Below are 51,157 nucleotides of genomic sequence, written 5' to 3' on the forward strand. Positions count from 1 at the left end.
CCTGCTCGTCGAAGGGCTCCTGCTGGTGGCGCCGGTAGAAGGTGGTGACGCCCAGGTGAGTGCCCCGGGAGCGGATCGGCACGGTCAGCACACTGTGCAGACCCAGCTCCCGGAACGTGGCCCGCCGGCCGTTCGGGACGTCCGTGGTCCAGTCCCGGTCGAGCGGGTCGAGCCGGTCGGAGCGCCAGGACCGGCCGGTGGTCAGGCACCGCACCGGGGGTGACCCGGCCCGGTAGGTCGCGACCTCGCCGACCGGGACGGCGACCTCCAGCAGGTCGTCGTAGGCGGACCGGTGGCCGGCGCGGCGCAGCGCCACCGATCCCTCCGTGTCCGGGAGCGGCCCTGGCGGCAGCTCGCCGCCTCCCAGCACCGTCTCCAGCAGGTCCACGCTGACGAAGTCGGCCAGTCCCGGCGCGGCCACGTCGGCCAGCTCCTGCGCGGTGCGCATCAGGTCCAGGCTGCGGCCGATGGACTCGCCGGCCCGGTCGAGGAGCGCCAGCCGCTGCCGGGCCCGGTGCCGCTCGGTCATGTCCACGACGGTGTAGTAGACGCCGGCCGGGTTGCCCTGCTCGTCCTCCAGCCTGGTGAACGACAGCATGTGCGCCGTCTCCCGCAGCGGCGCCGACCGGATCCGGCCGACGTGCTCGTACCCGAGGACCGTCTCGCCGGTCTCCAGCACGTGCCGCATCTGCGCCTCGACCGCCTCGGCGTCCATGCCCGGCTGCACGTCCGCGAACCGCAGCCCGAGCCGGCGCGCCGCAGGCCCGCCGCCGAACTGCTCCAGGGCGGTGTTCGACCACACGAAACGCAGGTCCGTGTCCACGATCGCGATACCCACCGGGGCGTCGGACACCATCTGCTCCAGCACCCCGCGGCTCATGTTCCAGCCGGGCGCGTCGGCCAGCTCCGACAGCAGGACCAGCCGGCGCGAGGCGCCCCGCGCCTCCTCGGACGCGGAGATCCGGGCCACGACCCGCACCGGCCGCCCGTCCCGGCGGAGCATCGTCAGCAGCCCCGTCCAGCCGCCGTCCCCGCGGCACCGCTCGACCAGATCGGGAACGCGCTCGGCGTCCTCGGCGACCAGCAGGTCGGCGAGCTTCCTGCCCACCGCCTCGGCCGGCGTGTGCCCCAGCAGTCTCCGGGCAGCCCCGGTCCAGCCCGTCACCACGCCCTGCGGGTCGAGCAACAGGGGCGCCGCGTCGGCCACGTCGAACCGCTGCCGGGCAACGCCGTCATCCTCGTCTGCGCCCACGGCCGACCTCTCTGTCGCTGAGAGTGGTCTACCACCTCTTGCCCCAATCTGCACCCTTCCGGCGAGACCGGGCGGCTCGGGCGGGCCGGTCGAGCGGTCGGGCGGGCCCCGGCGGAGGCCTGTTCCGGGCGGTCGGGCCTCCGCCGGCCGGCTTCCTACACCAGGACCTTCTCCAGCGTCCGCAGCGCCCCTGCGAGCTCCTCGCCCGTGATGGTGAGCGGCGGGGCCAGCCGGATCGTCGAGCCGTGGGTGTCCTTCACCAGGATCCCCTCGCGCATCAGCCGTTCGCTGATCTCGCGGCCGGTGCCGAGCGCGGGGTCGATGTCGACGCCCGCCCACAGGCCCCGCGAGCGGAAGCCGACGACGCCCCTGCCGACCAGCCCCGTCAGGCCGTCGCGCAGGGTCACGCCCAGCTCGGCCGCCCGGCGCTGGAACTCGCCCGTCTCCAGCAGCTCCACCACGGCCGAGCCGACCGCGGCCGCCAGCGGGTTGCCGCCGAACGTCGAGCCGTGCTCGCCCGGGTGCAGCACCCCGAGCACGTCCCGGCGCCCGACCACCGCCGACACCGGCACGATGCCGCCGCCCAGCGCCTTGCCCAGCAGCACCACGTCCGGCACCACCGACTCGTGCTCGACCGCCAGGGTGCTGCCGGTCCGGCCGAGCCCGGACTGGATCTCGTCCGCGATGAACAGGCAGCCCGCGCGGCGGGTCAGTTCGCGCACGCCGGCCAGGTAGCCGTCGTCCGGGATGATCACACCCGCCTCGCCCTGGATCGGCTCGATCAGCACCGCCGCCGTCGTCTCGTCGACCGCGGCCTCCAGCGCGGCCAGGTCGTTGTACGGCACGATCCGGAAGCCCGGGGTGAAGGGGCCGAAGCCACGCCGGGCGGTCTCGTCGGTGGAGAAGCTGACGATCGTCGTCGTACGGCCGTGGAAGTTGTCCGCCGCCACCACGATGGTCGCCCGGTCCGCCGGGACGCCCTTGACGTCGTAGGCCCACTTGCGGGCCACCTTCACGCCGCTCTCCACCGCCTCGGCGCCGGTGTTCATGGGCAGCACCATGTCCTGCCCGGTCAGCGCCGCGAGCCGCTCGGCGAACCCGGCGAGCCGGTCGTTGTGGAAGGCCCGCGAGGTGAGGGTCAGGCGGTCCAGCTGGCGGTGCGCGGCCTCGATCAGCGTCGGGTGCCGGTGGCCGAAGTTGAGGGCCGAGTAACCGGCCAGCATGTCGAGGTAGCGCCGGCCCTCGACGTCCTCCACCCAGGTGCCCTCGGCGCGGGTGACGACCACGGGCAGCGGGTGGTAGTTGTGTGCGAGGACCGGCTCCTCCGCGCGGATGAGCTCCTCGGAGCCGCGGGTCCTCCGCGAGCCGGACGCCGGCGAGCCCTGGGTGCGGACAGGTGCGGTCATGAGCGGATCTCCCGGATCTCCTGGGTGCAGCACTTGATGCCGCCACCGGCCTTCTGGAACTCGGACAGGTCGACGGGGACGGGGACGTAGCCCCGGTCGGCCAGTTGCCCGGCCAGACCGGTGGCCCCCGGCGAGATGAACACATGGCGCCCGTCGGAGACGGAGTTCAGCCCGAACGCCATCGCGTCCTCGCGGGTGGCGAGCACCGCGTCCGGGTACATCCGGGCCAGCACCTCGCGGCTGCCCGGCGAGAACGCCTCGGGGTAGTAGGCGATGTTCTCCTCGTCGAGGACGAACAGCGCCGTGTCGAGGTGGTAGAACCACGGGTCGACCAGCGTCAGGCTGACCACCGGTACGCCGAGGTACTCCTGCACCTCGCTGTGGGCCTCCCGCGTGGTGCGAAAGCCCGTACCGGCGAGGATCCAGCGGCCCGCCGGGACCAGGTCGCCCTCGCCCTCGCACACGGACTCGGGGTGGTACACCTCGTAGCCCTGCGTCTTGAACCACGCCTCGTACGGCACGGACTCGGGACGGCGTTCGGGCGCGCGGAAGAGGGAGCCGAAGACGCGGCCGCCGACGACGACCGCCGCGTTCGCGGCGAAGACCATGTCGGGCAGGCCGGGAACGGGTTTCACACTGTCCACGGTATGGCCGTGGGCACGGTAGGTGTCGACCAGCGCCTGCCACTGGTCCAGCGCGCGGAGCACGTCGACGGGTTCGTCGGGGCGCATCCACGGGTTGATCGCGTACTGCACGGCGAAGTGTCTGGGTTCGCAGACGAGGTAGCGCCGCCGACGCGGCACACGGGAGTCGGGCACGAAGGGGTCCCTCTGCTTCCTCACGGTGTGTGACGGGTGATGGACACAACGGTAGGAACCCGGACGGTGCCCGACAAGGAACAATGCTTGCGCGCCCACGCAGGAACGCTGCGTCTTCGGCCCGGTCAGCGCACGCCTGCTGCGCCTCCCCGGCCCTCCTCCGGCGCCGGATGGCTGGCTCCCGCCTCCGGACTCTCCGGCAGCAGGTGCGACAGCACCATCACGCTGATCGTCTTCCGGATGAACGGCTCCTGGCGGATCCGCTCCAGCACCTCCTCGAAGTGCTCCACGTCCCGCGCCCGCACGTGCAGCAACGCGTCCGCGCCGCCCGTCACGGTCATCGCCGCGGCGATCTCCGGATAGTCGCGCACCACCTCCGCCAGCCGCCGGGGCGGGGCCGCGCCCTCGCAGTACACCTCGACGTAGGCCTCCGTGCGCCAGCCCAGCGCCGACGGCTTGACCGTCGCCGTGAACCCGGTGATCACCCCGCTCTCCCGCAGCCGGTCGACCCGGCGCTTGACCGCCGTCGAGGACAGCCCGATCGCCGTGCCGATCTCCGCGAACGACGTCCTGGCGTTCGCCATCAACGCGGCGATGATCCGCTGGTCGAGTTCGTCGAACGCCGTGGACCTGCTGTTCATGCGGGCACTGTATCCACCGGCACTGCGCCCCGCCCCCGGCACTGGGCCCGGCACTGGGCCCCGCCCCCGGCACTGGGCCCGGCACTGGGCCCCGCCCCCGGCACTGGGCCCCGCCCCCGGCGCGCGGCGTGCACCGCATCCGGTGCGGACGTCCGTCCCCGGCGCATGTCCGTACGCGGGGATCGCCCCTACACTCCGGGTTCATGCTGCGCGCCCTGGCTGTCGACGACGAACCTCCCTCGCTCGAGGAACTGCTCTACCTGCTGCGGGCCGATCCCCGCATCGGCAGCGCGGAGGGCGCCGGCGACGCGACCGAGGCGCTGCGCCGCATCAACCGCGCCCTGGAATCCGGCCCCCGCGGACCCGAGGCGATCGACGTCGTCTTCCTCGACATCCAGATGCCCGGTCTCGACGGCCTCGACCTCGCCCGGCTGCTCACCGGCTTCGCCCGGCCGCCGCTGATCGTGTTCGTCACCGCCCACGAGGACTTCGCCGTGCAGGCCTTCGACCTCAAGGCCGTCGACTACGTCCTCAAACCCGTCCGCAAGGAGCGCCTCGCCGAGGCCGTCCGCCGGGCCGCCGAGCCGCGCGGCGCCGCCCCGCGCATCCCCGTGAGCGAACCCGACCCGGACCACATACCCGTCGAACTCGGCGGCGTGACCCGCTTCGTCGCCGTCGACGACATCACCCACGTCGAGGCCCGGGGCGACTACGCCCGCCTGCACACCGACAAGGGCAGCCACCTGGTCCGCATCCCGCTGTCCACCCTGGAGGAGCGCTGGCGCTCCCGGGGCTTCGTGCGCATCCACCGCCGCCACCTCGTCGCCCTGCGCCACATCGGCGAACTCCGCCTCGACGCCGGCACCGCCAGCGTCCTCGTCGGCTCCGAGGAGCTCCAGGTCAGCCGGCGCCACACGCGCGAGCTGCGCGACCTGCTCATGAGGAGGCCGTGACGGTGCCCCAGGACCACACCGAGCGCCGCGTCGTCGTCACCGGCCCGCCCCGCGGGAGGCGGGCCTCCGGCTCCTACCGGCCCCGCACCGAGATCGACGAGCAGACCACCCTCGGCCACACCTACGTCCGCTCCCTGATGCGCACCCAGCTGCGCGCCGCCCTCACCGTCTTCGCGGTCTTCGGCCTGCTCGTCGGCCCGCTCCCGCTGCTCTTCGCCGCGCTGCCGGGCGCCCGCCGCCTCGAATGGGCCGTCCTCGGCTTCGGCCTCTACGTTCCCCTGGTCCTGCTCGCCCTCTGGTACGTCCGCCGCGCCGAGCGCAACGAGCGGGACTTCGTGCGTCTCGTGGAAGACCGCTGACGCCACGCCCATGAACTCCAGCTACGCCGTGCCCGCCGTCGCCCTCGTGGTCGTCGCGACGGTACTCGTCGGCGCCTTCGGCCTGCGCATCTCCCGCACCACCTCCGACTTCTACGTCGCCTCCCGCACCGTCGGCCCCCGCCTCAACGCCGCCGCGATCAGCGGCGAGTACCTCTCCGCCGCCTCCTTCCTCGGCATAGCGGGCCTCGTGCTGGTCCACGGCCCGGACATGCTCTGGTACCCGGTCGGCTACACCGCCGGCTACCTGGTGCTCCTTCTGTTCGTCGCCGCCCCGCTGCGTCGCTCCGGGGCCTACACGCTGCCCGACTTCGCCGAGGCCCGCCTCGCCTCCCAGGCCGTACGGCGCCTCGCGGGCGCCTTCGTCGTCGGGGTCGGCTGGCTGTACCTGCTGCCCCAGCTCCAGGGCGCCGGACTGACCCTGACCGTCCTCACCGGGGCGCCGGACTGGCTGGGCGGCGTCATCGTGGCGCTCGTCGTCACCGCCATCGTCGCCGCCGGCGGCATGCGCAGCATCACCTTCGTCCAGGCGTTCCAGTACTGGCTGAAGCTCACCGCCCTGCTCGTCCCCGCCCTGTTCCTGGTCCTCTCCTGGCAGGGCGACGGCGCCCCGCGCCACGCCTTCGACGAACCGGCCGCCTTCCGCGAACAGCGCGAGGTGCGCGTCGACGACAGCGTCGACCTGAGGCTGGACCGCCCCCTGACCGTCACGGTCACCGGCACCGTCGACGGACGCTCCCACACCGGCGCCCGCCTCGACCTGCCCGCCGGCACCCACCGCATCGACGGCGGCACCCGGCTCACCTTCCCCGCGGGCGCCCCCGTCCCCGAGGCCGGACGCGGCGGCGGAGACCTCACGCCCTCCCCGTCCGAGCAGACCGGCAGCCGCGGGGAACGCCCCCTGTACGCCACCTACGGGCTGATCCTCGCCACGTTCCTCGGCACCATGGGCCTGCCGCACGTCGTGGTCCGCTTCTACACCAGCCCGCACGGCGTCGCCGCCCGCCGTACCACCGTCGCCGTCCTCGGCCTGATCGGCGCCTTCTACCTGCTGCCCCCGCTCTACGGCGCGCTGGGGCGCCTCTACGCCCCCGAGCTGACCCTCACCGGCGACCCGGACGCCGCCGTCCTGCTGCTGCCCGACCGCATGATCGGTGGAGTGGGCGGCGATCTGCTGGGCGCGCTGGTCGCGGGCGGTGCCTTCGCCGCGTTCCTGTCCACGGCCTCCGGACTGACCATGGCCGTCGCGGGCGTCCTCACCCAGGACGTCCTGCCGTCCCGGGGCGTGAGGCACTTCCGGCTCGGCACGGTCCTCGCCATGTCCGTGCCCCTTGCGGCGAGCGTCCTGGTCGGCGGGCTCCCGGTCGCGGACGCGGTCGGGCTCGCCTTCGCCGTGTCGGCGTCCTCGTTCTGCCCGCTGCTCGTCCTCGGCATCTGGTGGCGGCGGCTGACCCCGCCCGGCGCCGCCGCCGGCATGATGGTCGGCGGCGGCTCGGCCCTGCTCGCCGTCGCCGCGACCATGGCGGGCTACCCCGGCGAAGGAGCCCTGCACGCCCTGCTCGCCTGGCCCGCCCTGTGGTCCGTCCCGCTGGGCTTCCTCACCATGATCCTGGTGTCCCTGGCCACCCCAGGACGGGTCCCGCCCGGCACGGCGACCGTTCTGGCCCGCTTCCACCTGCCCGAGGAACTGCGAACGGAGGTGCCGGCATGAGCGGCTTCCTGGCGGGCCTGTGCGTCGCCGTGCTCCCGGTCCTGGCCCTCGGGATCTGGCTCGGGCGGCGCACCGCCCGGGCCGATAACCTGGCCGGCCTCGGCACCCCCGTCGAACACGCCACGTTCGAGACCCTGCACACCGCGTCCCTCGCCGCGCCCCCGCTGCGCGCCGGCCTCACCGAGGAGACCGCCCGCAAGTCCGCCCGTAAGCTGCGCTCCCTGCTCGGCACGGACGCCCTCTGCCTCACCGACCGCGCACAGGTCCTCGTCTGGGACGGCGACGGCGCCCACCACCGCACCGAGATCATGGAACGCCTCGCCGGCCCCCTCGACACCGGCCGCGGCGAGGCCTTCCACCTCACCTGCGACACCCTGGACTGCTCGGTGCGCTGGGCGGTCGTCGCCCCGCTCACCGTCGACGACCGGGTGCACGGCGCCCTGGTCGCCTGCGCGCCCCGCGAGTCGGCCGTGCTGGTCCGGGCCGCGGGGGAGGTCGCCCGCTGGGTGTCGGTGCAGCTGGAACTGGCCGATCTCGACCAGTCCCGCACCCGCCTCATCGAGGCCGAGATCAAGGCGCTGCGGGCCCAGATCTCCCCGCACTTCATCTTCAACTCGCTCGCCGTCATCGCCTCGTTCGTGCGCACCGACCCCGAGCGCGCCCGCGAGCTGCTCCTGGAGTTCGCCGACTTCACCCGCTACTCGTTCCGCCGGCACGGCGACTTCACCACCCTCGCCGACGAACTGCACGCCATCGACCACTACCTGGCCCTGGTCCGGGCACGCTTCGGCGACCGCCTGTCCGTCACCCTGCAGATAGCGCCGGAGGTGCTGCCCGTCGCCCTGCCCTTCCTGTGCCTGCAGCCGCTCGTCGAGAACGCGGTCAAGCACGGCCTGGAGGGCAAGGCCGCCCCCTCGGGCAAGTGCCACATCCAGATCACCGCGCAGGACGCGGGCGCAGAGGCCCTCGTCGTCATCGAGGACGACGGGGCCGGCATGGACCCCGACCTGCTCCGCCGCATCCTCGCCCGCGAGGCCAGCCCCTCCGGCGGCATCGGCCTGTCCAACGTCGACGACCGGCTCCGCCAGGTCTACGGCGACGACCACGGCCTCGTCATCGAGACGGCCCCGGGCGCCGGCATGAAGATCACCGTCCGGCTGCCGAAGTACCAGCCCGGCGTGCACTCGGCGGGCCGGCTGACGCGGGAGTGAGCCGTCAGGTGCTGCGCGCGGTGGCCACCAGCCCGAGCGTGATCAGCCCCAGGACGACCCAGCCGAACCACAGCCAGCCGTTGCTCCCCAGTGCCACCGTGTAGGCCGTCACCAGGACGAGACCCCCCACGGTGATCCCTCCCATGGTCTTCGTCGCATTGGAACCGTGCGTGGAACGGGGCATCGCGACACCCTCCTCGTGGTCCGGTCCCTCCATGGTGCCCGCCCGGCACCCGGCGCGCACGGGCCTCGCACGAGCCGTCTTCAGCGCCCCCGCGCGTTCAGCGAGGCCAGATAGGCGTTGTACGCCTCGAGTTCCTTGTCCCCGTCGCGCTCGGCGGCCCGGTCCGTGCGCCGGGCCTGGCGCTGCTCGGAGGCGTACCACTGGAACAGCAGCGCGATCAGCACCAGCACGGACGGGATCTCGCTGAACGCCCAGGCGATGCCGCCCGCCGCGTTCTGGTCGGACAGCGCCTCGATGCCCAGCGAGGCGGGCGGGTTCTTGAACGTCTCCACCATCGGCTCGCTCGCCATCATCAGCGCGATCCCGAAGAACGCGTGGAACGGCATGCCCGCGAACAGCTCCAGCATCCGCATCAGGTAGCCCGGCCGGTGCGGCCCCGGGTCCACACCCATGATCGGCCAGAAGAACACCAGCCCGACGGCGAGGAAGTGCACCATCATCGCGATGTGCCCGGCCTGGGAGCCCATCAGCGTGTCGAACAGGGGCGTGAAGTACAGCGCGTACAGGCTCGCGATGAACAGCGGGATCGTGAACGCCGGGTGGGTGACGATCCGCAGGTACCGGCTGTGCAGGAACATCAGCAGCACCTCGCGCGGCCCCTTACGGCCCCGGCCCGCCGTCGGCAGCGCCCGCAGCGCCAGTGTGACCGGCGCCCCGAGCAGGATCAGGATGGGCGACACCATGCTGATCACCATGTGCTGGACCATGTGCACGCTGAACATGACCATGCCGTAGTCGTTCAGCCGGGTGCACATCATGAGCATGATGCTCAGCACCCCGAGCGCGAAGGCGACGGTCCGCCCCACGGGCCACTTGTCCCCGCGCCGCACCAGGCGCGCGACCCCCCAGCCGTACAGGACGAGCCCGGCCAGGCAGGCGATGAGGAAGAACGGGTCCGTCGACCACTGAAGCCCTCGCCCCGGCGTGAACGGCGGCAGATCCATGGTCATGCCGTGCCCGCTGTGATCCATCCGCCGGCTCCTGTTTCGTGGGGGTGTGCAGCCATCTGTCCGCCCACAAGAGTAGAACCGCCCCCGGTCACCGTTGCGACCGGGGGCGGTACGACACCTCAGGGGCGCGGGGAACCGCGCGACCAGCCACACAGGACCCGCCCCCGGCGGACGAGCGCAACGTCAGAGGACGCACTCCGCTTCCTCGTACCGGTCCTCCGGCACCGTCTTCAGCGTCTCCACGGCCTCGGACAGCGGCACCATCACGATGCCGGTGCCCCGCAGCGCGGTCATCCGCCCGAACTCACCGCGGTGCACGGCCTCCACCGCGTGCCACCCGAACCGCGTGGCCAGCACCCGGTCGTAGGCGGTCGGCGTGCCGCCCCGCTGCACGTGCCCGAGGATGACCGGCCGCGCCTCCTTGCCCAGGCGCCGCTCCAGCTCCACGGACAGCTGGCGCGCGATGCCCGCGAACCGCTCGTGCCCGTAGATGTCCTTGCCGCCCTCGTCGAACTCCATGGAGCCGGGCCGGGGTTTGGCGCCCTCCGCCGCGACGACGATCGCGAAGCGCTTGCCCGCCTCGAACCGCGCGCCGACGCGCCGGGCCAGTTCCTCTGTGTCGAAGGGCCGCTCGGGCACGACGATGGCGTGCGCACCGGCCGCCATGCCGGAGTGCAGCGCGATCCAGCCGGTGTGCCGGCCCATGACCTCGACGACCAGGACCCGCTGGTGGGACTCGGCGGTGGTCTTCAGCCGGTCGAGGGCCTCGGTCGCCACGCCCACGGCCGTGTCGAAGCCGAACGTGACGTCCGTGACGGCGATGTCGTTGTCGATGGTCTTCGGCACGCCCACCACGGGCAGCCCGCTGTCCGACATCAGCCGGGCCGCCTTGAGCGTGCCCTCGCCGCCGATGGGGATGATCGCGTCGAGGCCGAGCTCCTGGAGGTGGCCCTTGGCCCGCTCCACGCCGTCGCGCAGATGGGAGGGCTGGACGCGTGAGGAGCCGAGGATCGTGCCGCCGCGGGCGAGGATGCCGCCCACCGCGTCGAGGTCGAGCTTGAGGTAGTCGCACTCCAGGAGGCCCTTCCAGCCGTCCCGGAAGCCGATGACCTCGTCGCCGTGGTCGACGACGGCACGGTGCACGACGGACCGGATGACGGCGTTCAGGCCGGGGCAGTCGCCGCCGGACGTGAGGACACCAATGCGCATAGCCCGAAAGACCTTCTCGATGTGGGCCGGGACCGGACCGCGTTGTCCGGCTGGAATCCCCGCCACCCTAGCGGCATCGAGGGCCCTGGCCGAAGCACGCGTCCGCCTGCTGGACGACCCCGCTCACCTGTGCGGATGGGCCGACAGACGGGCTGTTGACCAGCGGGTTGACGCGTGCCCCGGGGCGGCTGGGACGCGCGGCTCAGGCAGGCTGCTGAGCAGCGGCGATGCGCTCGTTGCGCAACGCCTCGTACCAGCGGTCGTCGGTCGGCGGCAACGCGTTGACGTCGAGGGCCAGCTTCAGCAGCAGGTCCGCGATCAGCGGGTTGCGCGCGAGGACGGGGCCGTGCATGTACGTGCCGAAGACGGTGTCGTTGTACGCGCCCTCGGTACCGTCGCCCGTGCCGTTGCCGTTGCCGAAGCGCACCCGGGCGAGCGGGCGGGCGGTCGGGCCGAGGTGGGTGACGCCCTGGTGGTTCTCGAAGCCGGTCAGCGGGGGCAGGCCGAGCCGCTGGTCGACGTCGCCCAGCACGTCACCGACGCACCGCGCGCCCTCCCCGCGCACCGACACCACGTCCAGCAGCCCGAGGCCGGGCTCGCGCTGGCCGAGGTCGTTGATGAACTCGTGGCCGAGGATCTGGTAGCCGGCGCACACCGAGAACACGATGGCGCCGTTCTCCACGGCCCGGGTCAGCCCGCCGTCCCGGCGCAGCCGCTCGGCGGCGAGCCGCTGCGGCCGGTCCTCGCCGCCGCCGATCAGGTAGATGTCGCCGGAGGTCGGGATCGGCTGGTCACTGCGCACGTCCAGCCGGGCCACGTTCAGGCCGCGCTGCCGGGCGCGGCGCTCCACGACGAGGACGTTGCCCTGGTCGCCGTAGGTGCTGAGCAGGTCGGGATAGATCCAGACGATGCGCAGTTGGTTGTCGCTCACAAAAGTCCCCTGACGTCTCGTGCTCAGTTGCCGACGCGGCGGCGCAGGTCCTGGAACGCCGTGTAGTTGGCGATGACCTCGATACGGCCCGGCGGGCACGCGGCCACGGCCTGGTCGAGGTTGTCGTAGACCTGGAAGTGCTGGTCCGCGACCTCCAGGCGCACCGCGAGGTCCAGCCGCCGGTCGCCGACGACACAGATCGGGTGGCCGGTCAGGCGGGTGTAGTCGACGTCCCACAGCCAGGAGGTGTCGGTGCCGTCGGCTGAGCGGGCGTTCACGGAGAGGATGACCGGCGTGGGCGGCGGGTCGATCAGGGAGAACGTCTCCAGCCAGCCGGCCGGGTTCTTGGCGAGCAGCAGCCGGAGGTCGCGGCCCTGGAACTGGACCACGTCGTACCGTCCGGCCACGGCCTGCACCTGGTACATCCGCTCCAGCGCGACCTGCGGCGGCACCCCGAAGACGGCGGCGACGGCGGCCGAGGACGCGGCGTTGGCCTTGTTGGCGCGGCCGGGCAGCTGGAGGTGGATCGGCCAGGCCGAACCGTGCGGGTCGAGGACGTGGTCGCCGGAGAGCGCCCAGCTCGGCGTCGGCCGGCGGAAGCCGCACTCGCCGCAGAACCAGTCGTCGCCCGGGCGCTGCATCACACCACCGCAGGACGGGCAGGACCAGGCGTCGTCCTTCCACATCTGCCCGGCGGCGACCCAGATCACGTTGGGGGAGGAGGACGCGGCCCAGACCACCAGCGGGTCGTCGCAGTTGGCGACGACCACGGCCTTGGAACCCGCGAGGCCTTCCCGCCAGTTCTCGGCGAGCATCCGCGTCTCGGCGGCGCGGTCGAGCTGGTCGCGGGAGAGGTTGAGCAGCGCGATGCACTTCGGGGCGGTGTCCCGGGCAACGCCGGCGAGGTACTTCTCGTCGACCTCGATGACGCCGTACCGCGCGTCCGAGCCGCCCGCCAGGGCCGAGGTGATACCGGCCGGCATGTTGGCGCCGAGCGCGTTGGAGACGACCGGCCCCGCCGCGCGCAGGGCCTCGGCGATGAGCCGGGTGGTGGTGGTCTTGCCGTTCGTCGCCGAGACCAGGACCACGTCCAGGTTCTGCGCGAGCCGGGCCAGGAGCTCGGGGTCGAGCTTGAGCGCCACCCGGCCGCCGATCACCGAACCGCTGCCGCGCCCTGCGGCGCGGGATGCCGCTGCGACCGCCTTGCCCGCGGTCACGGCGAGCTTGGCCCGCGGCGAGAGCGGGTCCGAGTTGCCTGCCATCAGTTCTCGATCCTCCTTGCGTACGCGCCGCGCCTGAAGCCTGACGGCCACGTGGGGTGTGGGCCTCAGCCTATCGAGATCCATTAGCGGTCCCGAACCGCGGCACTGTGGTGGACTCGTGCGGAAGGCGCGGATCGACAGGGACCTTACTCTTGCCGCCATGCGACGCAGCCCCATCCCCGGTGCCCGAGGCCACGTGAGACCCCTCACCCTGCACGGCGACCCGCTCCTGCACACCCCCTGCGCGGAGGTCGCCGACTTCGGCCCCGAACTGGCCCGCCTCGTGGAGGACTTGTTCGCGACCATGTACGCCGCGCGGGGCGTCGGGCTCGCCGCCAACCAGATCGGCGAGCCGCTGCGCGTCTTCGTCTACGACTGCCCCGACGACGAGGACGTCCGCCACCTGGGCCATGTGGTCAACCCCCGCCTCGTCACGGCGGACGGGGTCGTGGTCCGGGGCCCGGAGGGCTGTCTGTCCCTGCCGGGCCTGGAGGCGGGCACGGAGAGGTACGACCACGCGGTGGTCGAGGGCCTCACGGTGACGGGGGAGCCCGTCACCGTCCACGGCACGGGCTTCTTCGCCCGCTGCCTCCAGCACGAGTGCGACCACCTGGAGGGCCGCGTCTACGCGGACCGCCTCGTGGGCTGGCGCCGGCGCAGGCTGATGCGGCAGGTGGCCAAGGCCTCATGGCACAGGGTGGGGTGACTCCTCAGGGGTGCGGGCCCGCGCCGATGCGCGGCTCCGTCGCGTGGGCGCGAACGCCCTCCCACCGTCCGTCAGCCGACGCGCGGCGCTCAGAACCCGGGACCGCCGACCCGATCCCCCGCGGCCGCGAGGCGCCCCCACAGCAAGTCCGCCAGACTCCGCACCAACTCCGAACGGGAGCAGGGCCGTTCCCCCAGCCACCAGTCCCCGGCGGCATGCATCATGCCGACGATCCCGTGCCCCCACACCCGCGCCAGCTGCTGCCCGCCCGGTCCGAGGTCGACCCGCTCCTCGATGACCTTGCCCAGTTCCTCGCCCATCCGCCGCAGCAGCGGGGCGCTGTGCTTGCCTACGTCGAAGCCCGGGTCGCCCGGCTGGCCGCCCTCCGCGGGATGCATCAGGAACCGGTACACCTGGGGCTGCGCCTCGATCGCCGTGAGGTAGGTGTCCAGTGTCGCCTCGACCCGCTCCCGCCGCTCGGCCGGAGCGTCCAGCGCCGCCCGCAGGGAGTCCAGCAACGCGTCGGTGTGCCGCTTGGCGAGGGCCGCGTAGAGGCCGCCCTTGTCGCCGAAGTGCCGGTAGAGGATCGGCTTGGTGATCCCGGCTTCCGCCGCGATGGCGTTCATCGAGGCCTGCGGGCCCTCGCGCAGCACCACTCGGTCGGCGGCCTCCAGCAGCTCGCGCCGGCGGCGGTCGGCGGACCGTTGCTGATCGGTCCGCTGCGTGGTGTCCATGTGCTCTCCCCACCCGTGCTGTTTCGGTGACGCCTGCGCAAACTAGCACTGAAGCGTGGCCCCCACATCGAACGGGTGCCGGCCGGCCGGTGGGAGTTGACGTGGACTACCCGCCGGTAACAGACTGGAGTTACCGCAAGTAACAAGCAGGTGTGCCACTGGAGGGGACGACATGGCCGAGTTCACCATGGAGCTCAACGACGAACAGAAGGAGGTCCGCGACTGGCTCCACGGCTTCGCCGCCGACGTGATCCGGCCCGTCGCCGCCGAATGGGACGAGCGTGAGGAGACTCCCTGGCCGGTCATCCAGGAGGCCGCCAAGGTCGGCATCTACTCCCTGGACTTCTACGCCCAGCAGTACTTCGACCCCACCGGTCTCGGCATCCCCATGGCCATGGAGGAGCTGTTCTGGGGCGACGCGGGCATCGCCCTGTCCATCGTCGGCACCGGCCTCGCCGCCGTGGGCGTCCTCGCCAACGGCACCGAGGAGCAGATCGGCACCTGGATCCCGCAGATGTACGGCGACGCGAACGACGTGAAGGTCGCCGCCTTCTGCTCCTCCGAGCCCGATGCCGGATCCGACGTCGCCTCCATGCGCACCCGGGCCGTTTACGACGAGGCCAAGGACGAGTGGGTGCTCAACGGCACCAAGACCTGGGCGACCAACGGCGGTATCGCCAACGTCCACGTCGTGGTCGCGGTCGTCGACCCCGGGCTCGGCTCCAAGGGCCACGCCTCCTTCATCGTCCCGCCGGGCACCGAGGGCCTGTCCCAGGGCCAGAAGTTCAGGAAGCACGGCATCCGCGCCTCGCACACCGCCGAGGTCATCCTCGACGACGTGCGCGTCCCGGGCTCCTGCCTGCTCGGCGGCAAGGAGAAGCTCGACGAGCGGCTCGCCCGCGCCCGCGAGAAGGCCAGGCAGGGCGGGGAGCGCGTGAAGAACGCGGCGATGGCCACCTTCGAGGCCTCCCGTCCCGCCGTCGGCGCCATGGCCGTCGGCACCGCCCGTGCCGCGTACGAGGTCGCCCTCGACTACGCCAAGACCCGCGAGCAGTTCGGGCGGCCGATCATCGACAACCAGGGCGTGGCGTTCCAGCTCGCCGACATGCGCACCTCCATCGACGCGGCCCGGCTCCTCGTCTGGCGCGCCTCCTGGATGGCGGTCAACGGCAGGCCGTTCACGGCCGCCGAGGGCTCGATGTCCAAGCTGTTCGCGAGCGAGACCGCCAAGAAGGTCACGGCCCAGGCCGTCCAGATCCTCGGCGGCAACGGCTACACGCGGGAGTACCCGGTCGAGCGGATGCACCGCGACGCTGCCATCTACACGATCTTCGAGGGCACCAGCGAGATCCAGCGCCTGGTCATCGCCCGCACCCTCGCGGGCACGCCCATCCGCTGACGCCGCCTCAGCGGCGCCGGCTGCCGCTCGGAGGCGAGCACGTCCGGCTCGCCTCCGAGCGCGTGCGGCTGCTCCCCGCCTGCGCGGTGCCGTCCGGCTCCGCGCAAGCCGGCCGCCGCCGGCGCCCCTCCAGGCGGCACGTGCCCCAGCGACGGCGCCACCGAGCCGGAAGGGGGTGACGTCCTCGCCGGTGCCGTCCGCTCGCAGAGCAGCCCTGGCAGCCGGGCGGCCGGGCACGGGCAGCCTCCCGCGGGCACGCCGACATCGGGTCGGACCGCTCCGCATGGGGGCGAGCCGTGCCAGGCTCGTCGTCACACCCCCACGACGGAGGACGCGATGACGCACCCGGCCCGCGACCTGGTGAGGACGACCACCGAGAAGCTCGCCCCGGACCCCCGCTCCAACCCTCTGGTCCCCCGCATCGCCGACGGCACGTCCCCCCGCTCCGCCCTCGCCGCCCTCGCCCTGGAACAGACCTGGGTGATCCCGGCGGACCGCCGCGCGTTCGAGCACCTGGCGGCGCGCTCCGGGACGACCGACCCGCAGGCCGCGGCCTTCTTCACGGCCCTCGCGCAGGGCGAGGCGCTGGCGGGTGAGCGCCTGGTCGCCTTCGCGCGGGCGTGCGACGTGCGGGAGGAGACGCACGAGCCGCTTCCCGGCTGCCAGGCGTACCCCGCGTACGTGGCCTGGCTGGCCCTGAACGCCGCACCCCCGGACGTGGTCCTGGCCCTCACGGCCAACTTCTCGGCGTGGGGCGGCTGCTGCGCGACCATCGCCAACGCCCTGCGGGAGCACTACGGCTACACCGACGAGGCCTGCGGCTTCTTCGACTTCTTCGCGGAGCCGTCACCCGACCTGGCCCGGCTGGCGACGGCGGCGGTGGGGGCGGCCCTGGACGCCGGGCGTCTGGACGAGCGGCGAGCACACACGTACGGCCGCCTCCTGCAGACCTACGAGGCGATGTTCTGGACCGCCCTGAGCGAGACCCCCTAAGGTGCGCGGGTGCGCGGGCGGCCGGCCCCCGCGCACCCGCCGCGGCTAGGTCGCCGTCCCGCTGCTGTGCGCGATGCAGGCCACATCGATGCGGTCGGCCAGCTTCGCCAGCTCGATGGTCAGCGCCGCGACCGTGTCCTCGTCCAGCCCCGACTCCCCGTCCTCGACGAGCCGGACCCACCGGCCCCCCACCGTCCGCAACAACTTGCTGACATCGGCCGCGGACACCTGCAGGGTCCCGCGGTCGTCGACGATCAGGGGCAGAGTCACTTCGCGGTTCACGGACGCGATCGTAGCCCCGCCACCCTCACGCACCGTGCCAAACGGTGGTGATGTTGCAGAACTCGCGGATTCCGTGCCCGGACAGCTCACGCCCGTATCCGGACCGCTTCACCCCGCCGAACGGGAACGCCGGGTGCGAGGCCGTCATGCCGTTGAAGAACACACCCCCGGCCTCCAGGTCCCGTACGAACCGGTCCACCTCCGCGTCGTCGAGGGTCCACACGTTCGAACTCAGGCCGAACGGGGTGTCGTTCGCGATGAGCACGGCCTCGTCAAGGTCCGCCGCCCGGTACAGCGTGGCGACCGGCCCGAAGGCCTCCTCCCGGTGGATCCGCATCTCCCGGGTGATGCCCGCGAGGATCGTCGGCGCGTAGTACCAGCCGGGTCCGTCCGGCCGCCGGCCGCCGCACAGCACCTCGGCCCCGCTGCGCACCGCGTCGTCGACCAGCTCCTCCAGATCCCGCAGGCCCTGCTCGCTGGAGAGCGGCCCGACCTCGGTGTCGTCGGACAGGGGATCGCCGACCTTCAGCGCCTTCATGCCCTCGGCGAAGCGCTCGGCGAAGGCGTCGTAGACGTCCCGGTGCACGATGAACCGCTTCGCGGCGATGCAGGACTGCCCGGTGTTCTGCACGCGCGCGGTCACCGCGACCTGCGCGGCCCGGTCGAGGTCCGCGGAGGGCATGACGACGAACGGGTCGCTGCCGCCCAGCTCCAGCACCGTCTTCTTGATCATCTCGCCGGCGGTGGAGGCCACCGCGCGCCCGGCCGGCTCGCTGCCGGTGAGGGTGGCGGCCTTGACCCGCTCGTCGCGCAGGATGCCGTCGATCGCGGCGGAGCCGACCAGCAGGGTCTGGAAGCAGCCCTCGGTGAAGCCCGCCCGGTGGAAGAGATCCTCCAGGTACAGCGCGGTCTGCGGGACGTTCGAGGCGTGCTTGAGCAGACCCACGTTCCCCGCCATCAGCGCGGGCGCGGCGAACCGGACCACCTGCCACAGCGGGAAGTTCCACGGCATCACCGCCAGCACCGGGCCGAGCGGCCGGTAGCGCACGAGCGCGCGTGAGGCGCCCGAGTCCTTGACGTCGGATCCGGCGGGCTCCTCGTCGGCGAGCAGATCCTCGGCGTGGTCCGCGTACCAGCGCATCGCCTTCGCGCACTTCGCGGCCTCGGCCCTGGCCTGCCGGATCGGCTTGCCCATCTCGGTGGTCATCACCCGGGCGATGTCCTGCTGGTCCTCGTCGAGGAGGCCGGCGGCCCGGTGCATCAGCCGGGCGCGCTCGTCGAAGCTCGTCGTCCGGTACGTGCGGAACGTGGCCTCGGCGAGCTGCAGGCGGCGCTCGATCTCCTCCTCGCCCATGGCCTCGTACGTCTTGAGCGTCTCGCCGTCCGCCGGGTTCACCGTCGCGATGGGCATGGCCGACCTCCCTCGGTGCAGCTGTGTCTCGACCTTCCCGCGCGGCGGAGGGGACCGCAACGCGGGAGCGTCTCCTCAGGGCGAGTGCTCCGTCAGCCGGTCCAGAAACGCCGCCTGGGCCTTGACGATCAGTTCGCGGGCCCGGTCGAGGCCGAACCACGCCACGCGGTCCAGCTCGGGGAACTCAGCGAACCGGCCCGAGCGCGGCGGCCACTCCATCCGGAACGTGCCGGGCGCGATCGTCGTCGGGTCGAGGTCAGCCTCGATCGCCCAGACGGTGACGAGCTTGCCGCCGCTCTGCTTGACCTCGCCCAGGGCGACGGCCTCGCCGTCGGGCGGGGGCAGACCCAGTTCCTCCTCGAACTCGCGGCGCGCGGCCGCCCAGGCGGACTCACCGCTCTCGTACTCGCCCTTGGGGACGGTCCACGCGCCGGCGTCGCGCCGGGCGAAGAAGGGGCCGCCCATGTGACCGAGCAGGACCTCGCGGCCGTCGCCCGCGGGACGGTGCAGCAGCAGGCCGGCGCTGCGCCTCACGGCCTCACCTCCGGGTGCGCCGCGAGCAGCGTCTCCACCGTGTCGGCGTCCTCGGGGCTCTTGTCCTCCCGGTAGCGGAGCACGCGGGCGAAGCGGAGCGTGACGCCTGCCGGGTAGCGGGTGGAGCGCTGCAGACCGTCGTAGGCGATCTCGACGACCAGTTCCGGGCGTACGGTCACGACGTGGCCGTCGTCGTCGACGGCGAGCTGCCGCAGCCGTTCGGTCTGCCAGGCGAGCATCGCGTCGGTCATGCCCTTGAAGGTCTTGCCGAGCATCGCGAGGCCGCCGTCGGAGGTGCGGGCGGCGAGGTGGAGGTTGGACAGCTTGCCGGTGCGGCGGCCGTGGCCCCACTCGGCGGCCAGGACGACCAGGTCGAGTGTGTGGACGGGCTTGACCTTCAGCCAGGCCGCTCCGCGCCGGCCCGCGCTGTAGGGGGCGTCCAGTGCCTTGGCGACGACGCCCTCATGGCCGCGCTTGAGCGTCTCGGCGAGGAACTCGTCCGCCGTGGTCTCGTCCTGCGGCCCCGACACCAGCGCGCGCCGCACCCGCAACGGCTCGGGGACCAGGCGGGCCAGCTCGGTGTGCCGCTCGGTGAACGGCAGGTCGAGCAGGTCACGGCCGTCGACGGACAGCGCGTCGAAGAAGACGGGGGAGACCGGGATCGCGCGGGCGGCCGTCGCGACGTCCGTGCGGGAGCCGACACGACCCGCGGTCTCCTGGAACGAGCGGGGACGCCCGCCCTCGTCGAAGGAGATCACCTCGCCGTCCAGGATGAACCGCTCACCCCGCAACTCCAGCGCCGCGGCCGTCACTTCGGGCAGGCGGTCGGTGATGTCGTCGAGGGTGCGGGTGTAGAGGCGCACGCTGCGGCCGTCGCGGTGCACCTGGACGCGGATGCCGTCGAGCTTCTCCTCGACCGCGCAGGCACCGAGCTTCTGCACCGCCTCGGCCAGCGAGGAGGCGCTGTGCGCCAGCATCGGCCAGACAGGGCGGCCGACCGTGAGGCGGAACCTCTCCAGCGCGGGCGGGCCGTCCGCGAGCAGGGCCTCGGCGACAGCCTGGAGGGAGCCCGACAGCATCACGGCCCGCCGCACGCCGGCCGGGGGCGCCCCGGTCGCCTGGGCCAGCCCCTCGACCGCGACCGCGTCCAGCGCGCCCTGCCGGACCTCGCCGGTGAGCAGTCCCAGCAGGAACCGCTGCTCCTCCTCGGTGGCCGCGCCCATCAGTGCGCCCACGAGCCGGGTGCGCTCGGCCTGGGATCCTGGGCCGGACACCTCCGCCAGCTCCGACAGCCGGGCGTCCACCTCCCGGACGGTCAGCCCCGGCTCGGCGGCCGGGGCGACCGGACGGCCGAGCACCTTCCAGCCGACGCCGATGCGGCCCTGAGGCAGCCGTCCCGCCAGATACGGGATGACGATCGGCACGTCCTCCGCCTCGGCGTCGCGGAAGAGCTCCGCGAGCAGGGCCGTCTTCCGGGACCGCGCCGAGGTGGCGGCGACCTCCTGGGACACTCGGGCCAGCCGGTGCAGAAGCATGCAGTCATGGTGCACCATCAGAGCCTGGTGCACGCTCGCCGGGCTCGTCGCCAGCACTCCGAACGGCTGGTCGCGCACCTCCCAGCCGTGGCAGAACGGGCAGTGCAGCACGTCCCGTCCGAACCGCTCCGCGACCCCGGGGACCGTCGGCAGCTCGTCCTTAAGGCCCGTCGCGACGACCAGCCGCCGCGCCCGCACCGTCCGGCCGCCGGACAGCACCACGGTGAAGTGCTCGCCCTTGCCCACCTCCACCACCCGCTCGCGCGCCAGCTCCACGCCGTAGCGCGCGATCTCCTCCCGGCCCGCCGCCAGGAACTCGGCGGGCGGCATCCCGTCCCGCGACAGGTAGCCCCGCATGTGCGCGGCGGGCGCGTTGCGCGGCTCGCCCGCGTCGACCACCAGCGTGCGGTGCCGGGCCCGTCCCAGCACCAGTGCGGCGGACAGCCCCGCGGCACCCCCGCCGACGACGACCACCGCGTACTCCTCGGTCATGGTGACCACCTCCGCTGCCGAGCGTCGCCCCGGACCGCGGGATTGACAAACGGCTTTGCCGAACCTGCAATACGGACATGACGACGGACGAAGTGCTCGCGGGCGTGGGCCCCCGGCTGCGGCAGATACGCAAGGACAGGGAGGTGACCCTGGCGGAGCTCTCCGAGACCACCGGCATCTCCGTCAGCACGCTCTCCCGGCTGGAGTCCGGCCTGCGTAAACCCAGTCTGGAACTGCTCCTGCCCATCGCGCGCGCCCACCGGGTGGCCCTGGACGAACTGGTCGGGACCCCGCCCGTCGCCGATCCGCGGGTGCGGTCGAAGCCCGTCGTGACGGGAGGCCGTACCCACTGGCCGCTCACCCGTCAGCCCGGCGGCCTCCAGGCCTACAAGGTGCTGGAACCCCGGCGGAAGCCGGAGCCGGAGCCGCGGACGCACGAGGGGTACGAGTGGCTGTACGTGCTCTCCGGGAAGCTGCGCCTGGTGCTGGGAGAGCACGACGTGGTGCTCAAGGCGGGCGAGGCGGCCGAGTTCGACACCCGGGTGCCGCACTGGTTCGGGTCGACGGGGGAGGGGCCCGTGGAGTTCCTCAGCCTGTTCGGGCCGCAGGGGGAGCGGATGCATGTGCGGGCGCGGCCGAAACGCCCGTGACGCACGCGATACGGGACGGCCCGGGACCTTTACGCCGGTGGGTGTTCCCTGGGAGGCAAGCGACCGCTTAGTATGCGAACCGACCCCGGTCAGACGAAGCAGTCCCCCGTGGAGGCACCGCATGCAGGCATGGCACGTGCACGAGAACGGCGAGCCGAGCGAGGTGATGCGGCTCGAGGACGCGCAACCGCCCACGCCCGGCGACGGCCAGGTCCTGCTGAAGGTGCGCGCCGCGAACGTCAACTTCCCCGACGCCCTGCTGTGCCGCGGCCAGTACCAGATCAGGCCGCCACTGCCGTTCACCCCGGGCGTGGAGATCTGCGGCGAGACCGAGGACGGCCGCCGGGTGATCGCCAACCCGGTGCTGCCCCACGGCGGCTTCGCCGAGTACACCGTCGCGGACGCAGCCGCCCTGCTCCCCGCGCCGGACGCCCTCGACGACGCGGAGGCCGCCGCCCTGCACATCGGCTACCAGACCGGCTGGTTCGGCCTGCACCGCAGAGCCGGTCTGCGTGCCGGCGAGACCCTGCTCGTCCACGCTGCCGCAGGAGGGGTCGGCAGCGCTGCCGTGCAGCTCGGAAAGGCCGCCGGAGCCACCGTCATCGGTGTCGTCGGCGGCTCCGCCAAGGCTGCCGTCGCCCGCGGGCTGGGCTGCGACGTCGTCGTCGACCGGCGCGCCGACGACGTCGTCGCAGCAGTGAAGGAGGCCACCGGCGGCCGGGGCGCCGACGTGATCTACGACCCGGTCGGCGGCGAGGCCTACACCCAGTCCACCAAGGTCGTGGCCTTCGAGGGGCGGATCGTCGTCGTCGGCTTCGCCGGCGGCACGATCCCCAGCCCCGGCCTGAACCACGCCCTGGTGAAGAACTACTCGATCCTCGGCCTGCACTGGGGCCTGTACAACACCAAGAACCCCAAGCTCGTCCAGCACTGCCACGAGCAGCTCACCGGGCTGGCCGCGCAGGGCGCGATCAAGCCGCTGGTGAGCGAGCGCGTCCCGCTCGTCGGCGCGGCCGCCGCCGTGCAGAAGGTGGCGGACGGCCTGACCACCGGCCGCGTCGCGGTCGTCCTGGAGGAGTCAGCATGACCGACGTCGACGAACTGCGCCGCCGCACCCGCGCGTTGCTCGCCGCCCACCCGCCGGCCTCCACCGACCGCCTGGACTTCCTCCGGGCCCGCTTCGACGCCGGGCTGGCCTGGGTGCACTACCCGGAAGGCCTCGGTGGGCTCGGCGCGCCCCGCTCCCTCCAAGCCGTCGTGGACGCCGAGCTGGAGGCGGCCGGGGCGCCCGACAACGACCCGCGGCGCATCGGCATCGGCCTCGGCATGGCCGCGCCGACGATCCTCCAGTACGGCACCGAGGAGCAGAAGCGCCGCTACCTCCGGCCGCTGTGGACGGGCGAGGAGGTCTGGTGCCAGCTGTTCAGCGAGCCGGGGGCCGGATCCGACCTGGCCGCGCTCGGCACCCGCGCGGTACGCGAGGGCGACGACTGGGTGGTCAACGGGCAGAAGGTCTGGACGTCCAGCGCCCACGTGGCGCGCTGGGCCATCCTCATCGCGCGCACCGACCCTGACGTGCCCAAGCACCGGGGCATCACCTACTTCGTGTGCGACATGACCGACCCGGGTGTCGAGGTGCGGCCGCTGCGGCAGATCACCGGCGAGGCTGAGTTCAACGAGGTGTTCCTCACCGGCGTCCGCGTCCCCGACACGCGGCGCCTCGGCGAGGTCGGCGATGGCTGGAAGGTCGCGCAGACCACGCTGAACAACGAGCGCGTAGCCATCGGCGGGATGCGGCTGCCCCGTGAGGGCGGCATGATCGGCCCGGTCTCCCGGACCTGGCGCGAGCGGCCCGAGCTGCGCACCCACGACCTGCACCAGCGGCTGCTGAAGCTGTGGGTGGACGCCGAGGTCTCCCGCCTCGCCGCCGAGCGGCTGCGCCAGCAACTCGTCGCCGGCCACCCCGGCCCCGAGGGCGCCGGCATGAAGCTCGCCTTCGCCCGTCTCAACCAGGAGATCAGCGGCCTGGAGGTGGAACTCCTCGGCGCGGAGGGCCTGTTGTACGACGACTGGACCATGCGGCGCCCGGAGCTGGTCGACTTCACCGGACGTGAGGCCGGCTACCGCTACCTGCGCTCCAAGGGCAACAGCATCGAGGGCGGGACCAGCGAGGTCCTGCTGAACATCGTCGCCGAGCGCGTCCTGGGCCTGCCCGCCGAGCCGCGCACCGACAAGGACGTCGCCTGGAAGGACCTGGCCCGATGAGCGCACAGCCCGACCTGCTGTACTCGGAGGAGGAAGAGGCGCTCCGCGCTGCCGTCCGCGACCTGCTCGCCGACCACTGCGACGCCCCCGGCGTCATCGCCCGCACCGAGTCGGACACCCCGCACCACCTGGCCCTGTGGAAGGCTCTCACCGACGGCATGGGTCTGGCCGGCCTGCTGGTGCCCGAGGAACTGGACGGCCAGGGCGCCTCGCACCGCGAAGCCGCCGTCGTCCTGGAGGAACTCGGCCGCGCCGTCGCCCCCGTGCCGTACCTGACGAGCGCGGTCGTCGCCACCGAGGCGCTGCTGGCCTGCGGCGCCGACGGCCTGCTGCGCGATCTGGCGTCCGGTACGACGATCGCCGCCCTCGCCGTCGGCCTGCACAGCGCACCGGGCGCCCCGTACGCCACCGTCCGGCACGACAGCGGCCTGCTGCGCGGCGAACTGACCGGCGTCGCCGACGCGGCCGTCGCGGACGTGCTGCTGGTCCCGGCCGACGACGGCGGCCTGTACGCCGTCGACGCCGCCGCCGTGACCGTCACGGGGCAGACGTCCCTGGACCTGACCCGGCCGCTCGCCACCGTCACCCTCGACGGAGCCGAGGGCCGGCGGCTGGGCGACGCCGGACCCGCCGTCCGCCGGGGCCTGCGCGCCGGGGCCGGGCTGCTCCCCTCGGAGCAGCTGGGTCTCGCCGACTGGACGCTGGCGGAGACCGTCCGCTACCTGAGGGAACGCAAGCAGTTCAACCGGCCCGTCGGCGGCTTCCAGGCGCTCAAGCACCGCCTCGCCCAGCTGTGGCTGGAGGTCGTCAACCTCCGCGCCGCCGCCCGCAACGCCGCCGACGCCCTCTCCAGCGGCCAGGACGCCGAGGTGGCCGTGGCCGTCGCCCAGGCCTTCGCCGCGCCGGTGGCCGTCCACGCCGCCGAGGAGGCCGTGCAACTGCACGGCGGCATCGGCATGACGTGGGAACATCCGGCGCACCTCTACCTGAAGAGGGCGAAGGCCGACTCGATCGCCTACGGCACGGCCGGCGCCCACCGGGCGGCGCTGGCCGCACTGGTGGATCTCCAGGCTCCCTGACGCCCACCGAGCCGGCGTCCGGAAGGGCCCGCGCACTGCGACGCAGAAGCCCGCCCCATCCGGGGCGGGCTTCCCCCCGGACGCTGCGGCGCCCGGTCAACTCCACGTAGGCGTCTGCCCCTTGGAGCTTGCGGAACCCCATACTCGCAGGGTTCCCGCACGGCACTCCCAGGGAGGCAGAGCATGGCCCTCACCACCCGTCGCAGAGCCCTCACCACCCTCGGCGCGGCCCCCGCGCGCCCGGGCCGGCACGGCCGCCCTGCCCGCTGCCGACGCCCTGACCGGCCAACGACAGCACGGCCGGTCCCGTTGTGGCAGGCCCACGCCCACCACGACTATGAACATCCGCGTCCTCTGCTCTGCGCCCTCGCCCACCGCTTCGGCAGCGTCGAGGCCGACGTCCACCTCGTGGGCGACGGCTCCTCGTCGCCCACGACCCCAGGGACCTCGACCCGTCCCGCACCCTCGAGTCCCTCTACCTCGCTCCGCTCGCCGACCGCGTCCGCGCCAACCGAGGGCGCGTGTACGGGGGATACCGCGGATCGCTGCACCTCCTCGTCGACCTCAAGACCGAGGCACCTCCACCTACCTCGCGCTCGACCGCCTTCTGCGGCGCCACCGGCACCTGTTCACGACGTACGCGCACGGCCGCGTCCACCGCGGCCCCGTCACCGTCGTGGTCTCCGGCGACCGCGCAGCCCGCGCCCCGATGGAGGCCCAGACCGTCCGCCGTGCCTTCTACGACGGTCGGCTCGCCGACCTCGGCAGCCGGACACCGGCCTCCCTCATCCCCCTGATCAGCGACAACTGGACGCCCCACTTCGCTTGGCGGGGCACCGGCCCCTTCCCGGACGCCGGACGCGAGAAGCTGCGCGGCAACGTCCGGTCCGCGCACCGGCGGGGACAGCACGTCCGGTTCTGGGCGACCCCGGACCTGCCCGTGCCCGCCCGTGACGCGCTCTGGGGCGAACTCCTCGCCGCGGACGTCGACCACCTCAACACCGACGACCTCGCCGGACTCGAGGCGTTCCCCGACGTCCGGCGAGCCGGGTGGCCGCCCCTCCCGCGGGACACCACACGTTCGGCGGACAGGTCATCCGCCCGGGCGAACCCTCCGCTACGCCACACTTGCGGCCGAACGCCGTGAACCGGACAAGGCGGCGTGGCGGAGGAGTCGACGATGGCCATTTCCATCTCAGTGGTGCTGCTGCTCTTCATCCTGGCGGTGATCTTCCTGCGCAACGGCGGCCTGAAGGTCTCGCACGCACTGGTCTGCCTGCTGCTCGGCTTCTACCTGGCCAGCACGAGCATCGCGCCCACCATCCAGAGCGGCATCGTGGCCACGGCGGACATCGTCAGCAGTCTGCGGCCCTGAGGTCACGGTGCCGAGAACACACCGATGCCGTTCGGGACGGCGCGCTCGGCACCGCCGCTGGGATGGTTGCGCACGGAGACGGCACGCGCGCCGGCCTTGCGGGCGACCAGCGTCGACGAGCCGCCGCCGTCCAGGCTGAAGGCGTCGACCGAGCCCAGCTCGCGCATGGTGGCGGCCACTTCGGCGATCGTCAGGCCGCCGCGGTAGGCGGCGGCGCCGTCCAGAGCCAGCAGCACCACGCGCCGGCCTTCGTCGGCGATCCCCGCGGCCGTGCGGACCGCCGACGCCGTGTCGTCCAGACCCGGCAGCGGACTGCCGCCCCTGAGGACCGGGTACCCGCCGAGGGCGAGGCGGTAGGCGACGCCGCTCGTCGCCGCGACCAGACGGTGCTCGACCTCGACCGCCTCACCGGTGGCGAACTTCCGCAGCTGCTGGGCGCCCGCCTCCCGGCCGACCAGCACGGTCGTGCCCGCGGCGATGGGGCCGCTGCCGGGCGTGTCGGCGGCCGAGACGACCTTGCCGTCGCGGACCGTCACCTCGTAGGTGTCCGTGCTGCACGGCGCTCCCCGGTCCGTGTCCGTGCCGCAGGTGGCGCGCACCCGCGAGGCACTGCCCCACGCGGAGGTGAACGCGCCGACCGAACCCACCGGCAGGGCGTACTGGTTGAACCCCCCGAGCGGCAGTTCGGCCTCGGCGGTGCGGACGGAACCGTCGAGAGCCAGCCGGTCCAGGCGTGCCCGTCCGTCGGTGCCGACGCCGAACACCTCCTCGGTGGTCGTGCCCGGCGGCAGCGCCGGACCGAAGCGCTGGCCGTCCGGCACGGCCGCCTTCAGGGCCTGCCCGGCGGCGATCGCCGGGCCGACGCTCGCACCGGTCGCCTCCACCCCCGGATGCTGCGTCTCGGTGATGTTGAAGAAGTCGCCGTTGACCCCGGCGACCGCGCCCTGGGCGTCGGCCATCCGGGAGACCTGCGCGCGCGAGGCCACCGCCCCCGGGTGGAGGAGCTCCACCCGCACCCGGGGGTTGCCCAGGTCGACCCTCAGGACATGCGCGTGCGCCACCCCTTGGACCGCCTGGATGTCGAACTCCTCGTACGTGACGCCCGGCGCGACCCGCACGCGCTTGTGGGACGCCGTGGCAGGAGCCGCCTCCGCCAGGGACGCCCCGGCGAGCGCGCCGAAGGCCGTGAGGAACGCCAGTACCGCTCTGCCCGCTCTGTGCCGTCTGCCGCGACCCGCCACCGTGCCCCCTGATGCCTCGTCAACCGTCGGACCGTCAGAGGCAGTGCAGCAGACGAGGAGAGCCGGCGGGATGGCTCAGCGACGACCACGCGGGAACGGCTGGAAAACCCACCCCTCCGGGTGCTTCAGCCGTCACCCTTTCCGGTGCCGTACGGCGTGAAGTGCGCGGGCACGTGGTCGATCGACAGGTCGGGCCGCCACGCGGTGAGGGCCTGGGCGCTGCACACGAACAACTGCTCCGGCAGCCTGTCCAGGACGAACCAGCGCCAGCGGCCCACACTCTCCCCGGGCTGGTCCGACGGCTCACCCCGCCAGGCGGTGACCCGGGCCGCCACCGTCATCCGGACGACACCGCCCGCATCGTCCAGGAGCGTCCCGAGCAGCCGGACGTCCTCCGGCCGGGCCCGGAGCCCCGTCTCCTCGGCCAGTTCGCGCACGACCGTCTCCTGCAGCGACTCCCCGGGCTCCACCGTCCCGCCGGGCAGCTCCCACGTGCCGCGCCGGTGCCGGCCCAGCAGCAGTCCGCGCGGCCCGTGAACGATGGCGCCCGCGCCGAGCGCCGCATGGGCCGCCGACGGCTTGCCGACCCGCGGACGGGAGGTGACCCGGACGGGCCGGGTCACCCGGAAGAGCCGGTAGGACGCGTGGTTGCCGTCCTGCGGCGCGTCGAGCACGTCGACCTGCTCCACGCGCAGCCCGTACTCGGTGAGCAGGGCCGTCCACAGCGGGGTGGTGAGCACCCACATGTGGACGGTGACGTCGCAGCCGTCCGCCAGCCGCAGGATCTCGGGCCGGGCGCGACCCGCTCCGAGGGCCCCTCCCCCCGCGCGTTGGTGTGCAGCACGGCGAACAGCAGCCTGCCGCCGGGGGCGAGCGCCCCGGCCAGGGCGGGCAGCAACCGGTGCGGGTCGATGTACGGCACGGCGTTGACAAAGTAGACGACGTCGTACGGCTCGGACCGGTGCAGGTGCTCGACCGCGTCGGCCAGGACCAGCCGCAGCCCGGGGAGGTCGCCGTGACGGGCACGCGCCCGCTCCAGCTGCTCCGGCGAGGCGTCGACGGCGTCCATCACCGCCCCGTGTGCCCGCACCAGGTACGCCGCATGGCGCGCCGGACCGCAGCCGAGGTCCAGCACCCGCCGGCCCGCCGGCTCCCCCAGCGCCTCGATCCCGGGCCCCGCCCCCCTCGAACGCCCAGTCGATGCGCGCTGCTTCGGGCAGCGGTGTGCCGCGCCGGAGATGGTGTGCGCCGTACGTACGCCAGGCCTCGGCGTCGACGGCCTCGGGTTCCCGGGTCGTCAACGCTCAGCCGCCCGCCGCCGCGTCGCGCGGAAGCACCGTGACGCGGTGGAAGTTGCACCCGGCCGCCTCCGCGCCCTGCCGTGACGCGTGGCCCGCGGGCCGTGCCTGGTGGGACTTCAGGGCGATGCTCACCAGGCTCAGCAGCAGGTCTATGTCCGCCTCGCAGTCGAGGTGGACCGTCACCCAGCCGGATCCGGGGACCAGGCGGAGGGCGCTCGAACCGGCGAGGTCGTAGTGGAAGCGCTGGATGGCCCGGCTGGTGAGGTGGAGGTCGACGTCGCGTGAGGAGTGGAAGTGGACGATCTCGTCGCGGACGGAACGAAGCGCCCGTCCGGTACCGCAACTGGCCGGGCCCGCATTCAGATCGGGCCAGGCCTGCAGGCGCTCCATGGCGCGCTGGGCCAGACTCATGCTCCCATCGTCGCCTGCTTACCGGTCCGCAACCAGAGGTTGAGCGATTCGTAACCGGTACGTGAGGTGTGAAGGTGCTCATGAGATCCCATTTCAGGCGTGGTTGTGGACGGGTCCGAGAGAGCGCCGCGTGCCACGCGATGTCGGATGCGCGCACACCGGAACCGGGATTGCGACGAGCGTCGGCGTCGGGCACGAAGTCCGGGGGACCGGCCCGGAACCGCCTGATCAACGTACGACGCCTGCCGGTCGGTGCGAAGGAGGTGCCCGGTTTCCGTGGACGGCCCCGTAGATGTGGACAACTCGCTCACCCGGACGGGTGAGCGACGGTTTCCTGCGGTGCTCCGTCCGTCGGCGGCGCGCCTTCGTCAGGTCCGTTCTGCGACGGCCGCCGGGTCGTCCAGCACCGCGCGCACCACCGAGTGCGCGGCCCCCAGCAGCGGCCCCTGCGGCCCCAGCCGGGACACGGTCACGGGGCAGGCCGGACCCGCCGTACGCCGCGCCAACTCGTCCTGGAGGGAGGGCAGCAGCCAGGGTGCGAGAGCGGACAGTTCCCCGCCCAGCACCACGCTTTCCGGGTCGAGGAGGTTGACCGCGCCGGTCAGGGCGACGCCGAGTGCGGCGCCCGCCTCGCGCAGGGCGCGGCGGACGTCCTCGTCGCCCTCCGCGGCGCGTCCCGCGAGGAGCCCGACGCGGTCCTCGTCCGGCTCCAGGCCTGCCGCACGCAGCACGGCCTCCTCACCGGCGTACTGCTCCAGGCAGCCCCGCCCGCCGCAGGCGCACTCCGGCCCGTCGGCGCTGACCGGCACGTGCCCCAGCTCGCCCGCGAAGCCCCGCGTCCCGCGCAGCAGCCCACCGTCCACCACGACCGCCCCACCGATGCCGATCTCCGCCGACACGTGCAGGAAGTCGCGCGGGGTGCCGTCACCGAGCCAGAGCTCGGCGAGAGCCCCGAAGTTGGCCTCGTTGTCCACGGTCAGCGCAAGGTCCGGCGGCAGCAGCGCGCCGAGGTCCGTGTCGTGCCAGTCGAGGTTCGGCGCGCGGACGACGGTGCGGGCGTCGCGCGCCACCAGCCCCGGTACGGCCAGGGCCAGACCGGCGGGCCACAGGCCCTCGCCCTGCGCCTCGGCGACGACCTGACGGATCAGCTCGGTCAGCTCGGCCATGACGGGCCCGGGGGAGCGGCCGCGGTTCGCGCCCTGCCGCACCGCCCGCGCCCGGGTCGTGCCGCGCAGGTCGACCGCGCAGACCGCGAGGTGGTCGACTCCGACCTCCGCGCCGATCCCGGCCGGGCCGTGCCCGCTCACCGCGAGCGCGGAGCCCGGGCGGCCCACCCGGCCGGGCCGCTCCGGCCCCAGCTCCTCCAGCAGTCCGGCGCGGATCAGCTCGTCGACGAGCGTCGACACCGCCGCCCGGGTCAGGCCGATCCGTGAGGCGACGGCGGCCCGCGACAGCGGCCCCTCGGTGCGGACCGTGTGCAGGACGCGGGCGAGATTGCGGCGGCGCATGCCCTGCTGGGTGTCGGGCAGCGCGCGTCCCGGCCCGGCGGGACGGGCCTCGTGCAGCGGTGCGGTCATGCCAGACGCCAGTCCTCAGTCGGTGTTCGCGGGCCGCTCCAGCAGCGGAGCCGCGTCGGAGAGTACCCCGGCGATCCTGGCCAGCGTCTCCTCGTCCCGCTCCACCGCGTCGAGCACCGCCCCTGCGGCCGTGCCCCAGCGGCGTGCGACCGCCGCCGGATCCTCCCCGGTCAGCAGCCCGGCCGCCTGCGCGGCTGCGCCCAGCGCGACCAGCTCCCTGGCCTCGGGCACCTGCACCGGGCGCCCCGACAGCCGCCGCACGGTCTCCTGCCAGGCCCTGCCCCGGGCGCCGCCGCCGATCAGCAGCAGGGGAGCGGAGCGGTCGGCGTCCTCGTCCAGGACCAGGTCCAGCGCGCCGAGCAGGGAGTGCACGGCACCGTCGTAGGCGGCCTGGAGGAGCTGTCCGGCGGTGGTGTCGTGGCGCAGGCCGTGCAGCAGGCCGGAGGCGTGGGGCAGGTTCGGGGTGCGCTCGCCGTCCAGGTAGGGCAGCAGCGTGACCGCCGTGCCCTGCTCGACCGCCTCGCGGTCCAGGCCGAGCAGCGTCGCGACCCGGTCGACGGCGAGCGTGCAGTTCAGGGTGCACGCGAGGGGCAGCCAGTCGCCGCGGGCGTCGGCGAAACCGGCCACCGTGCCGCTCGGATCGGCGGGCCGGCTCCGCGAGACCGCGTACACCGTGCCCGAGGTGCCGAGGCTCATCACCGGCGCGCCCGGACGCACCCCGAGCCCCAGCGCCGCGGCGGCGTTGTCCCCGGTGCCCGGCGCCACCAGGGTGCCCTTGGAGAACGGCAGGTCGTGGCTGTCGCGCACCGTGCCCGCCACCTCGCCGGGCCGCACCACCCGCGGCAGCAGGGCGGGGTCGAGCCCGACGTTCGCCAGGATCTCCTCGTCGTAGGCCTCGGTGCCTGACGCCCACCAGCCGGTGCCGGAGACGTCGCCGCGGTCGGTGGCGCCCTGCCCGGTGAGCCGCTCGGTCAGGTAGTCGTGGGGGAGGCGCACCGCCTTCGTGGCGCGAACGGCGTCCGGCTCGTGCTCGGCCAGCCAGGCCCACTTGGTGACGGTGAAGGAGGCGGTGGGGACGCTTCCGGTGCGCTCGGCCCAGAAGGTCGCGCCGCCCAGGTCCTCCGTCAGACGGCGCGCCTGCGGGGCCGAGCGCACGTCGTTCCACAGCAGGGCCGGGCGCACCGGCTCGCCCCGGCCGTCCAGCGTCACCAGGCCGTGCTGCTGACCGCCGACCGAGACCGCGGCGGCCTCGTGCGCCGCGTCCCCGCACTGGTGCAGGGCCTCGCACAGCGCGTCCCACCACCGGCGCGGATCGCTCTCGCGCCCGGCCCCCGAGGAGACCGTGTGCGGCGCCTGGCCGCTCGCGACCACCCGGCCGGTGGACGCGTCGACCACCAGCGCCTTGGTCGACTGGGTGGACGAGTCCACGCCGACGACGAGCGGACCCTCGACTGCTGACATCGGGCTTCTCCCTACTGCGCGCGGCTGGTGTCTCCGTTCGGAGGCACCTGGTCTCTTCCCGGAGAGGTGCCCGCATACTAATTTGTAAATCGGCATGACGAAATACCCCCAGCGAGCAAGGAGCCGCGGCATGAGCTACCAGCCCACCCCCGACGACAGGTTCACCTTCGGACTGTGGACCGTCGGCTGGCAGGGACGGGATCCCTTCGGCGACGCCACGCGGCGTGCCCTGGACCCGGTCGAGACGGTGCAGCGGCTGGCCGAGCTCGGCGCCCACGGCGTCACCTTCCACGACGACGACCTGATCCCGTTCGGCTCGAGCGAAACCGAGCGCGAGGCCCACATCAAGCGCTTCCGGCAGGCGCTGGACGCCACGGGCATGAAGGTTCCGATGGCCACCACCAACCTCTTCACCCACCCCGTCTTCAAGGACGGCGCGTTCACCGCCAACGACCGCGACGTGCGCCGCTACGCGCTGCGCAAGACCATCCGCAACATCGACCTCGCCGCCGGGCTCGGCGCCGAGGTCTACGTGGCCTGGGGAGGCCGCGAGGGTGCCGAGTCCGGCGCCGCCAAGGACGTCCGCGCCGCCCTGGACCGGATGAAGGAGGCCTTCGACCTGCTCGGCGAGTACGTCACCTCCCAGGGCCACGACCTGCGCTTCGCGATCGAGCCCAAGCCGAACGAGCCGCGCGGCGACATCCTGCTGCCGACCGTCGGCCACGCCCTGGCGTTCATCGAGCGCCTGGAGCGCCCGGACCTGTACGGCGTGAACCCGGAGGTCGGCCACGAGCAGATGGCCGGGCTGAACTTCCCGCACGGCATCGCGCAGGCGCTGTGGGCCGGCAAGCTGTTCCACATCGACCTCAACGGCCAGTCCGGCATCAAGTACGACCAGGACCTGCGCTTCGGCGCCGGTGACCTGCGGGCCGCGTTCTGGCTGGTCGACCTGCTGGAGTCGGCCGGCTACACCGGCCCGAGGCACTTCGACTTCAAGCCGCCGCGCACCGAGGACCTCGACGGCGTGTGGGCCTCGGCGGCGGGCTGCATGCGCAACTACCTGATCCTCAAGCAGCGCGCCGCCGCCTTCCGCGCCGACCCGGAGGTCCAGGAGGCCCTGCGCGCCTCCCGCCTCGACGAACTGGCCCACCCCACCGCCGCGGACGGCCTGCAGTCGCTGCTCGCCGACCAGACCGCCTTGGAGTCGTTCGACGTCGAGGCGGCCGCGGCCCGTGGCATGGCCTTCGAGCGCCTCGACCAGCTGGCGATGGACCATCTGCTGGGAGCGCGCAACTGACGCCTTGTGGCCGGGGGTGCTGGTCGGTGGGTCTGGGGTGCGGGCCGGTGGGCCGGGGGTGCTGGTCGGTGGGTCTGGGGTGCGGGCGGGTGAGCGGGGTGTGTGGTGGTGCCGGCCGGTGGGTGTCACCCCCCGGTGGGGGCCACCCGCGTGGCGTGCTCGCCCAGCGGCACGGTCGGCTCCCCGCAGGTGGGGCACGTCGGCCGGTCATGGTGACCGGCCGACGTGCCTGACCTGCGGCGCGGCGTACGACGCACGCCGTCGGTCCGCGTCGGCTCCCGTGCGCCCCTCCCGCTCGGAGCCGTGCGCGGCGAGCCCGCCCGCCATGGCCCTGCCCGCCCGCCCGTACCGCCTCAGCCGCCCGGCCCGGGCCGGCACCGCACCCGCGGTTCCCGCTGCTCGTCGTGCTCCTGGCCGCCCGGCGACGTCAGGTCGCTCCTTGCGCTCCTGCCGCCGCTGGGTGACGGCGAGTCACTGCCCTGAGTGCGCCACGACCGCGTCGTCGGCCGCGAGGTGCGCCGACGCCAGCGCCGTGGCCGGGTCCGGGGCGGCTTGTCCCGCCGGCAGCCAGCGGCCGTCCTCCTCGCGGTACGGCCACCAGCGGCCGTCCCGGCCCAGACGCAGCTGGACCGGTGCGCCGACGACCGTCCACCGGTTGCCGTGCTCCCGCAGCCGTGGCCCCTCGTCCGCGTCCCAGGCCGCCTCCAGGGCGGCACGCGCGCGTGCGAGCGCCTCGCCCTCCACGCGCCACTCCTCGTCGAGCACCGCCAGTGCGTCCGCACCTCCGAGACGCCAGGCGCGGACGGCCGTCGCGAGCCCCTCCCGACCGTGTCCGGAACCCTCCGCGAGGCGGTCGGCCACCTGACCCTCCGGGTCGCCGGCGGCGAGCCGTACCGCGTCCTGCGATGCCGGCAACTCCTCCTCGTAGCCGCCCTGGAGCGCTTCCGCGAGCAGGCGACGGGCCTGTACGGCGGTCAGTGCTGCAAGGAACTCCAGCGCTGCCGGGTCGACTCCCTCGGCGGGTGGTGTCCCGGTGTCCAGGGAGGGCGGACGGCCCGGCTCGTCGGGGAGTTCGGGCAGGGCCGGCAGCGGGGGCAGGATGTCGCCCGCCGCGTAGGCCTCGGCCGCGTCCACGCCTTCGGACGCGCCGGAACCCGCTGCCGACGTCCCACTGCGCGCGTGGAGGTCCTCCATCAGGCCTGCTTCGCCGCGTCCCCGCATCAGCAGCAGGACGAACGGATCCTGGTCCAGCAGCCGCGCCACCTGATAGCAGAGCGCCGTCGTGTGCCCGCAGTGGTCCCAGCCTCCGCAGTCGCACCTCGGCTCCAGGTCGCCGAGGCCGGGGAGCAGGTCCACGCCCGCGGCCGCCGCGTCCTCGACCAGGTGCGGTGGCATCTCCCGGTCCAGCAGCGCCGCCATGTGTCCGGCCCGCTCGACCGTCATGTCCAGGAAGCAGTCCCACTGTTCCGGGGAGAGCCGCTCCAGCAGGACGTCGGCCCGGTGCGCCGTGCCGTCGCGGTCCTGCACGACGGCGGTCAGCCGGCCCGGGCGCACCGACACGGCGCCGACCGCTCCCGCCCGGGCGAGCCGGCGGCCCGACCTCAGCTGCGCGGTGTCCAGCGCCGTGTCCTCCAGCGCCTTCAGCCAGACCTGGCCCCACCAGGTCTGGGCGAAACCCCGTCCGCGCGCGGGCGGCAGTGCCGCGAACGTCCGCTCCGTGTCACCGTCGTGCCCGGTCATCCGAGTCATCGCAGCCCTCCGCGCAGTTCGACCAGGTCCGCCAGTTCGGCGTCCGTGAGTTCCGTGAGCGCCGCCTCGCCGGAGCCCAGCACGGCGTCCGCCAGCTCCTTCTTGCGGACCAGCAGCGCGGCGATGCGATCCTCGATGGTTCCCTCGGTGACGATCCGGTGCACCTGCACGGGCCGGGTCTGCCCGATGCGGTAGGCGCGGTCGGTCGCCTGCGCCTCGACGGCCGGGTTCCACCAGCGGTCGTAGTGCACGACGTGCTCGGCCCGGGTGAGGTTCAGCCCGGTGCCCGCTGCCTTCAGCGACAGCAGGAAGACGGGCACCTCGCCGTCCTGGAAGCGCCGCACCATGGCCTCGCGCTGGGCGACGGGCGTCCCGCCGTGCAGGAACATCGAGGGTGTGCCCCGGGCGGCCAGGTGTCTTTCGAGGATGCGGGCCATCTGGACGTACTGCGTGAAGACCAGCACGCCCGCCCGCTCGGCGAGGATCGTGCCGAGCAGCTCGTCCAGCAGCTCCAGCTTCCCGGAGCGCCCACCGATCACCGGCTGCTCCTCCTTGAGGTACTGCGCCGGGTGGTTGCAGATCTGCTTGAGCCCCGTCAGCAGCTTCACGATCAGACCCCGCCGCGCCATGCTGTCCGCACCGGAGATCTCCGCGAGCGCCTCGCGCACCACGGCCTCGTACAGCGCCGTCTGCTCCTGGGTGAGCGACACGGCGTGATCGGTCTCCGTCTTCGGGGGCAGCTCGGGCGCGATCCCCGGGTCCGACTTGCGGCGGCGCAGCAGGAACGGCCGTACGAGCCGGGCCAGCCGGTCGGCCGCGACCGGGTCCTGACCGCCCTCGACGGCTTCCGCGTACCGCCTGCGGAAGGTGCTGAGCCGGCCCAGCAGCCCCGGGGTCGCCCAGTCGAGGATCGCCCACAGCTCCGACAGGTTGTTCTCCACAGGGGTGCCGGTCAGCGCCACGCGCGCGCGTGCCCCGATGGAACGCAACTGCCGCGCGGTCGAGGAGAACGGGTTCTTCACGTGCTGTGCCTCGTCCGTCACGAGCATGCCCCACGGCACCTCGGCGAGCCGGGCGGCGTCCAGCCGCATCGTGCCGTAGGTGGTCAGCACGAACTCCCCGTCGGCCAGGCCGTCCAGGGTGCGCCGTGCGCCGTGGAAGCGCCGCACGGGGGTACCGGGCGCGAACCGCTCGATCTCCCGCTGCCAGTTGCCCATCAGGGACGTCGGACAGACCACCAGGGTGGGACCGGCGGACTCCGGGACGGTCTGCCGGTGCAGGTGCAACGCGATCAGGGTGATCGTCTTCCCGAGTCCCATGTCGTCGGCCAGACAGCAGCCCAGCCCCAGTGACGTCATGCTCACGAGCCAGTTCAGGCCCCGCCGCTGGTAGTCGCGCAGGGTGGCCGTGAGGGCCGCCGGCTGCTCCACGGGCTGCTGCGCCTCGGGGTCCGCGAGGCGTTCCCGCAGTGTCGCCAGCCACCCGGTGGGGCGTACCTCCACCCGCCGGCCGTCCAGCTCCGTCCAGCCCGTGAGGGCCGCGCCCAGGGCGTCCACCGGCGTGACCTTGTGATCCTGCCGGGAGCGGGCGCGGCTCAGTTCCTGAGGATCGACCAGGACCCACTGGTCGCGCAGGCGCACCACGGGGCGCTTGGCCTCGGCCAGCCGGTCCAGTTCGGCACGGGTGAGCCGCTGGTCGCCCAGCGCGAACGACCAGGTGAAGGAGAGCAACGCGTCGGCGGACAGGAACGACGGCACGGCGCCGGAGAACCGGTCGCGGTCCGGCTCCCCGCCGGCACGGCCCACCTCCGCGCGGGTGGTGAGCCCACGGATCAGGCCCTTCGGCCAGTGCACGTCGACCCCGGCCGCCGCCAGGGCGCGGGCGCCCGTGCCGAGGAGCTCGGTGACCTCGTCGTCGGCGAGGTCGACCACGTCCGGCACGGTCGCCGAAAGCAGCGGCGTGAGCGGGGCCCAGGCCCGCGCCGCACGGCGCAGGGCGAGCAGGGCGTCCATCCGGGCGCGGGCGCCGAAGGCGTCGTCCCGTGCGCCGGCCCAGATGTCGGCGGCGTCCGCGACGAGCGCCGGGTCGCTCACGCTGTGCACCTGCAGCACGGCCCGGAACGTCACGCGGGCTGCGTCGGTCGTCGCGTCGGCTGGGCGGTTCGTTGCGGCGGCGTCGACTGTCGCGTCGGCTGGTTGGTACGTTGCTGCGGCGTCGGTCGTCGCGTCCGCTGCGCGGTGCACTGCCGGGGCCGCCACCGCGTCCGGCCAACCGCTCACCGCGCCTTCGCCGGTCGTTGCGTCCGAAAGGCCGGTCGCTGGGGCCGAAAGCCCGTCCACCGCGTCCGCCCAGTGGCTTGCCGCGTCTTCGCCGGTCGCCGTGTCCGACAGGTCCTCTGCCGTGTCCGACAGGCCGTCCGCCTCGATTCGCAGCGACAGCCGCACGCCCGCGTCGTGGCCCGCCGCGATGTCGGCCGCCCAGGCGCGATGCCCGGGCAGGTGCACCGGCTCGGGCGCTGCGTAGGCCCGGCCACCCGTCACCAGGGGCGCGGCGGGGGAGCGGGGCAGGGTGTCGGCGACGGCGTCGAGGAAGGCCCGCAGGAGCTGCTCCGGGTCGGGCAGCCGCAACGGCTCCCCGTTTGGCAGCGGCACGGCGTGCGCCTCGGGCGGCATCGCGGCGGCCAGGCAGCGTACGGCCTCGATGTCCTGGGCGCGCAGCGGGCCCGTGCGCCAGGCGTCGTGGTCCTCCGCAGACAGCCCGGGCAGCAGCAGGCCGCGTGCCACGAACTGCAGGGCGTGCAGGGCCGCCGCGCCCCAGAACACGGTGGTCCGGTGGCCCTGGTTCAGGGCACGCGCGCGCGTGAGGACGGGTAGGGCCGCACGCACCGGCAGCAGCACGGCCGGCACACTCTGCGCCTGCACCCCGTCGATGCCGGGCACGGCGACCGTCAGTTCGGCGACGGACGCCGGGGCCGGGGGAGCGGTGCCGTCGGGCCGCCAGAAGGCGACAGTGCCGGTGCGGGCCGGATCTCCGGGCAGGAAAACGGAGGGGCATTCGTTCAGTTCGGAAAGATCGCAGCGAAGGGAGGGAGGGGAGGGAAGGGAGGAGGACGCCGGGGGAGTCGGGCGCTCGGCTATGACTGGCTCCTCAAATTTGACTAGCTGCTTGGGAGGGGCCGAGGTTACAGCACGTTCGATGCACGCGGGTGCGGGGAAGCCGTGATGTGGGTCACCATGGAGGCGCGGTGGTGTTCTGTCGCTGCGGCGCACCGGCGTACTCGGGGTCGCCTGGGGGCCGCGTCTCAGGGATGTCTCAGGGATTCCTCCGGGCCGGGTCCGGAACCGCCGCGAACCCGGGCCCGTTCTCAGAGCAGAGAGCGGCCACGGCCGCGAAGGAGGCGACAGTCATGTCGAACAACGCCAAGATCGCCGCAGGCGGTGTGGCGGTCGGGCTCATCCTGCTGATCTGGCTGCCCTGGTGGGCCGCGCTTCTGATCATCCTGGGAGTCCCTGCCGCCGCGTACCTCACCCTGGACCCCGCACAGCGGCGCAGGCTCCGCCGCGTCACCCGCAAGGAGATCGGGCGCTGACCGGCCGGAGGTAACGGCTCGTCCGCGGGGATCAGCTCGGCCGTACGGCCATCTTGTCGAGCGCTTCGAGGAGACCCGGCAGCTCGGGACCCCGGCCCACCGGCAGGACCTCGCCGGGCTCCTCGTCGAGCAGCACGAAGGCGATGTCGTCGGTCCTGGCGACGAGCGACCAGCCGGGACCGTCGGCCCGCAGGGTCCGCGCGTCGCCCGCGGCGAAGGAGGAGCGGACGCGGCCCAGCGGCGGCGGCGAGTCGATGTAGCCGCGGGCCTCCGCGAGCACGCGCCGGATGCCGCTGTGGCCCGGACGGCTGTCCTCCCCGCCCTCGGGGGCTCCGGTCACCGGGTCCCCGTCACCAGGTGTCCCCGTGGCCGTCGCCGAGATCCCCTCTGCAGTCCCCTCCGTGGTCCCCGCCGCGGCACTCACCACGGCACCAGTGGTGGTCCCCGGCTCGGGGAAGGCGTCGTCGTCGACCTGCTCCCGCCACGTCGCCCATTGCAGCGCGATCTCGTCCGCGCCGAGCCGCCGCTGGGCCGGTCCCCACACCGTGGTGTCCGGCGGCGTCAGCGGCGGCCGGTCGTCGGCCTCCGGACCGGGGTCGTGCGGCGCGGGCACGTCGGGAGCCGCGACGGCGACCGCGAGCGGCCAGCCCGGCAGAGCCGCGACGACCGTGCTCTCGTCGGGCGACAGCTCGTACTCCATACCGCAGTCCCAGGACGCGATCGCGACGGCCACCAGGGAGACGTCGTCGATGACGACGGTCCACCGCGCGCCGTCGCCGTCCTGGCCGAGGACCAGCCCGTACCCGTCCGCCAGCGGTGCGAGGCCGAGCGCGGCGCACGCCTCCGGATAGTCGTCGCCCAGCACACTCGGGAACTTCGCCGGCGTCAGCAGTACCGCCGTGAGCACATAGAGCGCATCGTCCTCGGCGGCGACGGCGGTCTCGTCGGTCCCGGCCATCCCAGCCTCCCCATCGGTTCGTCCAACGGCGCGCACCCTAGTGCGCGCGGAAGCCGCTTGTCACGACCTCACGGGCGCACCGAGCTGCAGTTTTCCGGCGGACGGGGCGAATCGTCCCTCGGATCGCGCGCGTCTCCCTCTCCGGGAGCCCCACGTCCCGCTCCACCAGGCGGTACGCGGTTGACCGCCTGGCTCCATGCCGCGGTTCACCGCCCCTGCCCTACGTCACCACACTCCGCCCAGCCCGTGCGCCTCGGCCGCCCGGCCTTACGGCTCGCGCCGCCCGGCTCCTGCCGTCACTCCGCCGGAAGCCCCAGGAGCGCGCGGGCCACGGTCCCCGGTGACTCACCGCGCTCGCGGGCGAGGGCGGCTACGGCCCGGCCCGCCAGTTGGTTCACCCCGAAGGACAGCGCCTCCGGCGAGACCCAACCGGCCGCCTCGTCGGCCCTCTCCTGGTCGTCCTCAGCGGACGCCGTGACATAGACGGCCGCGGCCTCGAAGAGATCGTGCGGGCGTGCACCACCGTCGGCCTTCGGTTCGGTGCGCAGGGGCGTGCGCGACCCTGCCCCCTGTCTTGCGGACTCTGTTCCACATCGCTGACCACCTTCCCCCAGCGCGTCGTGTCGCCGCTCACCGATCGTCTCTCCCTCACCAGCGTAGAGTTGGAGCTCTCGCGTCAGAAGGGGGGACGACGCGGTGAAGCGCTACGAGCGACTCCGCCGGATGCGGCGGATGGACCCGTACGAGGACGCCACGGAGATCTACCGGCTGAGCACGGCCTACGAGTTCCCCTGGGACTACGCCCGGGCCCTGGAGCTGGCCCTCTACCGCACCTACGCCGTCCCGAGCATCGGGAGGCTGCTCGCGCGGACGGCCGAGCTCACCGACCGTACGCAGAAGCGCTACGACGACACCTCGCTCCTCCTCGACGCCATCGTCGAGCACGGCTTCGGCAGCCGGCAGGGCAAGACCGCGCTGCGCCGCATCAACCAGATGCACCGCGCCTACGACATCAGCGACGACGACATGCGCTACGTCCTGTGCACCTTCGTCGTGACCCCCAAGCGGTGGATCGACGCCCACGGCTGGCGCAGGATGTCGCGCCACGAGACCGTCGCCGGCGCCGTCCACTACCGCACGCTCGGACGGCACATGGGCATCAAGGACATCCCCGAGACCTACGAGGAGTTCGAGGCCTTCCTCGACGCCTACGAGGCGGACCACTTCGCCTGGGACCAGGACGCCCGGCGCGTCTCGGACGCGACGCTCGACCTGATGGCCTCCTGGTATCCGCGCCCGCTCGCGCCCCTGCTGCGCACCGCCACCCTCTCGCTGCTCGACGACTCGCTCCTGCGCGCCTTCCGCTACACCCCGCCGAACGCCGCCACGCGCGCGTGGGTGCGGCGAGCGGTGTGGCTGCGCGGGCGTGCCGTCCGGCTGATGCCGCCCCGGACCACCCCGCACTTCGCCCGCCGGAACCGGGAGATCAAGGGCTACCCGTACGGATACCGGCTCGACGACCTCGGCACCCGGCCTGTCCCGGGAGTCCGTGGCTGCCCCGCGCGGCACACCCCGGACGCCGGAGCGGGCTGACGGGGCAGGTCAGTCCTCGCGGACGGCGAGCGCCAGGAAGCGTGCGTCCTCGTCTGCGTACGAGGTCATGCGCCACCCGGAACCGGCCAGCAGGGGGCGCAGGTTGGGCTCGGCCCGCAGGTCGTCGGGCGTGAGCGGACGTCCGTGGCGGGCCGCGAGGGCCGCCCTGCCGATGGGGTGGAACAGCGCCAGCACACCGCCGGGACGCACCACACGGGCCAGCTCCCGCAGGTTCTCGGCCGGGCTCGGCAGATGCGAGATCAGGCCCGCGCCGAACACGGCGTCCAGGGACTCGGAGCGAAGGGGCAGCGCGGAGACGTCCGTGAGCAGCAGCGTCCCGTCACGGTCCCGTCCGGCCCGTACGGCCTCCTCCAGCATGGCCGGGGTGAGGTCGGCCCCCAGCACCACCCCCGAGGGGCCGACCGCGGCCCGCAGCGGCGGCAGGGCGCGTCCGGTGCCGCACCCCGCGTCGAGCACCCGGTCGCCCGCCCGCAGCCCGATTTCGGCGACCGCCGCCGCGTAGGCGGGCCCGTCGTCGGGGAACCGGCTGTCCCAGCCGGCGGCGCGGGCTGTGAAGAACTCCTGGACACGCGTCTGGTCGTCGCTCATGTACGGCATGATTCCCCACCGGCGCGCAGGACGCCCCAGCGCACCTCCGTGGGTGTGGCGCGATCGACTCGCGGTGTGCCGCTCATCCCCTGTGGGTGTGGCCCGATCGCCTCAGGGTGAGCCGCTCACTCCCTGCGGGTCAGTGCGTGATGTCCCGCTCCGCCAGGACCCGGTCGATCCGGACGCGGACGAGCAGCTCGCCGGGGACGCCGTTCCGGGCGCCGAACTCCTCGGCCCGGTCCTCGCCCATGTACCGGGCGCCGATGCGGGTGGCCCAGTGCCGTGTCTCCTCGAGGTCCTCCGAGATGCGGGCGCGGCCCCGCAGCACCACGAACGAGTACGGCGGCCGGTCGTCGTCCACGCACAGGGCGATCCGGCCGTCACGGGCGATGTTGCGGCCCTTGACGGTGTTCTTGCCGGTGTTGAACACCACCTCGTCACCATCCAGCAGGAACCAGATCGGGGCCACGTGCGGGCTGCCGTCGGCCCGGACGGTGGAGAGCTTCGCGGTACGGGTGCCGTGGGAGACGAACTCCCGCCACTGCGCGTCGGTCATCTTCTCTGCCATGGCTCCCATCCTCCTTGCCCCCGCAGCGGTCCTGGGGAAGGCTGGCGTGGAGATTCTCTCTCCAGGAGGAGAGTCACACGGGGAAAAAGCGGGGAGAACGGAACATGGCCCACAACCGGGGACTCGACTGGCTGCTGGATGACCTGACCGAGCGCGTCCGTCACGTGCGTCACGCACTGGTCCTGTCCAACGACGGCCTGGTGACCGGGGCGAGCACGGGGTTACGCCGCGAGGACGCGGAGCACCTCGCGGCCGTGTCGTCCGGCCTGCACAGCCTCGCCAAGGGATCGGGGCGGCACTTCGGGGCGGGCAGCCCACGCCAGACCATGATCGAGTTCGACGACGCGGTGCTCTTCGTCACCGCGGCCGGCACGGGCAGCTGTCTGTGCGTCCTCAGCGGCGCCGAGGCCGACATCGGCCAGATCGCGTACGAGATGACCCTCCTGGTCAACCGGGTGGGCGAGCACCTCGACGTGGACGCGCGCCGGCCCGAGCACAAGCCGAACACAGAGCTCTGAGCAGCGCGTTCTCCCTCCCCCGCGGAGTTATCCACAGGCTCGCCGCGAGGTGCGCGCAAGCGGCTACGGTTTTTCCACGGCGACCGCACACGGCGTGAGCCGCTGACTCCACGGGGGAGACCGACCATGTCACGCACCATCGCGCAACCCGACGGCCCCAGCTGCGCCCCGAGCCGGGCCGCCCGCGAACTCGACCTGAAACGCGGCGAGTTCGACCTCGCGGTGAATCTGGGTCTCATCCGGACCGTCCCCGGCGAAGGAGCGGGAGGCCGACGCGTCAGCCGCGCCGAGATCGACCGGCTGCGCGCCGAGGACACCTTCCCCGACGGTCTGCGCGAACGCGTCCGGACCGTCGGCACCAAAGAAGGCGCCGAACTCATGGATGTGCCGGCCTCGAGGTTCACGAACCTGGCCCGCTTCGGCCTCCTCGTGCCCGTGCGCTTCTACCTGAACCGCTACCGGACCGTCGTCTGGCTGTATCCGGCCTACGAGCTCCGGCAGTTCGCGGCGGAGGAGAGCAACGCCCGGCTGCTGACAGGCCGTACACCGGAGGAGGTCAGGGAAGGGCTGAAGGCCGGTCTGGACCGAAGGCCCCGCAACTGGCGCGGACGCCAGACCGGCTTCCTGCGGCGGCAGGCGGGAGACGACCTCTGGGCCCAGGCCGCGGCCATCGCCTGCCTTCTCGACCCCGCCGACGTGACCGACGTCGTCGAAGACCCCTCCGAACGCGCCCACCTGCTTCGCTGCCGGCCCCGGCTCCCCGTCCACGGCGCCCCCGGCTCACCTGCCGCCGAGCTGGCCGGGCAGCTCATGACGGCGAGCGAGCCGGACGAGGTGGCCTGGCTCCGCGCGGACCTGGCCCACACGACGGAGCTGGCGCGCGGGAACCGCCGCCCGGCACCCCGCCCGGGACCGGCCCCCGCACCGCAGCCGACACAAGTGGGCCTGACAACATCACCGAGCCTGTGGGCTCTGTCGACCCCGGCACCCGCGCCGCCGTCCCTTCCCCCGGCCCCCGCCGCCCACCCGCCCTCCCCCTCGGCGCCGGTCCGGACAGGCCTCCTCGGTCTGCTGCGCCGCAGAGGGCGGCGGCCCGACCGATGACCCCGTCGGCCGGCGTGGTGGGCGGTGACGGATGGCCCCGTGTCGAGAGCCGTCCGGCCGGCGTCGTCTGCCCCGCGCTCCGGAACACGCCTCCGGATGCGTCCGGATCCGCCTTCCGAGGAGACTGGCCTCAGGAGGCCGTCATGTTCCGTTCCACCAAGGCGTTCAGTGGTTTCTCGGTCGACGACATCGACGCGGCCAGGACGTTCTACGGGGACACCCTCGGGCTCAGGGTGTCGGAGGAGCACGGCATGCTCTTCCTGCCCATCACCGGTGACCGAGACATCCTGGTCTGCCCCAAGAAGGATCACACCCCGGCGACGTACACCGTGCTGACCTTCCCCGTCGACGACATCGAGGCCGCCGTCGACGAGCTGGACCGCGGAAGGGTGCGGTTCGAGCACTCCGACCCCTTCGACACGGATGACAAGGGCATCTTCCGCGGTGGTGGCCCGCTGATCGCCTGGTTCACCGACCCCGCGGGGAACGTGCTGTCCCTCATCCAGGAAGCCTGACGCGCCGGGCATGCCCGAGCTCCCGGACGTCGAGGGCTTCCGGAGGGTGCTCGAGTCCTGCGCCAGGGGCCGGGTCATCCGGCGCGTCGACGTGCGCGATCCCGGCGTCCTGCACGGGGTCGACGCACGAGGGCTGCGGGACGCCCTGGAGGGACGGCGGTTCGGCGCACCGGAGCGACGCGGCAAGTGGCTCCTCGCCCGGACCGGGGGCCCCACGCTGGTGCTGCACTTCGGGATGACCGGCCGTCTCGTCTGCGGGCGTGTGGACGATGCCGTCGAACCACACGACCGCGTGCTGTTCACACTGGGCGCCGGCCGCCAACTGCGCTTTCGTGACCAGCGCAAACTGCAGGGGCTCTGGCTGGCCCACGACGAGCCGGAGCTCGGCCGGCTGCTCCGGAGGCAGGGCCCGGACGCGCTGTCGGTGGACCGCGCCGAGTTCGAGGCGACGCTGGCGTCGCGCCGCGGCCGGCTGAAGGGCGCGCTCACCGACCAGGCGGTCGTCGCCGGCCTGGGCAACCTGCTCGCCGACGAGATCCTCTGGCGAGCCCGGTTGCGCCCCGACCGGACGGCGCGGGAGCTCACCCAGGCCGACCGGCGCCGCCTGTACCGGGAGATGCGCGGCACCCTGCGCTCCTCGGTCACCGCCGGCTGTGTCCCGCCCCGTGACTCCTGGCTCACCGGCCACCGCGACGACCGGGAGCCGCGGTGCCCGCGCTGCGGCACCGGCCTGCGGCGCTCACGGATGGCGGGCCGCGGCACGGTCTGGTGCCCGCGGTGCCAGCCGGAGGGCTGACCGAGCCGATCGGTCGGACTTCCGGCTGTCAGGGAGCTTCCGCCGGCTGAGGTGTACCGTCCGGCGGCACGAGCGACTGCGCCAGGGGAATCCGCGCCAGGGTGAACACCCCGGCGGCGATCAGCGCGACACCGAACAGCTGCGGCACCAGCCACCAGCCGGTGCGGATCGTCTCCTCGTAGAGGAGGAGCCCGAGAGTGAAGCTCACCAGCGCGTCGCCGAGGGTGAGCGCGGGCTGGGAGGCGACCAGGGGGCCTCCCTGCAGGGTGTTCTCCAGCAGGAACAGCGCGCACACGCCGGTCGCGGCGAACGCGTACGTCTGCCAGGAGGTGAGGAACGCGACGATGCCCTCGTCGTCGAGGATGTGGGTGGCGGCCTTCATCAGCGCGGCGGTCACCGCGTAGGTGATGGCCGTCGCGGCCCCGAGGCAGGCCGCCCGGGTGCGGCCCTGCGGGCGCTTGAGGGCGGCGAGGGCGAGAGCGGCGACCGCGCCCGCGCACGCGGCGAGAGCGGGGATCCATCGGTCCAGCGCCACTTGGGTGCGGTTGCCGGTGGGGGAGGCGGCGGTGAGCGCGACCGCCAGCCCGGCCACCACCACCGTGACCGCCACCCACCCCGAAGCCGGCAGGTGCCGGTGCATCACCAAGGAGGCGACGATGAGGGTGAGCGGCAGTTCCAGCACGAACAGCGGCTGCACGATCGTCAGAGGTCCGGCCGCCAGCGCCACCGCCTGGCAGACGGCGGCGCCGATCACCGCGAGGATGCCCGCCAGCCAGACGGGACGCCGCAGCAGATCGAGCATCAGCCCGGCCCGGAACCCCTGGGAGCTCGGCACGGTCAGCGCCGCCTTGCGCTGCAACACCGTCGCGACGGCGTTGCTGAGGGCCGCGCAGACGGCGAAGACGACGGGGAGCACGGTGTGCAGCGAAGTCACCTCCCCGATCCGCGGGCCCGCCTGCCGGTCGGGCGTCCTCCTGCCATGCTCGGCGGATCGGGCAGTGCGCGCGATCCGGGAGCGTGCGGACTGGGAGCGTGCGGTCCGGGCCGGCCGGGGTGCCCGCTGTCAGGTCCCCGGCGGGGCAGCCGTCATCCCAGCTTCCGGAAGAGCCCCTCCTGCACGACCGACACGACCAGCCGGCCCTCACGGTCGTAGATCCGGCCCCGTGCCAGGCCCCGGCCGCCCACCGCGATCGGCGACTCCTGGTCGTACAGCAGCCAGTCGTCGGCGCGGAAGGGCCGGTGGAACCACATCGCGTGGTCCAGCGACGCCATGTCGAAGCCGCGCGGTCCCCACAGCGGCTCGACCGGGATGCGGACGGCGTCCAGCAGGGTCATGTCGCTGGCGTAGGTGAGGGCGCAGGTGTGGACGAGCGGGTCGTCGCCGAGCGGCCCGACCGCCCGCATCCACACGGCGCTGCGCGGCTCGGCCTCCCGGGCCTCCTCGATCGTCCAGCGCAGCCGGTCGACGTAGCGGATGTCGAAGGGCTGGCGGCGGGCCATCCGCTCCAGCTGCTCGGGCAGCGCGCCCAGGTGCTGACGGATCTCGTCGGTGACCGTGGGCAGCGACTCGGGGTCCGGGACCGTGCGGGCGGGCGGCAGCTGGTGCTCGAAGCTGCCCTCCTCCGGCTTGTGGAAGGAGGCGGTGAGGTTGAAGATCGTGCGGCCCTGCTGCACGGCCGTGACCCGCCGGGTGGTGAACGAGCGCCCGTCGCGCACCCGCTCCACCTGGTACACGATCGGCACACCGGGGATGCCCGGGCGCAGGAAGTACGCGTGCAGCGAGTGCACGGGCCGGTCCCCCTCCGTGGTGCGGCCCGCGGCGACCAGCGCCTGGCCGGCCACCTGCCCGCCGAAGACCCGCTGCAGGGACTCCTGGGGGCTGCGCCCACGGAAGATGTTGACCTCGATCTGCTCCAGGTCGAGCAGGTCGACGAGCCTCTCGGCCGGGTTCGTCGTCATGGGTGGGATTCTCCTGTGCTCGCTGCTGCCCGGCCCGTCACAGCTGGCCGACGTCGGTGACCCGGACGACCGCGCGGCCCTCCGCGTCCGAGGCGGTGAGGTCGACCTCGGCGCTGATGCCCCAGTCGTGGTCGCCGCTGGGGTCGTGGAAGACCTGCCGGACCCGCCACAGGGCGTTCTGCGGCTCCTCCTCGATGATGAGCAGCTTCGGGCCGCGGGCGTCGGGGCCGGTGCCGAGGTCGTCGTACTCGTCCCAGTACGTGTCCATCGCCTCGCCCCACGCCCCGGCGTCCCAGCCGGACTCCGCGTCCATCTCGCCCAGCTCCTCGAGCTGGTCGAGGGCGGCCAGCTCGACGCGGCGGAACATGGCGTTGCGGACCAGGACGCGGAAGGCGCGCGCGTTGGCGGTGACGGGCTTGACCTCGTCGGCCTTCTCCTGGGCCTCCTCGGCGGTCATCTCCTCCGGGTTGGCCAGCTGCTCCCACTCGTCGAGCAGGCTGGAGTCGACCTGGCGCACCATCTCGCCGAGCCACTCGATCAGGTCCTGCAGGTCCTCGGACTTCAGGTCGTCGGGGACGGTGTGGTCGAGGGCCTTGTAGGCGCTGGCCAGGTAGCGCAGCACGATGCCCTCGGTGCGGGCCAGCTCGTAGTGGGACACCAACTCGGTGAAGGACAGCGCCCGTTCGTACATGTCCCGAATGACCGACTTCGGCGACAGCGGATGGTCGCCGACCCAGGGGTGGCTCTTGCGGTACGTGTCGTACGCGTGGAAGAGCAGTTCCTCCAGGGGCTTCGGGTACGTGATGTCCTGGAGGCGCTCCATGCGCTCCTCGTACTCGACGCCGTCGGCCTTCATCTGGGCCACGGCCTCGCCGCGCGCCTTGTTCTGCTGGGCGGCGAGGATCTGCCGGGGATCGTCCAGGGTCGACTCGACGACGGACACCATGTCGAGCGCGTAGGACGGCGATTCGGGGTCGAGCAGCTCGAACGCGGCGAGTGCGAACGTGGACAGCGGCTGGTTGAGCGCGAAGTCCTGCTGGAGGTCGACCGTGAGGCGGACGACGCGGCCGGTGGCGTCCGGCTCGTCGAGCTTCTCGACGATGCCGCCGTCCAGCAGCGAGCGGTAGATGGCGATGGCCCGGCGGATGTGCCGCAGCTGCTGCTTGCGCGGCTCGTGGTTGTCCTCCAGCAGTCGGCGCATCGCCTCGAAGGCGTTGCCGGGGCGGGCGATCACCGACAGCAGCATCGTGTGCGTCACCCGGAACCGGGAGGTCAGCGGCTCCGGCTCGGAGCCGATGAGCTTCTCGAAGGTCTGTTCCGACCAGGCGACGAAGCCCTCCGGGGCCTTCTTGCGGACCACCTTGCGGCGCTTCTTCGGATCGTCCCCCGCCTTGGCGAGGGCCTTCTCGTTCTCGACGACGTGCTCCGGCGCCTGCGCGACGACGAAGCCCTCCGTGTCGTAGCCGGCGCGTCCGGCGCGGCCCGCGATCTGGTGGAACTCCCGGGCCCGCAGCGTCCGCACGCGGCTGCCGTCGTACTTGGTGAGGGCCGTGAACAGCACCGTGCGGATGGGGACGTTGACTCCGACGCCGAGCGTGTCCGTACCGCAGATGACCTTCAGCAGACCGGCCTGGGCGAGCTTCTCCACCAGACGCCGGTACTTGGGCAGCATGCCGGCGTGGTGGACGCCGATGCCGTGCCGGACGTAGCGGGAGAGGTTGCGGCCGAACTTGGTGGTGAAGCGGAAGTTGCCGATCAGGTCGGCGATCTGCTCCTTCTCCTCCCGCGAGCACATGTTGATGCTCATCAGCGCCTGCGCCCGCTCCACGGCCTGCGCCTGTGTGAAGTGCACGATGTAGACGGGTGCCTGCCGGGCCGCGAGCAGGTCGGTCAGCGTCTCCGTCAGCGGGGTGTAGCGGTACTCGTAGGACAGCGGCACCGGGCGGGTCGCCGAGCGCACGACCGCCGTGGGGCGGCCGGTGCGGCGGGCGAGGTCCTTCTCGAAGAAGGAGACGTCGCCCAGCGTCGCCGACATCAGGATGAACTGCGACTGCGGCAGTTCCAGGATCGGGATCTGCCAGGCCCAGCCGCGGTCGCCCTCGGCGTAGAAGTGGAACTCGTCCATCACGACCTGGCCCACGTCGGCGTCCTTGCCGTCGCGCAGCGCGATCGACGCGAGGACCTCGGCCGTGCAGCAGATCACCGGGGCGTCCGCGTTGACCGACGCGTCGCCGGTCAGCATGCCGACGTTCTCCGTACCGAAGAGCTTGCACAGCTCGAAGAACTTCTCCGACACCAGCGCCTTGATCGGGGCGGTGTAGAAGGTGACCTCGTCCCGGGCGAGGGCCGCGAAGTGCGCGCCCGCCGCGATCATGCTCTTGCCGGACCCGGTGGGCGTCGACACGATCACGTTCGCACCGGAGACCACCTCGATCAGCGCCTCCTCCTGGTGGGGGTAGAGCGTGAGACCCCGCTCACCGGCCCACGCCTCGAAGGCTTCGTACAGGGCGTCGGGGTCGGCGGTCCGCGGCAGCTGATCGATGAGGGTCACGCCCCCATCTTGCCTGGCCCGGTGCCCGATGCGGGAATCGGCTGCCGGTCCGAAGATCACGAACGCTACGCTGAGGCGCCGGCGACGCGTCAGCGCACCACGGTCAACTGGACAGCGGCACACGAGGAATGGGGCGGGCAACGGCCATGATGGGACCAGCACACTCACTGTCGGGCGCCGCCGCCTGGCTCGGCGTCGGCGCCGCCGCGGCCGCCGCGGGGCACCCGATGCCCTGGCCGGTCCTCCTCGTGGGCGCGCTGATCTGCGCGGGAGCCGCTCTCGCCCCCGATCTCGACCACAAGGCGGCCACGATCTCCCGGTCCTTCGGGCCGCTGTCGCGGTGGCTGTGCGAGATCGTGGACAAGCTGTCGTACGCCGTCTACAAGGCGACGAAGAAGCAGGGCGACCCGCGCCGCTCCGGCGGGCACCGCACGCTCACGCACACCTGGCTGTGGGCCGTGCTGATCGGTGCCGGCACCTCGGCCGTGGCGATCACCAGTGACCGCTGGGGCGTGCTGGCGATCCTCTTCGTGCACATGGTGCTGGCCATCGAGGGTCTGCTGTGGCGTGCGGCGCGCGGTTCCAGCAGTGACGTGCTGGTGTGGCTGCTGGCCGCCACCACCGCCTGGATCCTCGCCGGCATCCTCGACAAGCCGGGCAACGGCGCCGACTGGCTGTTCATGGAGCCGGGCCAGGAGTACCTGTGGCTGGGGCTGCCGGTGGTGCTCGGCGCGATCGTTCACGACATCGGGGACGCGCTCACCATCTCGGGCTGCCCGATCCTGTGGCCCATCCCGGTGGGCCGCAAGCGCTGGTACCCGGTCGGGCCGCCCAAGGCCGTGCGGTTCCGCGCGGGCAGCTGGGTCGAGCTGAGGGTGCTGATGCCGGTGTTCATGCTGCTCGGCGGGGTGGGCGGCGCGGCGGCGCTCAACTTCATCTG

General features: G+C 73.2%; 47 protein-coding genes and 4 pseudogenes (1 of these 51 running past the window's edge). 21 read left to right on the top strand and 30 right to left on the bottom strand.

What is annotated here, in order from left to right:
- The 4 genes from ACFW6P_RS13010 to ACFW6P_RS13025 form a co-directional block, all read right to left on the bottom strand.
- On the bottom strand, positions 1 to 1,252 hold the 5' portion of the coding sequence (locus ACFW6P_RS13010) for a SpoIIE family protein phosphatase (protein WP_386357626.1). Its footprint begins 1,205 nt before the window's first position; only the first 1,252 of its 2,457 coding nucleotides appear in the window; the start codon lies at positions 1,250 to 1,252; its stop codon lies off the left edge, out of view.
- Between the two features lie 155 nt (positions 1,253 to 1,407).
- On the bottom strand, positions 1,408 to 2,658 hold the full coding sequence (rocD, locus tag ACFW6P_RS13015; RefSeq protein WP_386423650.1) for an ornithine--oxo-acid transaminase: 1,251 nt from the start codon (positions 2,656 to 2,658) through the stop codon (positions 1,408 to 1,410).
- Complete coding sequence (ddaH, locus tag ACFW6P_RS13020; RefSeq protein ID WP_386357623.1) at positions 2,655 to 3,476, bottom strand: dimethylargininase; 822 nt, start codon at positions 3,474 to 3,476, stop codon at positions 2,655 to 2,657. The genes rocD and ddaH overlap by 4 nt, the downstream gene beginning before the upstream one ends.
- 125 nt (positions 3,477 to 3,601) lie before the next feature.
- The gene (locus tag ACFW6P_RS13025) at positions 3,602 to 4,117 is read right to left on the bottom strand and encodes an Lrp/AsnC family transcriptional regulator (RefSeq protein WP_386357621.1); all 516 of its coding nucleotides are present in this window, start codon (positions 4,115 to 4,117) and stop codon (positions 3,602 to 3,604) included.
- A gap of 203 nt (positions 4,118 to 4,320) precedes the next feature.
- On the opposite strand from ACFW6P_RS13025, the gene ACFW6P_RS13030 reads away from it, so the two are divergent.
- From ACFW6P_RS13030 to ACFW6P_RS13045, 4 genes are read left to right on the top strand one after another with little or no spacing between them, the layout of a single operon-like run.
- A complete protein-coding gene (locus ACFW6P_RS13030; protein ID WP_386423652.1) occupies positions 4,321 to 5,070 on the top strand; it encodes a LytR/AlgR family response regulator transcription factor in 750 nt (249 codons plus the stop codon).
- A 2-nt stretch (positions 5,071 to 5,072) separates the two neighbouring features.
- The gene (locus ACFW6P_RS13035) at positions 5,073 to 5,429 is read left to right on the top strand and encodes a hypothetical protein (protein ID WP_386423671.1); all 357 of its coding nucleotides are present in this window, start codon (positions 5,073 to 5,075) and stop codon (positions 5,427 to 5,429) included.
- A gap of 10 nt (positions 5,430 to 5,439) precedes the next feature.
- A complete protein-coding gene (locus ACFW6P_RS13040) occupies positions 5,440 to 7,158 on the top strand; it encodes a cation acetate symporter (RefSeq protein WP_386357617.1) in 1,719 nt (572 codons plus the stop codon).
- Positions 7,155 to 8,369: a sensor histidine kinase gene (locus tag ACFW6P_RS13045; RefSeq protein ID WP_386357615.1), complete on the top strand. Its 1,215-nt coding sequence runs from the start codon at positions 7,155 to 7,157 to the stop codon at positions 8,367 to 8,369. The genes ACFW6P_RS13040 and ACFW6P_RS13045 overlap by 4 nt, the downstream gene beginning before the upstream one ends.
- A gap of 4 nt (positions 8,370 to 8,373) precedes the next feature.
- Here the strand turns inward: ACFW6P_RS13045 and ACFW6P_RS13050 are convergent, their stop codons facing one another.
- The 5 genes from ACFW6P_RS13050 to ACFW6P_RS13070 all read right to left on the bottom strand — a co-directional run bounded on the left by ACFW6P_RS13050 (position 8,374) and on the right by ACFW6P_RS13070 (position 12,965).
- A complete protein-coding gene (locus ACFW6P_RS13050; RefSeq protein WP_386357613.1) occupies positions 8,374 to 8,553 on the bottom strand; it encodes a hypothetical protein in 180 nt (59 codons plus the stop codon).
- Between the two features lie 80 nt (positions 8,554 to 8,633).
- Positions 8,634 to 9,584, bottom strand: a complete 951-nt coding sequence (locus tag ACFW6P_RS13055) for a cytochrome c oxidase assembly protein (protein WP_386357611.1) — start codon at positions 9,582 to 9,584, stop codon at positions 8,634 to 8,636.
- Between the two features lie 162 nt (positions 9,585 to 9,746).
- Entirely contained in the window at positions 9,747 to 10,772 is a 1,026-nt protein-coding gene (locus ACFW6P_RS13060; RefSeq protein WP_386423654.1) for a 6-phosphofructokinase, read from the bottom strand.
- 202 nt (positions 10,773 to 10,974) lie between these two features.
- On the bottom strand, positions 10,975 to 11,703 hold the full coding sequence (locus ACFW6P_RS13065) for a type 1 glutamine amidotransferase (RefSeq protein WP_386357609.1): 729 nt from the start codon (positions 11,701 to 11,703) through the stop codon (positions 10,975 to 10,977).
- A gap of 23 nt (positions 11,704 to 11,726) precedes the next feature.
- Positions 11,727 to 12,965, bottom strand: coding sequence for a MurT ligase domain-containing protein (locus ACFW6P_RS13070; protein WP_386357607.1), 1,239 nt, complete (start codon positions 12,963 to 12,965; stop codon positions 11,727 to 11,729).
- A gap of 160 nt (positions 12,966 to 13,125) precedes the next feature.
- Between ACFW6P_RS13070 and def the strand changes: the two genes are divergently transcribed.
- On the top strand, positions 13,126 to 13,671 hold the full coding sequence (gene def, locus ACFW6P_RS13075; RefSeq protein ID WP_386357605.1) for a peptide deformylase: 546 nt from the start codon (positions 13,126 to 13,128) through the stop codon (positions 13,669 to 13,671).
- A gap of 89 nt (positions 13,672 to 13,760) precedes the next feature.
- On the opposite strand, the gene ACFW6P_RS13080 is transcribed toward def, so the two are convergent.
- Positions 13,761 to 14,405: a TetR family transcriptional regulator gene (locus ACFW6P_RS13080; RefSeq protein ID WP_386357604.1), complete on the bottom strand. Its 645-nt coding sequence runs from the start codon at positions 14,403 to 14,405 to the stop codon at positions 13,761 to 13,763.
- A gap of 172 nt (positions 14,406 to 14,577) precedes the next feature.
- Here ACFW6P_RS13080 and ACFW6P_RS13085 point away from each other — a divergent pair, with 172 nt between their 5' ends.
- Together ACFW6P_RS13085 and ACFW6P_RS13090 are read left to right on the top strand one after the other, a co-directional pair.
- Positions 14,578 to 15,804, top strand: a complete 1,227-nt coding sequence (locus ACFW6P_RS13085; protein ID WP_386423656.1) for an acyl-CoA dehydrogenase family protein — start codon at positions 14,578 to 14,580, stop codon at positions 15,802 to 15,804.
- 336 nt (positions 15,805 to 16,140) lie between these two features.
- On the top strand, positions 16,141 to 16,797 hold the full coding sequence (locus ACFW6P_RS13090) for a transcriptional regulator (protein ID WP_386423658.1): 657 nt from the start codon (positions 16,141 to 16,143) through the stop codon (positions 16,795 to 16,797).
- Positions 16,798 to 16,842: 45 nt separating this feature from the next.
- Here the strand turns inward: ACFW6P_RS13090 and ACFW6P_RS13095 are convergent, their stop codons facing one another.
- The 5 genes and pseudogenes from ACFW6P_RS13095 to ACFW6P_RS13115 all read right to left on the bottom strand — a co-directional run.
- Positions 16,843 to 17,079: a DUF6213 family protein gene (locus ACFW6P_RS13095; protein WP_386357598.1), complete on the bottom strand. Its 237-nt coding sequence runs from the start codon at positions 17,077 to 17,079 to the stop codon at positions 16,843 to 16,845.
- A 25-nt stretch (positions 17,080 to 17,104) separates the two neighbouring features.
- Positions 17,105 to 18,490, bottom strand: a complete 1,386-nt coding sequence (locus ACFW6P_RS13100) for an NADP-dependent succinic semialdehyde dehydrogenase (protein WP_386357596.1) — start codon at positions 18,488 to 18,490, stop codon at positions 17,105 to 17,107.
- Positions 18,491 to 18,565: 75 nt separating this feature from the next.
- Positions 18,566 to 19,024 carry an NUDIX domain-containing protein gene (locus tag ACFW6P_RS13105; RefSeq protein ID WP_386423660.1) on the bottom strand — a complete coding sequence of 153 codons (459 nt, stop codon included), beginning with the start codon at positions 19,022 to 19,024 and terminating at the stop codon, positions 18,566 to 18,568.
- Positions 19,021 to 20,559, bottom strand: coding sequence for an ATP-dependent DNA ligase (locus ACFW6P_RS13110; protein ID WP_386357667.1), 1,539 nt, complete (start codon positions 20,557 to 20,559; stop codon positions 19,021 to 19,023). The genes ACFW6P_RS13105 and ACFW6P_RS13110 overlap by 4 nt, the downstream gene beginning before the upstream one ends.
- Before the next feature lie 78 nt (positions 20,560 to 20,637).
- Positions 20,638 to 21,051, bottom strand: a pseudogene (locus ACFW6P_RS13115) (FAD-dependent oxidoreductase); the annotation flags it as partial.
- A gap of 77 nt (positions 21,052 to 21,128) precedes the next feature.
- On the opposite strand from ACFW6P_RS13115, the gene ACFW6P_RS13120 reads away from it, so the two are divergent.
- The 6 genes and pseudogenes from ACFW6P_RS13120 (at position 21,129) to ACFW6P_RS13145 (ending at position 26,420) form a co-directional block, all read left to right on the top strand.
- Entirely contained in the window at positions 21,129 to 21,701 is a 573-nt protein-coding gene (locus ACFW6P_RS13120; protein WP_386357592.1) for a helix-turn-helix domain-containing protein, read from the top strand.
- Positions 21,702 to 21,822: 121 nt separating this feature from the next.
- On the top strand, positions 21,823 to 22,788 hold the full coding sequence (locus tag ACFW6P_RS13125) for an NADPH:quinone oxidoreductase family protein (RefSeq protein ID WP_386357590.1): 966 nt from the start codon (positions 21,823 to 21,825) through the stop codon (positions 22,786 to 22,788).
- Positions 22,785 to 23,966, top strand: a complete 1,182-nt coding sequence (locus ACFW6P_RS13130; RefSeq protein ID WP_386357588.1) for an acyl-CoA dehydrogenase family protein — start codon at positions 22,785 to 22,787, stop codon at positions 23,964 to 23,966. Before ACFW6P_RS13125 ends, ACFW6P_RS13130 begins: the two co-directional genes overlap by 4 nt.
- Complete coding sequence (locus tag ACFW6P_RS13135; protein ID WP_386357587.1) at positions 23,963 to 25,045, top strand: acyl-CoA dehydrogenase family protein; 1,083 nt, start codon at positions 23,963 to 23,965, stop codon at positions 25,043 to 25,045. Before ACFW6P_RS13130 ends, ACFW6P_RS13135 begins: the two co-directional genes overlap by 4 nt.
- Positions 25,046 to 25,228: 183 nt before the next feature.
- Positions 25,229 to 26,090: pseudogene (locus ACFW6P_RS13140) on the top strand (phosphatidylinositol-specific phospholipase C/glycerophosphodiester phosphodiesterase family protein); the annotation flags it as partial.
- Positions 26,091 to 26,225: 135 nt separating this feature from the next.
- On the top strand, positions 26,226 to 26,420 hold the full coding sequence (locus ACFW6P_RS13145; RefSeq protein WP_386357585.1) for a hypothetical protein: 195 nt from the start codon (positions 26,226 to 26,228) through the stop codon (positions 26,418 to 26,420).
- A gap of 2 nt (positions 26,421 to 26,422) precedes the next feature.
- Here ACFW6P_RS13145 and ACFW6P_RS13150 read toward each other — a convergent pair whose 3' ends face one another.
- The 6 genes and pseudogenes from ACFW6P_RS13150 to xylB form a co-directional block, all read right to left on the bottom strand.
- Entirely contained in the window at positions 26,423 to 27,661 is a 1,239-nt protein-coding gene (locus ACFW6P_RS13150) for a phosphodiester glycosidase family protein (RefSeq protein WP_386357583.1), read from the bottom strand.
- A gap of 125 nt (positions 27,662 to 27,786) precedes the next feature.
- Positions 27,787 to 28,407: an NUDIX domain-containing protein gene (locus tag ACFW6P_RS13155; protein ID WP_386357581.1), complete on the bottom strand. Its 621-nt coding sequence runs from the start codon at positions 28,405 to 28,407 to the stop codon at positions 27,787 to 27,789.
- 149 nt (positions 28,408 to 28,556) lie between these two features.
- Positions 28,557 to 28,796 (bottom strand): annotated as a pseudogene (locus ACFW6P_RS13160) (class I SAM-dependent methyltransferase); the annotation flags it as partial.
- Between the two features lie 169 nt (positions 28,797 to 28,965).
- Positions 28,966 to 29,373 carry a luciferase family protein gene (locus ACFW6P_RS13165; RefSeq protein WP_386357579.1) on the bottom strand — a complete coding sequence of 136 codons (408 nt, stop codon included), beginning with the start codon at positions 29,371 to 29,373 and terminating at the stop codon, positions 28,966 to 28,968.
- 368 nt (positions 29,374 to 29,741) lie between these two features.
- Positions 29,742 to 30,950, bottom strand: coding sequence for an ROK family protein (locus ACFW6P_RS13170; protein WP_386357577.1), 1,209 nt, complete (start codon positions 30,948 to 30,950; stop codon positions 29,742 to 29,744).
- A 15-nt stretch (positions 30,951 to 30,965) separates the two neighbouring features.
- Positions 30,966 to 32,411, bottom strand: a complete 1,446-nt coding sequence (gene xylB / locus ACFW6P_RS13175; protein WP_386357576.1) for a xylulokinase — start codon at positions 32,409 to 32,411, stop codon at positions 30,966 to 30,968.
- Between the two features lie 130 nt (positions 32,412 to 32,541).
- Between xylB and xylA the strand changes: the two genes are divergently transcribed.
- A complete protein-coding gene (gene xylA / locus ACFW6P_RS13180) occupies positions 32,542 to 33,708 on the top strand; it encodes a xylose isomerase (RefSeq protein WP_386357574.1) in 1,167 nt (388 codons plus the stop codon).
- A 471-nt stretch (positions 33,709 to 34,179) separates the two neighbouring features.
- On the opposite strand, the gene ACFW6P_RS13185 is transcribed toward xylA, so the two are convergent.
- A complete protein-coding gene (locus ACFW6P_RS13185; RefSeq protein WP_386357572.1) occupies positions 34,180 to 35,448 on the bottom strand; it encodes an SWF or SNF family helicase in 1,269 nt (422 codons plus the stop codon).
- A 5-nt stretch (positions 35,449 to 35,453) separates the two neighbouring features.
- Entirely contained in the window at positions 35,454 to 38,396 is a 2,943-nt protein-coding gene (locus tag ACFW6P_RS13190) for a DEAD/DEAH box helicase (protein WP_386423662.1), read from the bottom strand.
- A 467-nt stretch (positions 38,397 to 38,863) separates the two neighbouring features.
- Here ACFW6P_RS13190 and ACFW6P_RS13195 point away from each other — a divergent pair, with 467 nt between their 5' ends.
- Positions 38,864 to 39,046, top strand: coding sequence for a hypothetical protein (locus ACFW6P_RS13195; RefSeq protein WP_386357568.1), 183 nt, complete (start codon positions 38,864 to 38,866; stop codon positions 39,044 to 39,046).
- A 31-nt stretch (positions 39,047 to 39,077) separates the two neighbouring features.
- Here the strand turns inward: ACFW6P_RS13195 and ACFW6P_RS13200 are convergent, their stop codons facing one another.
- Complete coding sequence (locus tag ACFW6P_RS13200) at positions 39,078 to 40,004, bottom strand: hypothetical protein (protein WP_386423664.1); 927 nt, start codon at positions 40,002 to 40,004, stop codon at positions 39,078 to 39,080.
- Between the two features lie 296 nt (positions 40,005 to 40,300).
- Positions 40,301 to 40,598: pseudogene (locus ACFW6P_RS13205) on the bottom strand (hypothetical protein).
- 102 nt (positions 40,599 to 40,700) lie between these two features.
- On the opposite strand from ACFW6P_RS13205, the gene ACFW6P_RS13210 reads away from it, so the two are divergent.
- Positions 40,701 to 41,597 carry an oxygenase MpaB family protein gene (locus ACFW6P_RS13210; protein WP_386357564.1) on the top strand — a complete coding sequence of 299 codons (897 nt, stop codon included), beginning with the start codon at positions 40,701 to 40,703 and terminating at the stop codon, positions 41,595 to 41,597.
- A gap of 9 nt (positions 41,598 to 41,606) precedes the next feature.
- On the opposite strand, the gene ACFW6P_RS13215 is transcribed toward ACFW6P_RS13210, so the two are convergent.
- Both ACFW6P_RS13215 and ACFW6P_RS13220 read right to left on the bottom strand, forming a co-directional pair.
- Positions 41,607 to 42,206 carry a class I SAM-dependent methyltransferase gene (locus tag ACFW6P_RS13215; protein WP_386357562.1) on the bottom strand — a complete coding sequence of 200 codons (600 nt, stop codon included), beginning with the start codon at positions 42,204 to 42,206 and terminating at the stop codon, positions 41,607 to 41,609.
- A 139-nt stretch (positions 42,207 to 42,345) separates the two neighbouring features.
- On the bottom strand, positions 42,346 to 42,774 hold the full coding sequence (locus ACFW6P_RS13220; RefSeq protein WP_386423665.1) for a PPOX class F420-dependent oxidoreductase: 429 nt from the start codon (positions 42,772 to 42,774) through the stop codon (positions 42,346 to 42,348).
- A 104-nt stretch (positions 42,775 to 42,878) separates the two neighbouring features.
- Between ACFW6P_RS13220 and ACFW6P_RS13225 the strand changes: the two genes are divergently transcribed.
- The 4 genes from ACFW6P_RS13225 to ACFW6P_RS13240 all read left to right on the top strand — a co-directional run bounded on the left by ACFW6P_RS13225 (position 42,879) and on the right by ACFW6P_RS13240 (position 45,707).
- Positions 42,879 to 43,292, top strand: coding sequence for a roadblock/LC7 domain-containing protein (locus ACFW6P_RS13225; RefSeq protein ID WP_386357558.1), 414 nt, complete (start codon positions 42,879 to 42,881; stop codon positions 43,290 to 43,292).
- Positions 43,293 to 43,418: 126 nt separating this feature from the next.
- Positions 43,419 to 44,396, top strand: coding sequence for a DUF6397 family protein (locus ACFW6P_RS13230; RefSeq protein ID WP_386423667.1), 978 nt, complete (start codon positions 43,419 to 43,421; stop codon positions 44,394 to 44,396).
- 143 nt (positions 44,397 to 44,539) lie between these two features.
- Positions 44,540 to 44,911 (top strand): VOC family protein, encoded by a 372-nt coding sequence (locus tag ACFW6P_RS13235; protein WP_386357554.1) that lies wholly within the window; start codon positions 44,540 to 44,542, stop codon positions 44,909 to 44,911.
- A gap of 10 nt (positions 44,912 to 44,921) precedes the next feature.
- Positions 44,922 to 45,707, top strand: a complete 786-nt coding sequence (locus ACFW6P_RS13240) for an Fpg/Nei family DNA glycosylase (RefSeq protein ID WP_386357552.1) — start codon at positions 44,922 to 44,924, stop codon at positions 45,705 to 45,707.
- Between the two features lie 28 nt (positions 45,708 to 45,735).
- Here ACFW6P_RS13240 and ACFW6P_RS13245 read toward each other — a convergent pair whose 3' ends face one another.
- From ACFW6P_RS13245 to ACFW6P_RS13255, 3 genes are all read right to left on the bottom strand, one after another.
- On the bottom strand, positions 45,736 to 46,632 hold the full coding sequence (locus tag ACFW6P_RS13245) for a DMT family transporter (protein WP_386357665.1): 897 nt from the start codon (positions 46,630 to 46,632) through the stop codon (positions 45,736 to 45,738).
- Between the two features lie 161 nt (positions 46,633 to 46,793).
- Complete coding sequence (locus ACFW6P_RS13250) at positions 46,794 to 47,666, bottom strand: acyl-CoA thioesterase (RefSeq protein ID WP_386357550.1); 873 nt, start codon at positions 47,664 to 47,666, stop codon at positions 46,794 to 46,796.
- 37 nt (positions 47,667 to 47,703) lie between these two features.
- Positions 47,704 to 50,217 carry a DEAD/DEAH box helicase gene (locus tag ACFW6P_RS13255; protein WP_386357548.1) on the bottom strand — a complete coding sequence of 838 codons (2,514 nt, stop codon included), beginning with the start codon at positions 50,215 to 50,217 and terminating at the stop codon, positions 47,704 to 47,706.
- A 146-nt stretch (positions 50,218 to 50,363) separates the two neighbouring features.
- Here ACFW6P_RS13255 and ACFW6P_RS13260 point away from each other — a divergent pair.
- Positions 50,364 to 51,157: metal-dependent hydrolase (locus ACFW6P_RS13260; protein WP_386423669.1), on the top strand; the 794-nt coding region annotated here is incomplete at its 3' end.

This window comes from Streptomyces sp. NPDC058741 (assembly GCF_042746715.1).
Lineage (GTDB): Bacteria > Actinomycetota > Actinomycetes > Streptomycetales > Streptomycetaceae > Streptomyces.

Excerpts from the sequence above, each read along its gene's own strand:
- ACFW6P_RS13230 (WP_386423667.1), top strand. The coding sequence starts at position 43,419 with ATGTCACGCACCATCGCGCAACCCGACGGCCCCAGCTGCGCCCCGAGC.
- ACFW6P_RS13130 (WP_386357588.1), top strand. The coding sequence starts at position 22,785 with ATGACCGACGTCGACGAACTGCGCCGCCGCACCCGCGCGTTGCTCGCC.
- ACFW6P_RS13170 (WP_386357577.1), bottom strand. The coding sequence starts at position 30,950 with ATGACCGCACCGCTGCACGAGGCCCGTCCCGCCGGGCCGGGACGCGCG.
- rocD (WP_386423650.1), bottom strand. The coding sequence starts at position 2,658 with ATGACCGCACCTGTCCGCACCCAGGGCTCGCCGGCGTCCGGCTCGCGG.
- ACFW6P_RS13055 (WP_386357611.1), bottom strand. The coding sequence starts at position 9,584 with ATGGATCACAGCGGGCACGGCATGACCATGGATCTGCCGCCGTTCACG.
- ACFW6P_RS13110 (WP_386357667.1), bottom strand. The coding sequence starts at position 20,559 with ATGCTTCTGCACCGGCTGGCCCGAGTGTCCCAGGAGGTCGCCGCCACC.
- ACFW6P_RS13195 (WP_386357568.1), top strand. The coding sequence starts at position 38,864 with ATGTCGAACAACGCCAAGATCGCCGCAGGCGGTGTGGCGGTCGGGCTC.
- ACFW6P_RS13145 (WP_386357585.1), top strand. The coding sequence starts at position 26,226 with ATGGCCATTTCCATCTCAGTGGTGCTGCTGCTCTTCATCCTGGCGGTG.
- ACFW6P_RS13030 (WP_386423652.1), top strand. The coding sequence starts at position 4,321 with ATGCTGCGCGCCCTGGCTGTCGACGACGAACCTCCCTCGCTCGAGGAA.
- ACFW6P_RS13080 (WP_386357604.1), bottom strand. The coding sequence starts at position 14,405 with ATGGACACCACGCAGCGGACCGATCAGCAACGGTCCGCCGACCGCCGC.
- ACFW6P_RS13120 (WP_386357592.1), top strand. The coding sequence starts at position 21,129 with ATGACGACGGACGAAGTGCTCGCGGGCGTGGGCCCCCGGCTGCGGCAG.
- ACFW6P_RS13200 (WP_386423664.1), bottom strand. The coding sequence starts at position 40,004 with ATGGCCGGGACCGACGAGACCGCCGTCGCCGCCGAGGACGATGCGCTC.
- def (WP_386357605.1), top strand. The coding sequence starts at position 13,126 with ATGCGACGCAGCCCCATCCCCGGTGCCCGAGGCCACGTGAGACCCCTC.
- ACFW6P_RS13100 (WP_386357596.1), bottom strand. The coding sequence starts at position 18,490 with ATGCCCATCGCGACGGTGAACCCGGCGGACGGCGAGACGCTCAAGACG.
- ACFW6P_RS13135 (WP_386357587.1), top strand. The coding sequence starts at position 23,963 with ATGAGCGCACAGCCCGACCTGCTGTACTCGGAGGAGGAAGAGGCGCTC.
- xylA (WP_386357574.1), top strand. The coding sequence starts at position 32,542 with ATGAGCTACCAGCCCACCCCCGACGACAGGTTCACCTTCGGACTGTGG.
- ACFW6P_RS13090 (WP_386423658.1), top strand. The coding sequence starts at position 16,141 with ATGACGCACCCGGCCCGCGACCTGGTGAGGACGACCACCGAGAAGCTC.
- ACFW6P_RS13220 (WP_386423665.1), bottom strand. The coding sequence starts at position 42,774 with ATGGCAGAGAAGATGACCGACGCGCAGTGGCGGGAGTTCGTCTCCCAC.
- ACFW6P_RS13040 (WP_386357617.1), top strand. The coding sequence starts at position 5,440 with ATGAACTCCAGCTACGCCGTGCCCGCCGTCGCCCTCGTGGTCGTCGCG.
- ACFW6P_RS13050 (WP_386357613.1), bottom strand. The coding sequence starts at position 8,553 with ATGCCCCGTTCCACGCACGGTTCCAATGCGACGAAGACCATGGGAGGG.
- xylB (WP_386357576.1), bottom strand. The coding sequence starts at position 32,411 with ATGTCAGCAGTCGAGGGTCCGCTCGTCGTCGGCGTGGACTCGTCCACC.
- ACFW6P_RS13155 (WP_386357581.1), bottom strand. The coding sequence starts at position 28,407 with ATGTGGGTGCTCACCACCCCGCTGTGGACGGCCCTGCTCACCGAGTAC.
- ACFW6P_RS13085 (WP_386423656.1), top strand. The coding sequence starts at position 14,578 with ATGGCCGAGTTCACCATGGAGCTCAACGACGAACAGAAGGAGGTCCGC.
- ACFW6P_RS13240 (WP_386357552.1), top strand. The coding sequence starts at position 44,922 with ATGCCCGAGCTCCCGGACGTCGAGGGCTTCCGGAGGGTGCTCGAGTCC.
- ACFW6P_RS13235 (WP_386357554.1), top strand. The coding sequence starts at position 44,540 with ATGTTCCGTTCCACCAAGGCGTTCAGTGGTTTCTCGGTCGACGACATC.
- ACFW6P_RS13250 (WP_386357550.1), bottom strand. The coding sequence starts at position 47,666 with ATGACGACGAACCCGGCCGAGAGGCTCGTCGACCTGCTCGACCTGGAG.
- ACFW6P_RS13070 (WP_386357607.1), bottom strand. The coding sequence starts at position 12,965 with ATGGCAGGCAACTCGGACCCGCTCTCGCCGCGGGCCAAGCTCGCCGTG.
- ACFW6P_RS13125 (WP_386357590.1), top strand. The coding sequence starts at position 21,823 with ATGCAGGCATGGCACGTGCACGAGAACGGCGAGCCGAGCGAGGTGATG.
- ACFW6P_RS13215 (WP_386357562.1), bottom strand. The coding sequence starts at position 42,206 with ATGAGCGACGACCAGACGCGTGTCCAGGAGTTCTTCACAGCCCGCGCC.
- ACFW6P_RS13185 (WP_386357572.1), bottom strand. The coding sequence starts at position 35,448 with ATGACCGGGCACGACGGTGACACGGAGCGGACGTTCGCGGCACTGCCG.
- ACFW6P_RS13045 (WP_386357615.1), top strand. The coding sequence starts at position 7,155 with ATGAGCGGCTTCCTGGCGGGCCTGTGCGTCGCCGTGCTCCCGGTCCTG.
- ACFW6P_RS13060 (WP_386423654.1), bottom strand. The coding sequence starts at position 10,772 with ATGCGCATTGGTGTCCTCACGTCCGGCGGCGACTGCCCCGGCCTGAAC.
- ACFW6P_RS13025 (WP_386357621.1), bottom strand. The coding sequence starts at position 4,117 with ATGAACAGCAGGTCCACGGCGTTCGACGAACTCGACCAGCGGATCATC.
- ACFW6P_RS13225 (WP_386357558.1), top strand. The coding sequence starts at position 42,879 with ATGGCCCACAACCGGGGACTCGACTGGCTGCTGGATGACCTGACCGAG.
- ACFW6P_RS13165 (WP_386357579.1), bottom strand. The coding sequence starts at position 29,373 with ATGAGTCTGGCCCAGCGCGCCATGGAGCGCCTGCAGGCCTGGCCCGAT.